We start from the raw sequence: 56416 nt of genomic DNA, 5'->3' as shown, positions 1-56416 counted from the left end.
GCGCCTCGTTGCGGGAGAGCGGGAGCACCGCCACCTTCACCGGGGCCAGCCGGGGGTCGAAGCGCATCACGGTGCGCTTGTCCACGCCGCCCTTGGTGTTCGGCGCCTCGTCCTCGTCGTACGCCTCCAGCAGGAACGCCAGCACCGCGCGGGTGAGGCCGGCGGCCGGCTCGATCACGTACGGGACCCAGCGCTCCTGCTTGGTCTGGTCGAAGTACGACAGGTCGACGCCGGAGTGCTTGCTGTGCGTGGACAGGTCGAAGTCGGTGCGGTTGGCGATGCCCTCCAGCTCGGCGAACTCGGTGCCGCCGAACCGGAACTTGTACTCGATGTCGACGGTGCGCTTCGAGTAGTGCGAGAGCTTCTCCTGCGGGTGCTCGAAGAAGCGCAGGTTCTCCTCGGCCAGACCGAGGTCGATGTACCAGTTCCAGCGCTCCTGCAACCAGTACTCGTGCCACTGCTCGTCGGTGCCGGGCTCGACGAAGAACTCCATCTCCATCTGCTCGAACTCGCGGGTGCGGAAGATGAAGTTGCCCGGGGTGATCTCGTTGCGGAACGACTTGCCCGTCTGCGCGATGCCGAACGGCGGCTTCTTGCGGGCGACGGTCTCGACGTTCTTGTAGTTGACGAAGATGCCCTGGGCGGTCTCCGGCCGCAGGTAGTGCAGGCCCTCGTCGCTCTCCACCGGGCCCAGGTAGGTCTTCATCAGGCCGTTGAACATCCGTGGCTCGGTGAAGGTGCCCTTGTTGCCGCAGTTGGGGCAGTTCAGCTCGGTCAGGGCGGCCAGCGGCTTGCCGTGCTTGGCCTCGTACGCCTCTTCCAGATGGTCGGCGCGGAACCGCTTGTGGCAGGACTGGCACTCGGTCAGCGGGTCGACGAAGGCGTCCAGGTGACCGGAGGCGGCCCACACGTCGCGCGACAGGATCACCGCGGAGTCCAGACCCACCACGTCGTCACGCTGCTGGACCATGGTCTTCCACCACTGCCGGCGGACGTTCTCCTTGAGCTCCACGCCGAGCGGACCGTAGTCCCACGCCGACCGGGTGCCTCCGTAGATCTCGCTGGAGGGGAAGACGAATCCTCGACGCTTGGCGAGGCTGACGACGGCGTCGATACGGTCGGCTGGCATTTTTCCTCCTACGCCGACTGGCGGTCGGCGGGGACAGTGTGGGATGAATCGAACGGTCCGGGACCACGGTACGACCCCGCCGGTCCTCGGACCCAGCACATTACCTGCGGCCGGTCAGTTGACTCCGCAGACCTCCATGCCGCCGGTCTGCTGGTCCTGCTGGAGCACGACCTGCTGGCGCTCCTGGCCGCCACCGCTGAAGGTCACGTCCACCGGCACGGTCAGCGTGGTGGTGTCCACCTGGCCGACCCGGTAGGAGGAGATCTGCGGTTCGGCCGCCGACCGACGCTCGAACTCCTGCCGTGACTCGCGCCGCCGGGCGTCCTCGCAGAGCTGGTCGTAGGCCCGGCCGAACTCGCCGTCGGCCAGCGCCCGGTAGTAGTCGCCGGAGACGGTGCGTCCCTGCTCGTCGATCGCCTGCACCCCGCTGACCAGCAGGCCGACCACGGCCGTACCGCCGCCACCGCAGCACAGCACCAGGGCCAGCGCTCCGGCGCCGAGGCCGAGCCAGAGCCGGGTACGGCCGCCCTCGGTCGGTGGGGCCGCGAACGGCGGGGCCACGCCCGGCCCGGCGGGCGGCGCCGGTGTGCCGGGGTCCGATCCGCCGGACGGCGGCGGGAAGCCGGGGCCACCGCCGGACGAGGGCGGGACACCGGGAGCACCGGTGGGCGCAGGCGGCATGCCGGGGCCGCCGGTGGGCGGCACGCCGGACGGGGCCGGTGGCGGGCCGGGATCGCCCGGGGCCTGAGGTCCCTGCTGGCCGGGCAGCGGCTGGTGCGGTGGTGGGGCTGCCGGTCCGGGAGCGGTCATGGGAGCCAGCGTAGTGCCCGGCGGCTCACCGGTAAGGACCCGCAGCACGATCGCTGGCAGCCACCACCACGTCCCCACCGGGCGCCGCGGTCGCCAACGGCTCGTACGCGGACGGCTCGTCGATGCTCTCGGCGAGCAGCGGGACGGCGGTGACCTTGACGTCGAAACCGCCCAACGCCCGGCGGTAGGTGCCCACCGACTCCCACTCCGTCACCAGGCACCAGTGGCGTGGGTCGTCCAGGGCCCGGACGAGTTGTCCCCGCAGGTAGCCGGGCCGGGCGGCGAGCGCGGCGAGGGCCGCGTGGGCCCGTCCGGCGAAGTCCTCGGCGGCGTCTTCCTCGACCACGAACCGGTTGGTCACCAGCACCGGCTCCCCCTCCTCGTAGAGTCTGTGGGATGCAGCGTACGCAGCGCGGGATCCACGAACGGTTGGCCCGGGCCAACCCGACCACGGTGTTCCTGATCACCCTGTTCCTGATGCTGGTCGCGTTCTTCGTCCCGGGGGTGGTCGGCGGGCTGTTGACCTTGACGATCGCCGCCGCGCTGGCCGCGCTGCTGGTGACGACCTGGCAGGTGCAGACCCCGCCCACGCGGGCGATCCGGCTGCTGGCACTCGCCCTGCTGGTCACCGTCGGTCTGGTGAAGCTGCTCTGACATGCACTCATGCGTTTTTGACAATCATTGTCGTTGTCGCGGAGAGTCGGTGTCATGACCTACCGCACCGCTCCGCGCGCTCTGGCCACCGCCACGGCCGCCCTGCTCGCCCTGGGTGGCGTCACCGCCTGCTCGACCGAGGACAGCCCGGCCGGTGCCGACCCGAATCGGATCGACGTGGTGGCCGGCTTCTACCCGTTGCAGTTCCTCGCCGAGCAGATCGGCGGCGACGCGGTGGCGGTGACGAACCTGGCCCGTCCCGGCGCCGAGCCGCACGACCTGGAGCTGAACCCGGGGCAGGTCGGCCAGATCAGCGAGGCGGAGCTGATCATCTTCCTGCACGGCTTCCAGCCCGCGGTGGACGAGGCGATCGACCAGAACGGCGGTGACCGCGCCTTCGACGTGGCGACCGTGGAGCCGCTGCTCGACGCCGCCGCCGGCGGCCACACCCACAGCCACGGCGACGACGACCACGGTCACGAGGACGACGACCACGGTCACGACCACGACGAGGAGAAGAAGCCAGCCGAGGAGACCTCGGACGGCGCCAAGGACCCGCACGTCTGGCTGGACCCGACCCGACTGGCCACCATCGGCGACAAGCTGGCCGAGCGCCTCGGCACCGTCGACCCGGACCGGGCCGGCGAGTACACCCAGCGGGCGACCACCCTGCGTACCGAGCTGGAGAAGCTGGACACCGAGTTCAGCGAGGGGCTGAAGACCTGCCAGCGGCGCGAGATCGTGGTCAGCCACACCGCGTTCGGCTACCTGGCACAGAAGTACGAGCTGGAGCAGATCGGCATCACCGGGCTCTCCCCGGAGGACGAGCCGTCGCCGCAGCGGCTGGCCGCGGTCACCGAAGAGGCGCGGGAGCACGGCGCCACCACGATCTTCTTCGAGACGCTGGTGAGCCCGAAGGTCGCCGAGACCATCGCCAAGGAGGTCGGCGCCCAGACCGCGGTGCTCGATCCGATCGAGGGTCTGTCCGCCGACAACGGCGGGGACTACCTTTCGGTGATGCGTACCAACCTGCAGACCTTGAGGACGGCGTTGAGCTGCTCGTGACACCTGACGTCATCACCGTGGAGCACGGGGTGGTCGGCTACGACGGCCGCCCCGTGCTCCGCGACGTGTCCCTGACCGTGACCACCGGCGAGGTGGTCGCGGTCCTCGGCGCCAACGGCTCCGGCAAGTCCACCCTGATCCGCGCCGTGCTCGGGCTCGTCCCGCTCACCGCCGGCTCGGTCACCCTCTTCGGTCACCGGGTACGCCGGTTCCGGCAGTGGCAGCGGCTCGGCTACGTGCCCCAGCGGCTCGGCGCGGGCAGCGGCGTACCGGCCACCGTGGCCGAGGTCGTCGCCTCCGGCCGGCTGGCCCGTCGAGGCATCCTGCGTCCGCCCGGCCGGGCCGACCGGGAGGCGGTGGCGGAGGCGTTGCGCGCAGTGGGCCTCGCCGACCGGGCCAAGGACCCCGTCTCCACGCTCTCCGGCGGGCAGCAGCAACGCACCCTGATCGCCCGCGCCCTGGCCGGACGCCCGGAGCTGCTGGTGCTCGACGAACCGACGGCAGGGGTGGACGCGGCCAGCCAGGAGGCGTTCGCCGGGGCCCTGCGCGGCTTCGTCGACGACGGCGGCACGGTCCTGCTCGTCGCGCACGAGCTGGGCCCGCTCCGGCCGCTGATCAGCCGCGCGATCGTCGTACACCAGGGGCAGATCGCGCACGACGGCGCGGTCCCGGACCCGGCCGGGCACCACGCGGAGCCGGACCACGACCACGTGCATCCGCACGGTCCCGAGGAGCCCGCCGGCATGTGGAGCACAAGGTGAGTCTCTTCCAGTACGAATTCATGCTGCGCGCCCTGATCGGCGCGCTGATCATCGGGCTGGCCGCCCCGGCGCTCGGCATCTATCTGGTGCAGCGGCGACTCGCCCTGATCGGCGACGGCATCGGGCACGTGGCGCTCACCGGCGTCGGTGCCGGCCTGCTGTTCCAGACCTCCCCGGTGATCATGGCGGTGATCGCGGCCACCATCGGGGCGATCACCATCGAGCTGATCCGCGAACGCGGTCGCACCTCCGGCGACCTGGCACTGGCCCTGCTGTTCTACGGCGGCATCGCCGGTGGCGTGGTCCTGGTGGGGCTCTCCGACAGCACCAGCGCCAACCTCAACGCGTACCTCTTCGGTGCGTTGACCACGACCTCCCGCGACGACCTGGTCACCATCGCGGTGCTCGGCGTGGCGGTGCTGGCGGCGATGCTGGCGCTGCGGCCCGCGCTGTTCGCGGTCTGCCACGACGAGGAGTACGCCCGAGTCTCCGGTCTGCCGGTACGCGCGCTGAACCTGCTGCTGGCGATCACCACCGCGATCACCGTCACGATCGCCATGCGGGCCGTCGGCGTCCTGCTGATCAGCGCGTTGATGGTCGTCCCGGTGGCCACCGCACAGCAGGTCACCCGGGGGTTCCGCAGCACCATGACGGCGGCCATGGCACTGGGCCTGTTCGCCGCCGGTGCGGGCATCTGGATGGCGGCGCTCGCCGACACCGCGCCCGGCGCCTCGGTGGTGGTCCTCGCGATCGCCTCGTTCGTGGTGGTCACCCTGCTGGCCGCCGCCTGGCGCCGGCTCCGCCGCTCCCGCCCGCAGCCCACACCCGATCCGGAACCACACGAGGTGGTGCTCAGCCGGTCCTGATCACGGGTTCCGCTTCGGTATTGGTTACCGTTGCAGGGTGACCAGCGGATCCGGCTATGACGCCTTCGAGGGTGCCAGCGAGCTCCTGCGCGCCCTCTCGGCGCCGATCCGGCTCGCCATCGTCAGCGAGCTGGCCGACGGCGAGCGCTGCGTGCACGAGCTGGTGGATAAACTCGGCGTCGCGCAACCGTTGGTCTCCCAGCACCTGCGGGTGCTGCGCGGGGCCGGCGTCGTACGCGGCTCGCGGCGGGGCCGGGAGATCGCGTACGCCCTGGTCGACGAGCATGTCGCGCACATCGTCGCCGACGCGGTCAGCCATGCCGGGGAGGAATCATGAGCGAGCGCTTCATCAGGCACAGCGCAGATGCCGGCACGCAGCGAAGCGGAGGGTCGGCATGAGCGAGCCACGCGAGCGAATCATCAAGCTCAGCACAAATGCCGGCACGCAGCGAAGCGGAGTGACGGCATGAGCGAGCCACGCGAGCGAATCATCAGGCACAGCACAAATGCCGGCACGCAGCGAAGCGGAGTGACGGCATGAGCGAGAGTGCGGTGGTCCGGAACACCCGCCAGCGGTCGGCGGTGAGCGCGTTGCTGGCCGAGCTGGAGGGCTTCCACAGCGCCCAGGACCTGCACGCGATGCTGCGTGATCGCGGCGAGCGGGTCGGGTTGACCACGGTCTACCGGACGTTGCAGGGTCTCGCCGACGCGGGCGAGATCGACGTGATGCGCCCGCCCGGCGGCGAGCACCTCTACCGCAGGTGCAGCGAGGGGCATCACCACCATCTGGTCTGCCGGGCCTGCGGTCGTACGGTCGAGGTGGCCGGGCCGACGGTGGAGAACTGGGCCGACCGGGTGGCGGCTCAGCACGGCTTCACCGACGTCAGCCACACCCTGGAGATCTTCGGGACCTGCCCGGACTGCGCCCGCTGATCCTGCGTACTCCAGGATCGGGCGTCCGTGGGAGTGCCCGCCGCGCCCGAGCGTGGCACGCTGTCCGGCGTGAAGATCTACGCTGATCGTTTCCCGACCGCGCTGCGCCAGTTCCTCACCGATCTGCTCGTCGTCGCCTGGGTGTACGCGGCGATCCGAGGTGCGCTCTGGCTGCACGACCTGGTGCAGAAGCTGGCCGTACCCGGGCAGAAGCTGGAGGGGGCCGGCGGTGGGCTGGCCGACAACCTTGCCGACGCGGGCGGCAAGGTCGGCCGGGTGCCGTTGGTGGGCGACGAGCTGACCGGCCCGTTCGAGCGGGCGGCCGGCGCGGCCCGGTCGCTCGCCGAGGCCGGGCGTGACCAGCAGGAGTTGGTCGACCAGTTGGCAGTGGCGCTGGCCGTCGGGCTACTCATCGTCCCGCTGGGGCTGGTGCTGTTCGGCTGGCTGCCGCTGCGGGTGCGCTGGATGCGGCGAGCCGCTTCGGCGGCGGCCCTGGCCGCCGCGCCCGCCGGTCGGGACCTGCTGGCCCTGCGCGCCCTGGCCGGTCAGCCGCTGCGCAAGCTCACCCGGATCTCCCCCGACGTCGCCGAGGAGTGGCGGCGCGGCGACGACACCACCGTCAACGCCCTGGCCGCCCTCGAACTCCGCCGCCTCGGCCTCCACGACCCCCACCACTGACCCCCACCCCACCCCCACCTCTCCCCCACCCCACCCCCACCCCCCGCCGGGTTGATCAAGAAGTTTGCGCCGTCCGAGCCGACGAGCCATGGCCAAAACTTCTTGATCAACGCCGCAAAGCGAGGGTGGGGGTGGGTCAGGTGGGTGGGGGGAGGCGGCGGCGGGCGTTCGTGGGGACGGTGGAGGGGCCGGGGGTCCAGGGGGCCACCCAGGGGCGGTCGGCCGGTGGTGGGATGACGCCGTCCTCCAGAGCGCTGTAGCGGCCGGCGAGGATGCGCTTGGCGGCCACCACGTCGACCGAGTCGGTGTTCTCCCACAGGGCGGTGAACAGGGCGTCGATCCGGACCCGGGCCTGGCGGCAGAAGAGGTCGGCCAGCTCCACGTTCTCCGGTCGCTCCGCGCGCTCGGCATGGGCCCGTACGCAGACCGCGCTCATCGCGAACAGCTCGGCCCCGATGTCCACCACCCGGCCCAGGAACGCCTGCTTGCGTTCCATCCTGCCCTGCCAGCGGGACATCGCATAGAACGTGGACCGGGCCAGCTTCCGGGAGGCGCGCTCGACGTGCCGCAGGTGTGCGGCGAGCGGGCCGTACTCGGCGTACGCGCTGGGTTGTTGGCCCTTGCCGACCGCGAGGGTCGGCAACCAGCGGGCGTAGAACGCGCCCGCTCGCGCGCCGGCTCTGGCCTTGCGCGCCAGTCCGGCGTCGGGGTCGATGATGTCCCCGGCCACGGAGAGGTGCGCGTCCACCGCCTCGCGGGCGATCAGCAGGTGCATGATCTCGGTGGAGCCCTCGAAGATCCGGTTGATCCGCAGGTCCCGCAGCATCTGCTCGACGGCGGCCGGCCGCTCCCCTCGGGCGGCCAGCGAGTCGGCGGTCTCGTATCCCCGGCCGCCCCGGATCTGGACCAGCTCGTCGGCGATCCGCCAGGCCATCTCGCTGGCGTAGAGCTTCACCAGCGCCGCCTCGATCCGGATGTCGTTGCGGTCGTCGTCGGCGAGCAGGCAGCAGAGGTCCAGCATGGTCTCCATGCCGTACGTGGTGGCGGCGATGAAGGACAGTTTCTGCGCGACCGCCTCGTGTTCGCCGACCGGCCGTCCCCACTGGACCCGCTCGGCGGACCACTCGCGGGCCACGTGCAGCGCCCACTTGCCGGCGCCCACGCACATCGCCGGCAGCGACAGTCGACCGGTGGTCAGGGTGCTCAGCGCGATCCGCAGGCCCTTGCCCTCGCCGCCGATGACGTTCTCGTTGGGCACGAGGACGTCGTGGAAGCGGGTCAGGCTGTTCTCCAGGCCACGCAGGCCGACGAACTCGTTGCGGCGCTCGACGGTGATGCCCTCGGCGTCGCCGTCGACCACGAACGCGGTGATGCCGCCCCGACGTCCCTCGGTCTTCGGCACCCGGGCCATCACCACGAGTTGGGTGGCCACGGTGCCGTTGGTGGCCCACAGCTTCACGCCGTTGATCCGGTAGCCGGTGCCGTCCGGGGTCGGCTCGGCGGTGGTGCCCAGCCGGGCCGGGTCGGAGCCGACGTCCGGCTCGGTGAGCAGGAACGCGGAGACCTCGCCGGCCGCCAGCCGAGGCAGGAAGCGCTGCTTCTGCTCCTCGGTGCCGAACATCTTCAACGGCTGCGGCACACCGATCGACTGGTGTGCCGAGAGCAGCGCGCCGATCGCCGGGCTGACCGAGCCGACCAGCATCAACGCCCGGCAGTAGTGCAGGTTGCTCAGCCCGAGTCCGCCGTACTCCCGACCGATCTTCATGCCGAACGCGCCGAGTCCGGCCAGGCCCTGGAAGACCTCGTCGGGGATGCGGGCGTCGCGATCGATGGCGGCACCGTCCACCTCGGAGGCGACGTACGCGCGCAGCCGGGCGAGGAACTCGCCGGCGCGTTCGTCCTCTGCCGGGTCCGGCCGGGGCCAGGGGTCGATCAGGTCGAGCCGGAGCCGGCCCAGGAAGAGTTCCTTGCCGAAGCTCGGCCGGTCCCAAGCGTCCTGTCGGGCCGCCTCGGCGACCTGGCGGGCCTCCTTCTCGGACACCTGTTTCTCGGACGACACACGACCCGCCGCATCGGGCGGCGGGTCGGTGTCCTGGTGGTCGTTGGCGGGTGGACGGTGGTTCTCGGCGACGGCCACGGCAACCCCCGGGAGCTGGATCCGGCATTCGGACTGTTCCGCCTGCTCGGCAGGCTACCCACGTGGTGTTACCCAGCGGTAGTCACGGTTATCCATCGCCGGACCGGCCCCTCGCGGAGCCGGCTCCCGTCCCGCCCCGACCGTTCAGCCCCGACCGTTCAGCCCGGGGAGAGCCCGCTCGGGTCCTCCTCGTCGTCGATGTCGTCGTCACCCCAGTTGCGGCGGCTGAACGGCAGGATCATCCAGAACGTGAGGAACCACAGGCCGGTGACCGCACTGAGCAGGAAGGCGATCGGGCGGGCGAGCACGAAGTCGGTGATCAGCAGTACCGAGCTGACCATCGCGACCAGCATGAAGGCGAGACCGGCGCTGGCCATCTTGTGGGCGAACTGCACCAGCTCCGGTTTGCGGCCCTGACGGAACAGCGCCCGGTGGAAGGCCACCGGCGAGATGATCATCGCGGTGGCGCCGGCCGCCGCGATCAGCGCGACGACGTAGACGTCGCGCTGGAATTCTGTGGTACGCGTGAAGCCGTTACTGAACGGCAGGGTGAGCAGGAAGGCGAAGAGGATCTGTACGCCGGTCTGCGCGACCCGCAACTCCTGAAGCAGGTCAGCGAAGTTCCGCTGCCAGCGCTGCTTCTCGGTCTCCTTGGACACCGCGAACCTCCGAGGGAACACGCTCCACCCGGTCGGAACCCCCGACCGGCGGAACGCAGATGCCCCGCCGCGCACCACCCGAAACCGACTCAGGAACCGCGCCGGATCCGCTCTGCGTAACGGGCTTCCAGCGCGTCGTTGTGCGCGTCGCCACCGGCGATGTTGGCCGACAGGTAGACCGGCGGCTGCTCGTCGGCGGCCAGCAGCCGGGCCACCACCTCGACCACGATCTGCTGGGCCAGCAACGCCGCCGTGATCGAGGAGACCGCGCCCACCGCACCGCCGGACGGCAGCGGCAGGGTCGCGTCCCCGTACGGGGCGCCGTTGTCCAGCACCACGTCGGCGAAGTCGGCGAGCTTGCGCCCGGACGGGTGCCGGGACTCCATCCGGGCCGAGTGCTGTGCGGAGGTGATCGCCACCAGCGGATGACCCCGCGCGACGACCAGCGAGGCGAACTCCACCATCGCCCCGTTCACTCCCGAGTTCGAGGCGAGCACGAAGACGTCACGCGGGCCGGTCGGGGCGAGGTCGTAGAGGCGGCGCGCGACCGACGGGTCCCGCTCCAGTTTCGGGCCCAGCACGTCGGCTGGCTCCCCACCGTGCAGCACCAGGTCCCGCAGGGCGATCCGGTTGGTCGGCACCAACCCGCCGGCCCGGCCGGCGATCTCCATCGCCAGGGCCTCCGAGTGACCGGTGCCGAAGGCGTGCACCACCCCGTCGGCGCGGATCGCCTCGGCGATCAGGTCGGCCGCCCGGCCCACCTGCTCCCGCTGGCTGGCCGCCACCCGGGTCATCGTCGCGGTCACCTCGGCCAGGTAGCCCTCGGCACTCACCGTCATGCGCTCTCCCGCCTCCCTCGGATCGCCGCCGCCGACGACCCCACCCAGCTTCCCGCACGGCCCGTACAGCCGTCCGGCCGGTCCGCCAGCCGGTCCGACGGACGGGCGGACGGGCGGTCCCGGGTCGACGAGGCGCTCCCGCTGCGACGCCGGCAGGTGGGCGTCGGCGCTCAGGCGGTCGGGCGGGCGCGGAACAGGATCGCCTCGGCCAGCGGCGTCGGCGCCTCGTCCGGGATCCAGTGGCTGACGCCGGACAGCTCGACGAGGCGGTAGTCGCCGCTCACGTGTGCGGCGCAGGCTTGCGCAGCGGTCCGTCCGATGGCGACGTCGCGATCGCTCCAGACGAAGGTGGTCGGCACCGACACCGGGCCGACCGCCGCCAGCTCGGAGCGGGACATCGCCCGATACCAGTTCAGCGCCGCGGTGAGCGCGCCCGGCTCGCGCAGCGGATCGGCGTACGCGGCGACCCGAGCGTCGTCGCCGACGTCGCGCAACAGCCGCCGCAACCCGAGCGCGTCGAGGGCCAGCAGCGTCTTCTCCGCCACGCCCGCCTTCCGGAACAGCAGCATGTACGCCGAGCGCGCCTTCTGCTGCGGGTCGTTGGCCAGCGCGTGCGCCATGGCGGCCGGGTGCGGCACGGAGACCGCGGTGAGCGTACGCACCCGGTCGGGGTGGCCGGCGGCGAGCGCCCAGGCGACGATGGCGCCCCAGTCGTGGCCGACCACGTGCGCCCGCGTCACGCCGAGCGCGTCGAGCACCGCCACCGCGTCGGCGACCAACTCCCCCAGCCGGTACGCCGCCACCTCGCTCGGCCGCGCCTGCGGCGAGTAGCCCCGCTGGTCCAGCGCGTACGTGCGCAGGCCCGCCCCGTGCAGGACGGGCGCCACCGCGTCCCACTCGCCGGAGTTCTGCGGAAAGCCGTGCAGCAGCAGCACCGGCTCACCCGACTCGGGGCCACCGGGGTGGATCTCGAACCGCAGACCTCGGGCGTCGACGTGCATGCCCGGAACGCTACTCGTACTGGCGCTTGGGCACCGGCACCTGCCGCCACGACTCGATCTCCAGGTACGGGATCTCGGCGTCGTTGACCGGGTCCCGACCGATCCGGTCGCTGTACCGACCGACCACCTCGACCCAACTGTCGTTGGGCAGCCCGACCGGCACGTCACCGGTGAGCCCGAGTTTGATCGGCCGCCCGTCGGCGGCGCAGCAGGACAGCACCATCCGGGCCAGGATCGGCTCGCCACCGGTGCCGGTGGCCAGGAACCCGGTGAGGACCACCCGCCGGTCACCGATCGAGGCGCCCCGGTCGAACAGCGCCCGGGAGGCGTAGTCGAGCACGCTCACCTGCACCGGATCGCCCTCGGGCAGCGGCGGGTAGTCGGACTCCCGAGGGGCGTTCAGCGCGGTGCCGGCCTGCCCCGCCGCGTACGACCCGAGGGCCGGCGGGGCCACCAGCAGCAGTCCGAGCACGGGCAGGATGAGCAGCCAACCGATCCGGGGTTCGTGGTGGCCGTGACCGTGGTCGTCGTGCTCGTCGTGGTCGGCCGTCACCGGGGCGGCACCGCTCACCGGGCCGGTGGAGCCGCCGCCGGTCGGGGCCGTCGCGCGGGGCACGGAGGGCCGCAGTTCGTACCAGAGGGTCATCACCGCGGCGACCACCAGCAGCAGCCCGGCGGCGATCAGGAAGGGACGCAGTCCCTCCTTGACGTAGCGCAGATAGAGGTCGGTGACGCTGGCCCGGATCACCGCCCCGCCGAGCAGCAGCAGGATCACCGCCTGTGCCTGTCGGTTCACAGCAGCACCATCCCGACTCCGGTGGCCACCAGCAGGGCGACCGCGAACGTGGCCGGCGCGAACCGGAAGGCGAACCGCCGGCCGAAGACACCGGCCTGCATCGAGATCAGCTTGAGGTCGACCATCGGCCCCACCACCAGGAAGACCAGTCGGGACGTGAGGGAGAACTGCGACAGCGAGGCCGCCACGAAGGCGTCCGCTTCGGAACAGAGCGAGAGCAGGACGGCGAGCAGCGCCAGCGCCAGGATCGACAGCCAGGCGTTGTCGGCCAGGGTCTGGAGCCAGCGCTCCGGCACCAGCACGTTGATGCTGGCGGCGGCCATCGCACCGAGCACCAGGAAGCCACCGGCGTGGGTGACGTCGTGCCGGACGGCGGCCCAGAAGGCCCGGCTCCGCCGGGGGTCGTCCAACTCCGGGCGGCGCGGCATCTTGATCCACTCGGTCCGACCGAGTCGCAGCCAGAGCCAGCCCATGATCATTGCCACGACCAGGCTGGCGACCCCCCGGGCGAGGACCATCTCGGGATTGTTGGGGAAGGCGACGGCGGTGGCGACCAGCACGATCGGGTTGACCGCCGGTGCGGCCAGCAGGAACGCCAGCGCCGCCGCCGGGGTGACGCCCCGACGGATCAGCGACCCCGCGATCGGCACCGATCCGCACTCGCAGCCCGGCAGTACCACCCCGGCCGCACTGGCCGCCGGCACCGCCAGCGCCGGGTGCCGGGGCAGCGCCCTGGCCCAGAACGACCGGGGTACGAAGACCGCGATCACGGCGGAGAGGAGGATGCCGAAGACCAGGAACGGCACCGCCTGCACCATGATCGAGACGAACACCGTGGTCCACGTCTGGATGCGGGGATCGTCCAGCGCCCCGGCCAGCGGGTCACGAAAGATGATCAGCAGGACCAGCAGGCCCGCCAGGATCTCCACCGAGCCGATCCGGTCACCGAGCCAGCGCCGGGGCGGTTCGCCGCCGCCCGGTCGGGCCGGGCGCTCCTCGGTGGCCACGCCCGTCGGACGACCCTCCGGTTCACCGGCCGGCGCGGCATGGTCCGTGTCTGTGCTCACCCTGTCGCCTCTCGGCCAAGTGGATCGGCGGCCTGAGATTACCGTCCGGAGCCGATGACGTCGATGGATGTCACGAAACCGGGCGGGTTCCGGCGCGCGCCGACCACTGCCGGAACGCCCGTCGTCGGCACCGGGCATGACCTGCGTAGATCACATTGTCCGTCGATCTTCGAAGGTGTTAGCGTCGGCGGGACAACACCACCTCCGACAGGGGAGCGCACAGCGCTGAGAGTGCGGGTCCGCCCGCAGACCCTCCGTACCTGATCTGGGTAATGCCAGCGCAGGGAGTTCGGTCCACCTCCAGCCCGCCACGGCCCGGCCACGCCGGACGCGGCGGTGCGTCTTGCCTGGTTCGACACTGGACTGGGAGCACTCATGAGCCAACCGACCACCACTCGATGGCGCACCGTCGACATCGTCGTGGCCGCGGTGATCGCCGTCGGCTTCGGTGTCATCTTCTGGGCCTGGGGCCTGCTCTGGCGGGCGGTCGACCCGGCCTTCGCCTTCTTCCCGGCCAGCCAGGCCGTCATGTACGGCGTCTGGCTGGTGCCGGCGGTACTCGGCGGGTTGATCATCCGTAAGCCGGGTGCCGCGCTGTTCTGCGAGGCCGTCGCGGCGACCGTCTCCGCGCTGCTGGGCTCCGAGTGGGGCGGCGTCACCATCGTCCAGGGCCTGCTCCAGGGCCTCGGCGCGGAACTGGCCTTCGCCGCCTTCCGGTACCGCTCGTTCCGGCTGCCCACCGCGCTGCTCGCCGGTGCGCTGACCGGTCTCGGCGCCGCCCTGTTCGACTTCTTCGCCTGGAACGCCGCGTACGAGCTGGGCACCTACCGCATCCCGTACGCCCTGCTCACCGTGCTCAGTGCCACCGTGGTCGCCGGTGCCGGCGGCTACGCGCTCACCAAGGCGCTCGCCGGCACCGGCGTCCTGGACCGCTTCCCCGCCGGCCGCGAACGGAACCTGGTCTGACCCCCCGCCCGGTGGAGCCGGTCCGGCCGGCTCCACCGGGCCACCGACGGGTCGGGGACGAGGAGCGGGGGTAGCAGGTGGGCGAGGTGCGGCTGCGCGGCTTCGGCTGGCGCCACGCCGGGCGGCGCGCCTGGGCGGTACGCGGCGTGGACCTGCGGGTACGCCGAGGCGAACGGGTACTGCTGCTCGGGCCCTCCGGCGCGGGCAAGAGCACCCTGCTCGCCGCGCTGGCCGGGCTGCTGCCGGAGGACTCCGGTGAGCAGGAGGGCACCATCGAGATCGACGGCCGGCCACCGGCCGAGACCCGCGAGCGGGTCGGCATCGTCTTCCAGGATCCGCAGTCCCAGCTCGTCATGGCCCGCAGCGGCGACGACGTCGCGTTCGGGCTGGAGAACCGGGGCGTACCCGCCGGGCAGATCTGGCCCCGGGTGGACGAGGCGCTGCGTCGGGTCGGCTTCCCGTACCCCCGGGACCGCCCCACCGCGGCGCTCTCCGGCGGCGAACAGCAGCGGCTCGCCCTGGCCGGAGTGCTCGCGCTCCGCCCCGACCTGCTGCTGCTCGACGAGCCCACCGCCAACCTCGACCCGGCCGGGGCCGACCTGGTCCGCGCCGCGGTGGGCCGCGCGGTCGACGACGACACCACCCTGATCCTGGTAGAGCACCGGGTGGCCGACGCCCTGCCGCTGGTCGACCGGGTGGTGGTGCTCGACGCTGGTGGCGGCGTCCGCGTCGACGGCCCACCGGAGACCGTCTTCGCCACGCACGGCGACGCCCTCGCCGCCGACGGCGTCTGGGTGCCCGGCCGCCGGATCCCGACCCGCCGGGCCACCACCGGCCCCGGCGAGGTGTTGCTCACCGCCGACCGGCTCGGCCAACCACCCCGGCTGGCCGCGACCGACCTGGCGGTACGCGCCGGTGCGGCAGTCGCCGTGCTCGGCCCCAACGGCGCCGGCAAGTCCACCCTCGCGGTGCTGCTCGGCGGGCTGCTCAAGCCGGGCACCGGGCGACTGGTGGCCGGCGTCGACCTGGCCGGCGCCGACGCCCGCACACCACCGCACCGCTGGCGGGCACCCGCGCTGGCCCGCCGGATCGGCTCGGTGTTCCAGGACCCGGAGCACCAGTTCGTCACCGGCACCGTCTACGACGAACTGGCGCTCGGGCCCCGGCGTACCGGCGCCACCGAGACGGAGGTGCGCCGACGCGTCGACGAGCTGTTGCACCGACTGCGGTTGGACCGGCTGGCCGGCGCGAACCCGTACACCCTCTCCGGTGGCGAGGCGCGGCGGCTGAGCGTGGCGACCGCCCTGGCCACCGCGCCCCGGCTGGTGATCTGCGACGAGCCCACCTTCGGCCAGGACCGACGCACCTGGCGGGAGCTGGTGGACCTGTTCGCGGAGCTACGCGACGCCGGCCACGCCCTGGTGACGGTCACCCACGACGCCGAGTTCGTCGCCGCGCTCGCCGACCGGACGCTGACGCTGACGCCCGCACCGGCACCCGGCGCCCCGTCGTCCCCGACCTCGGCCGCACGGTCCACCGCCGCGCAGCCCACCGCCGCGTGGTCTCCGACCGCGCGGTCCGAGGCCGCACCCCCTCCGGAACCACCACCGGCGTCTCCTCCGGTGGGGTTCCGATGATCGACCTGGAACCGGTCGCCCGGCCGGACGCGCCGCTGGCCCGGCGGAATCCGGTGGCCAAGCTGGCGGCGGCGCTGCTGTTCGCGTTTCCGCTGCTGGCAACGCTGGACCCGGTCGCACCGGCTATCGCGATCGCGGTCGAGTTGGCGGTCCTGCCGCTGTTCGGCGTGCGCTACCGGGTGCTGTTCCGTCGGGTGTGGCCGTTGCTGGCAGCCGCCGTGGGCGTCCTGGTCACGCTGGTGCTCTTCGCCGCGGACCGCTCGGGCCGGGTACTGCTCGACGCCGGACCGGTCGTGGTCACCTCGACGGTGCTGCTCACCGCGCTCGGCCTGGTGCTGCGCCTGTTCGCGGTGGCCCTGCCCGGCGTGATCGTCTTCGCCACCACCGATCCCACCGACCTGGCCGACGCGCTGGTGCAGAACGCCCGCGCACCGGCCCGCTTCGCGATCGGTGCGCTGGCGGCGTTCCGGCTGCTGCCGCTGCTCGGGCAGGAGTGGCAGATGATCGTCATGGCCCGGCGCGCACGGGGGGTGGAGGCGGGACGCAACCCGGTGGCGAAACTGCGGCTCTTCGTGTCCACCGCGTTCACGCTGCTGGTCGGCGCGATCCGCCGGGGCACCCGGCTGGCGGTCGCGATGGACGCGCGCGGCTTCGACGCCGGGGTACCGCGTACCGTCGCCCGCCGGCAGCATTTCGGTGCCGCCGACTGGCTGCTGGTCGTCGTCGCGACGGCGTTGGCCGTCACCGCGTTGGGCGTCAGCGTCGCGCTCGGCACCTTCCGGCCGCTGATCGGCTGAACCCTGCGACCGTGGTGGGTAGATCTGTTGTCGTTCCAGCGACAACAGATCTACCCACCTGCCGTTCACCCGGGACGCACCGGTCGGTCAGCCACGCACCGGCCAGGCGCACCGGGCCGGGCCGGTCAGCTCCGCCGGAAGGCGTACTGCCGAGCCGCACCGGCACGCTGCGGACGGCCGGAGCCATACCCCTTGCCACGACGGGTCACCGTCGGGCCGGTCGACCGCGCGACTTGCGCTCGCGGCACCTCACGGTCTTCGGAGCGATCCGGTATGGACGGATCAAGCGGATCGCGCAGCGGAGCAAGCCCGGCCGGATCGCGCAGCGGGGAAAGCCCCGCCGGGGCGTGCAGCGCGGCACCCCCGGCCGGATCGTGCAGCGGGACAAGCCCGGCCGGGGCGTGCAGCGCGGCCAGCGCTGCCGGGGCGTCGAGCCCCGACGGCACGGCGAACCCGCCGGGTTGCGCCGGGAACTCCCGGCCGATCGGCGGCGTGAGCGCGTCGGTCGACGCGTCGAAGTCGGGCGGCGTCACCTCGGACACCCGGGCGGCACCACGGGACTTCTTCGGTTTACGGCTGGCAGGCATCGGAGCCTCCTCGCTCGGCGGTGTCGGCGCGTACGCCACGCCACCGCCGTCGGTGGGGACCGCCGGTCGGCGGTCGGGCGGGATCAGCGGAAGCTCGCTCCCGGAGCGGCCACGGAGAACGTCGCGACGACGGCGACGAGGAGGACGCGCGGACACCCGGGAGCGACGGGTCCACGGCCACAGGGGCGGCGGACCGGCTCGATGAAGCGGGTGTCAGTAGCGCATGCCCGCACGCTATCCGGCCGGTACGAGGCACGCATCCGAATTATCGGCGGCCCGGTGGCGTGCGCTACGCGACCACCTGATGACCAGCGGTGGGGGGACGGCGCGGTCCCGGGGCCGGCCGCGATACCGTCGCAGCACTACAGGTAGACGGCGGAAGGTGGCGACGAGGATGGCGGATCGGGCTACGGCGCAGATCGGTGTGACCGGGCTGGCGGTGATGGGCCGGAACCTGGCCCGGAACCTGGCCCGCAACGGGTTCACCGTGGCGTTGCACAACCGCTCGCCGGAACGGACCCGGTCGCTGGTGGCCGAGCACGGCGACGAGGGCACCTTCGTGCCGACGGAGTCCCTGGCGGACTTCGTCGCCGCGCTGGAGCGCCCGCGCGCGGTGATCATCATGGTCAAGGCGGGCGGCCCCACCGACGCGGTGATCGACGAGCTGGTGCCGCTGCTCGAAGAGGGCGACATCATCATCGACTGCGGTAACGCGCACTTCGCCGACACCCGTCGCCGGGAGGAGGCGCTGCGGACCAAGGGCCTGCACTTCGTCGGCACCGGCGTCTCCGGCGGCGAGGAGGGCGCCCTCTGGGGGCCGAGCATCATGCCGGGCGGGTCGGCCGAGTCGTACCGCAAGCTCGGGCCGATCTTCGAGAAGATCGCCGCGCAGGTCGAGGGCGAGCCCTGCTGCGAGCACGTCGGGCCGGACGGTGCCGGACACTTCGTGAAGATGGTCCACAACGGCATCGAGTACGCCGACATGCAGCTCATCGCCGAGGCGTACGACCTGTTGCGGGCCGGCCTGGGCGCGACCCCGTCGGAGCTCGCGGAGATCTTCCGGGAGTGGAACTCCGGTGAGCTGGAGTCCTTCCTGATCGAGATCACCGCCGACGTGCTGGCGCACACCGACGCCGCCACCGGCGAGGCGTTCGTGGACGTGGTGCAGGACCGGGCCGAGCAGAAGGGCACCGGCCGGTGGACCGTCCAGATCGCCCTCGACCTCGGCATCCCGATCACCGGCATCGCCGAGGCGACGTTCGCCCGGTCGCTCTCCGGTCACGTCGACCAGCGCGAGGCGGCGGTACGGGCGTTCCCGGACTCCGGGGAGAAGTGGCAGGTCGCCGACCGCGAGGCGTTCATCGAGGACGTACGCCGGGCGCTGCTCGCCTCCAAGATCGTGGCGTACGCGCAGGGCTTCGACCAGATCCGTGCCGGCAGCGCCGAGTACGACTGGAACATCGACCTCGGCGGCACGGCGAAGATCTGGCGGGGCGGCTGCATCATCCGGGCCCGCTTCCTGGACCGGATCAAGCAGGCGTACGACGAGCAGCCGGAGCTGCCCACGCTGCTGGTGGCGCCGTGGTTCGCGGACACCGTGCGCGACGGTGTGCCGAGCTGGCGGCGGGTGGTGGCCGAGGCCGCCCGGGTCGGCGTGCCGGCACCCGCGTTCGCCTCGTCGCTGGCCTACTTCGACGCGCTGCGCGCGCAGCGTCTCCCGGCCGCGCTCATCCAGGGCCTGCGGGACAACTTCGGGGCGCACACCTACCGCCGTGTCGACCGCGACGGTTCCTTCCACACTCTGTGGGCCACCCCGGACCGCGCCGAGACCCCGGCCTGATCCCTTCTCGCCGTCTTCGGTGTCAGCTCGCCGTCTTCGGTGTTAGGAAGGGTCCCCTGCTATACGCCAGGCGTTAGCAGGGGACCCTTCCTTACACAAACTCAGAAGAAGCGGCGACGCCGGGCCTTCTGTGGGCGGATCAGGTCCGCCCCCTGCGTGAGCAGGCGACTGGCCCGGGACGGGCCTCGCCGGGATTCCATCGAGTGGCTGAGCCGGCGGGCACCGGCGGCCGCCAACGGAACCGCAACGGCCATCACCGCCCACTGGGCGACACGCTTGCGCATCATGTGGGTTCACCTCCGTCAGTGGCTGCTGACGACACTGATACCCAGTCCGACCGGTCGCTAAGCGTCACACGGTCGGGGCCACCGGGTTGGGCAGCGCGCCGCCGAAGCGGCGGTCCCGCTGGGCGTACAGCTCGCAGGCGTACCACAGGTGGCGGCGGTCGAAGTCGGGCCAGAGCGTGTCCAGGAAGACCAGCTCCGCGTACGCGCTCTGCCAGAGCATGAAGTTCGAGGTGCGCTGCTCGCCGGAGGGGCGCAGGAACAGGTCCACCTCGGGCACCTCGGGGTGGTAAAGGTAACGCTCGATGGTCTTCTCGTTGACCTTGCCCGGGTCCAGCCGGCCGGCGGCCACGTCCCGGGCGATCGCGGCGGCCGCGTCGGCGATCTCCGCCTGCCCGCCGTAGTTGACGCAGAACTGGAGCGTCAGCGTCGAGTTCTCCCGGGACATCTCCTCGGCGGTCTGCAACTCGGAGATGACGCTCTTCCACAGCCGTCCGGACCGGCCCGACCAGACCACCCGGACCCCGAGGTCGACGAGCTGGTCCCGGCGACGGCGGATGACGTCCCGGTTGAAGCCCATCAGGAAGCGCACCTCGTCCGGCGAGCGCCGCCAGTTCTCGGTGGAGAAGGCGTACGCCGACAGGTAGGGGATGCCCAGCTCGATGGCGCCCTCGACGGTGTCGAAGAGGGAGAACTCCCCCGCCTCGTGGCCCTTGGTGCGGGGCAGCCCGCGCTCCTTGGCCCAGCGGCCGTTGCCGTCCATCACCACGGCGACGTGCCGGGGCACCGCCTCCGACGGCAGCGCCGGAGGTCGGGCGCCCGACGGGTGCGGCGTCGGCGGCACCGGCGCGCGCCGGACGGCCCTGGTGGATCGGATCACTCGGCTCTCCCTGCTCGACTCCATCGACGCCCGGTCGGGCGTCAGCCCTCGCCGGCCGGGTCGCGCGGCGGGGCCGCCCCGGCGCGTCCGCCACCGGGTCGGACCGTGCCGGTGGCCGGGCCGCCCCGGTCCACCAGCGGCAGCGAGCGTAGCGCGCGCTCCAGGTGCCACTGCAGGTGCGCCGCGACCAGGCCGCTGCACTCCCGGCGGACGCCGGTCTCGGTGGCGTCGGCGATCCGCCAGTCACCGGTGGTCAGGGCGGACATCAGGTCGATGGTGGCCGGGGCCGGATGGGACGCGCCGGGCGGTCGGCAGTCCGGGCAGACCGCGCCACCGGCGGGTACGGAGAACGCCCGGTGCTGCCCCGGGGTGCCGCAGACCGCGCAGGCGGTCAGCGCCGGTGCCCAACCGGCCAGCGCCATGCCGCGCAGCAGGTACGCGTCGAGCACCAGCGTCGTCGCGTGGCTGCCCTCGGCCAGCGCCTTCAGCGCGCCCAGGGTGAGCTGGAACAGCCGCAGCGACGGCTCCCGCTCCACCGGGGTGAGGCGTTCGGCGGTCTCGGCGATGGCGCTGGCCGCCGTGTAGCGGGGGTAGTCACCGAGGAACCGCTTGCCGTACAGGTCGATCCCCTCGACCTGGCTGACGCTGTGCAGCGAACTGCCCAACTCGCCTTTGGGGTCACCGGCGAGTTGCAGGTCGACGTGACCGAAGGGCTCCAGCCGGGCACCGAACTTCGAGGTGGTGCGGCGTACCCCCCGGGCGACCGCGCGCAGCCGGCCGTGCCGCCGGGTGAGCAGGGTGATGATCCGGTCCGACTCGCCGAGTTTCTGCACACGCAGCACCACCGCGTCGTCGCGGTAGAGCTGTCGGCGGTACCCGGCCATCGCGTCATTCTCCCTCCCCGCTCCCTTCCCATCGGAGTGCGGGTCTGCACCCGGGTCGGATCTCAGGGTCCGCTCGGGGTAGGCGGGCCGTCTTACCCCGATGTGCGTCGGACGGCACCGGACGTAGCGTGCTCGACATGGCTCTGCACCCGACCACCCCGGCGCGCCGGACCGCCACGCCACACCCGGCCGCCACCACCCGCCGGATCGCGTCCTCCCGCCGGGGCGGCACCGACCGTCGGGGCGCCTCGTCCCGTCGGGGCGGCACCGCCCGCCGAGGATTCGTGGCGGCGGTCGCGGCCACCGCCCTGATCGTCCTCGCCGGGTGTGACAACCTCTCCTTCGGCCGGCTGGACTTCGACAACACCGAGTCCACCCGGATCACCGCGATCCGGCTCCTGCCCGGCGCCGGTGACGTGGTGGTCCGCGCCGACGGCGGAGTGGACGGAGTCCGCATCAAGCGCGTGGTGCGCTACCAGGGCAACCAGCCGCGCACGTCGTACGAGATCACCGGCACGGAACTGGTGCTGGACACCTCCTGCGGCAACCGGTGCAGCGTCTCCTACGAGGTCACCACCGGCGAGGGGGTCAGTGTGCGGGGCGAGACCGGCTCCGGCGAAGTCGACCTGAGCCGGGTCGGCACGGTGGAGGTCACCGTCGGCTCCGGCGACGTCCGGGTGGCCGGCGCCGCCGGCCCGGTCCGGGTGGAAACCGGCTCCGGCAACATCGAGGTGTACGACGTGACCGAGCCGGTGGTGCTCCGCAGCGGGTCCGGCAACATCACCGCGAACCGGCTCGGTGGCGAGGTGGACGCGGAGGCCCGATCCGGCAACGTCACCGTGGAGCTGAACCGACCCGCCCCCGCCCGCGCGCACGCGTCCAGCGGGAACGTCGAGTTGACCGTGCCGGCCGGCGCCTACCAGGTGTTCTCGACGGTCGGCTCGGGCTCGGCCGACCTCGGCGTACCGCACGACCCCACCGCGAAGCTCGTCCTCGACGTCGCGACCGGTAGCGGCGACCTCGCGGTCACGTCCCGCTGACGTCGCCGCTGCGCCCTCGCTGCCCCGGAACGGACTCCTCCCGCCGCTGGGCGGCCCGACCGGCGGCACGGCCGGCACCGACCGGCTCCTCCGCGCCGGTCCGGTCGCCATCGGCCGGCGCTTCCCCGCCGGATCCCGGAGGGCCGCCATCGGTCGGTCTCTCCCCACCGGTTCCCGGACGCCCGCGATCGATCCGCAGCATCTCGCCACCGGGTCCCGAACGCCCGTCCGGGGTCGGATCACCCACCGGCCGACGCGGTGCGGCCTGCGGGCGGGCCGACGACGGACGCCCACCGGGGATCAGCTCCGGCGGGCGCTGCGCCGCCACGTCCTCGACCCAGCCGAACGCCGCGGTCACCACGCCCACCAGGGCGAAGACCAACACCACCCGGATGACCTGGCCCAGCAGGTTCTGGTGCGACCAGCCGACCACGTCCACCAGCGGCGTGAGCGCGACCACGAAGGCCATGTGCCAGAGATAGACGGTCAGCGCCCGCCGGTTCAGCACGGTGACCGCGCGCCCGATCAGCTCGTTGCGGTCCACCCAGGCGGCGGCCGACGGCGCTCGGCCGAGCGCCACCAGGATGAACGCGGCCGACCAGAGGGCGTTGCCGAGCGGGATGTCGTTCAGGTCGTAACCACGCGGGCCGGGATTGGCGAGGATCCAGGCGCCGCCGGTCGCCGCGAGCGTCAGGACGACCGGCACCAGCACCCGGTTCGTCATCCGGCGCAGCATGCCCGCCTGGTGGGCGAAGCCCAGCAGCCACGCGCCGAAGTAGAGGCCGAACTCGCGCAGCACGCCGTGCGGGTTCTGATAGATGCCGAACTCGATGCAGATCAGCAGGAAGTAGGGGGCGAGCAGGGTGGGCAGCGGGAACCGCCGGAACAGCCAGATGGCGATCGGCGAGGCGAGCACGAACCAGAGGTAGTCCCGCAGGTACCAGATCGGGCTCAGCGCCAGCGCACCCCAGTAGTTCGCCGGTGGATCGACGACCGGGAACAGCCAGAACAACACCTTGGGGGTCAGCGGCAGCCCGGTGAGCAGCATCGCCGGTACGAAGATGGCGGCGACCACCCAGAGCGACGGAAGCAGTCGCCGCAGCCGCCGCCCCACCGCCGACGGGCCGACCCGGTACAACGTGGCGGCCATCAACGACCCGGCCATCGCGAACATCACCGACATCGCCGGGAACAGCACGGTCAGCGACGCCCAGCCAGTGACGTGGTAGACGACGACCCGCACGATGGCCAGTGCACGCAACAGGTCAAGGTAACGGTTTCGCATCAGCCTGCATCTATGTCCGGGGGCAGAGGCATACCCTCCCTACCCTCTGATGCGCGCCGCGGAAACGACCAACTACCCAGCGGTATAGTGAAACTTCCCATATGCCTGACCGGTACCGATCAGACGCTGAGGCGCTCGTCGTCCATTTCGTCCGGTACGCGGCGGAGCCGTTCAGAAACCGAGCTTGCGCAACTGCTTCGGATCGCGCTGCCAGTCCTTGGCCACCCGGACGTGCAGGTCGAGATAAATCTTGGTGCCCAACAGCTCCTCGATCTGCCGCCGCGCGGCGGTGCCCACCGCCTTGAGCCGCGCGCCCCGGTGCCCGATCACGATCGCCTTCTGGCTCGACCGCTCGACGTACACGTCGGCGTAGATCTTCATCAGGCGGCCCTCGGGGATCATCTCCTCGACCACCACGGCGATGGAGTGCGGCAGCTCGTCGCGTACGCCCTCCAGCGCCGCCTCCCGGATCAGCTCGGCGACCAGCACCTGCTCCGGGTCGTCGGTGAGCATGTCGTCCGGATAGAGCTGCGGGGACTCGGGGAGATACCCCGTCATCACCTCGACCAGGGTGTCCACCTGGTGCCCGGAGACCGCGCTGACCGGCACCACCTCCGCGAACTCGCCCAGCTCGCTGACGGCCAGCAACTGCTCGGCCAGCCGCTTCTTGTCGACCAGGTCGGTCTTGGTGACCACCGCCAGCACGGTCGCCTTCAGCTCGGCCAGCTCCCCGGTGATGAACCGGTCACCACGACCGACCGGCTCGTCGGCCGGGATGCAGAGGCCGATCACGTCGACCTCGCTCCAGGTCTGCCGCACCAGGTCGTTGAGCCGCTCCCCGAGCAACGTACGCGGCCGGTGCAGGCCCGGCGTGTCGACCAGCACCAACTGCGAGTCCGGCCGGTGCAGCACCGCGCGGATGACGTGCCGGGTGGTCTGCGGCTTGTTCGACGTGATGGCGATCTTCTGCCCGACGATCGCGTTGGTCAGCGTGGACTTGCCGGCGTTCGGCCGCCCCACGAAACAGGCGAACCCGGCCCGATAGTCCCGCTCGCCCGGACCGGCGTCCCGCGCGCTCATGCCCGCACTCCGCTCGCTCATGCCGGCACTCCGACGTGGTCGCGGCTCATGCGGTCACCGTGCCGAGGACCGTGCCGTCGGGGGCGGCGAGGTGGACCGGGGCGTCGGCGGCCAGATCGCGTACGGCCGCGTAGCCGGCGCCGTCCAGGGTGGACGCCTCGGTCACCACCACGGCGGCCTCCAGCCGGGTGGCACCCGCCGCAGCCGCCGAGGCGACCGCCAACTGGAGCGCGGTGATGGTCAGCGAGGGCAACGACACGCTCGCCGCCGCGTACGTGCGACCGTCCTGGTCCCGGACGGCCGCGCCCTCCACGGCACCCACCCGACCCCGGGCACCCCGGGCGAGGATGACCAGCTTGCCGTCCTCGGCGCTCAGTTCGGCCTCGGCGGGCAGGGCGGTCGGTACGGCGGGTGACTCAGGCATCGGCGGGCAGCCTCTCCTCGGATCGGTCGGTGTCGCCCCGGGAGGCCGTCGCCTCGCCACCCGGGTTCTCCTGCGTGTCGGACGGCTCGATCCGGTGCACCAGCACCGTGTCGATCCGGTTGCGGCGGCCGGTGGTGCCCTCGGCGATCAGCCGCAGGCCGGACACCTCCGCCTCGGCGCCGGGAATCGGCACCCGGCCGAGGGACTGGGCGAGCAGACCGCCCACCGTCTCGACCTCGTCGTGTGGCAGCTCGGTGTCGAACAGCTCGCCGAGCGCCTCCACCGGCAGCCGGGCGGTGACCCGCACCGCGCCGTCCGGCAACTGCTCGATCGGCGGGCGCTCGACGTCGTACTCGTCGGTGATCTCACCGACGATCTCTTCGAGGATGTCCTCGATGGTGACCAGACCACCGGTGCCGCCGTACTCGTCGACCACGATGACCAGGTGGTTGCGGGCGGCCTGCATCTCGGAGAGCAGGTCGTCGACGGGCTTGGACTCCGGCACGAAGGTCGCCGGCCGCATCAGCTCGGCGACCGGGAGCTGTGCGTCCTCGGCGGCCCCGCCCTGGGTATGCCGGATCAGGTCCTTGAGATAGAGGATGCCGAGCACGTCGTCGACGCTCTCGCCGATCACCGGGATCCGGGAGAAGCCGGAGCGCAGGAACAACGCGAGCGCCTGGGACAGGTTCTTACCCGACTCGATCCACACCATCTCGGTACGCGGCACCATCACCTCGCGGGCGATGGTGTCGCCGAGGGCGAAGACCGAGTAGATCATCTGCCGTTCGCCGTGCTCCACCACGCCCCGCTGCTCGGCGAGGTCGACCAGTTCGCGCAGCTCGACCTGGGTGGCGAACGGCCCCTCGCGGAAACCGCGCCCGGGCGTCACCGCGTTGCCGATCAGGATCAGCAGCGACGCGAGCGGATTCAGCACCCGGCCCAGCCAGCGCACCAGCGGCGCGGCCGAACGGCCCACCGCGTACGCGTGCTGCCGGCCGAGGGTACGCGGACCGACGCCGACCACCACGAAGCTGACCACGGTCATCGCCCCGGCGGTGATCAGTGCCGCCCGCCAGCCCGCGCCGAAGGTGTCCACCGCGACCAGCGCCACCAGCGTGGTGGCGGTCAGCTCGGCGAGCAGCCGGAGCAGCAGCAGGAGGTTGAGGTGACGGACCACGTCACCGGCGACCGCCTGGAGCGTACGGGCTCCCCGGGCTCCGTCACGGGCCAGTTCGGCGGCGCGGGCCGGGGAGACCGCGGCCAGGGCAGCCTCGGTCATCGCGATCAGGCCGGCGAGCACCACCAGCCCGGCCGCGAAGACGAGCAGTTGCAGATCGGGTAGGCCGGTGGCGGGCGCGGCCAGCACAGTGTCCATCACCGGGAGCGGGTCGACCGCCAACTGGACAGCAGCCGGGCCTGGAGCCCGAACATCTCCCGCTCCTCCTCCGGCTCCGCGTGGTCGTAGCCGAGCAGGTGCAGCACGCCGTGCACGGTGAGCAGGTGCAGCTCGTCGGCGGCGCCGTGCCCGGCGGTCGCGGCCTGTTTCGCCGCCACCTCCGGGCAGAGCACGATGTCACCGAGCAGGGCCGGTTCGCCACCGGCGGCGGCGTTCTCCCCCGGCCCGTGGTCGACGCTGCCCTCGTCCATGGGGAACGCGAGCACGTCGGTGGGACCGTCGCCGCCCATCCAGCGATGGTTCAGCTCGGTCATGTAGTCGATGTCGACCAGCAGCACGGAGAGCTCGGCGAGGGGGTTGACCCCCATCTCGTCGAGCGCGTGCCGGGCGACGGCGAGTACGGCGTCGGTGTCGACCTCGACACCGGACTCGTTGGCGATCTCGATGGACAACTGTCTTCCCTCGGTCTAGCGGCGCCGGCCGGCGCGGTTGCCCTGGGCAGTACGCCCGGCCACCGCGTGCACGCCCTGGGCCTGCTGGTTCTCCCGCTCGGCGTCCCACCGGGCGTACGCGTCGACGATCTCACCGACCAGTCGGTGCCGCACCACGTCGGCGCTGGAGAGCTGCGCGAAGTGCACGTCCGGGACGCCCTCCAGGATCTCCCGGACCACGCGCAGCCCGCTGGTCGTCCCGCCGGGCAGGTCCACCTGGGTGACGTCACCGGTCACCACGATCTTGGAGCCGAACCCGAGCCGGGTGAGGAACATCTTCATCTGCTCGGGCGTGGTGTTCTGCGCCTCGTCGAGGATGATGAACGCGTCGTTGAGCGTGTTGTGGGTGACCAGGAACTCGTCGGTGACGTAGAGCGAGTCCTCCGCTGCCACCTGGATGCACATCGTCTCCTGCACCCCGGCCGGGATGATCGAGTCGATGAACCGCATCGGGCGGCCACCACCGTGCTCCTCGTAGCGCTGACGCTTCCGGGCCAGCCGGAAGGGTGGGACACCCTCGGGTAGACGGATCTCCACCACGTAGGCGTCGGCCCGATGGGCGACCGAGCGGCCGTTCGCCAGGCCGGGTTTCCGACCCTCCGCCGCTCGGACGCCCCACGTGGCGACACCGCCCAACGACTGGACGAGGTAGACGACGTCGTCCCGTAGCCGGGGAGAGGTCGTCGAATACTGCACGCGGCAGGTGCGTCCCGCCTGCGTCGAGGGCCCACCGTCGGTGTCGAGCAGCCCCTGCAGGACGGCCAGGCGGACGTCGACGCTGTTGTGCTTGTAGACGTCCGGCACGAACTTGGTCCGCGACCTGGCCCCGGCCAGACCCAGCTCCCGGAGCGCGACGGTCACCGGGTTGGCCACGATCACCCCGCCGCGGTGCCCGTGCACGTGCCGGAGCACGTAGTCGTACTCGCTCTTGCGAACGAGTTCGATGTCGGTGAGCGTTTCCTCGATCGCGTGGGCGAGCTCCGGGTCCGCGGTGCAGAAACCCGGCGTCGTCCGGCACGAGATGGAGCCGTCCCCCAGCAGCAGACCGAGCACGTACGGATCGAGCGGAACGTCCTGCGGCTCCAGGTGCACGGGCGCGACGACCGGAAGCTCGTAGCGCCGGGTGTGACCCCGCCACTCCTGGCCGACCATCTCCTGGGTCTCCAGGGTGCGCCGACGGCCGCGCCGTTTGTCCTCCGGCGTGGCGACGGTCCAGAGGTGTTCGCCACAGCACAGGGTGGACGCCCCGTCCTGGGTGGTGACCCGGTAGACCTTCTTGAGCCCCTGCGGGTAGATCCCGATCACCGGCGTGGGCGTCCCGTCCGACCCGATGACCAGATCGCCGATCCGGAGCGATCCGAACGGTTTGAAGCCCTCCGGCGTCAGGACCCGCGCGTCGTACGGCTGTGCCCTACCGCGCATGTATGCCAGCGGGGCGACCTCGATGGTGCCCGCCGCCATCAGCTTCGGGATGGTCTCCGGGTCCAGCATGTCGTGCAGCGCGTCGTAGAGCGGACGCAGGTAGGGGTCGATCTTCTCGTTGAGCGTGCCGGGTAGGAAACCCAGCCGCTCCCCCGCCTCGACCGCCGGTCGGGTCAGGATGATCCGGTTGACCTGCTTGGCCTGCAACGCCTGGACCGCCTTCGCCATGGCGAGGTAGGTCTTGCCGGTGCCGGCCGGGCCGATGCCGAAGACGATGGTGTGCCCGTCGATCGCGTCGACGTAGCGCTTCTGCCCGAGCGTCTTGGGACGGATGGTCCGCCCACGCCGGGACAGGATGTTGAGCGTCAGGACCTCTGCGGGCCGCTCCGCGCCGCCCTGTTCGAGCATGCCGACGGTACGCCGGACGGCGTCTGTGGTCAGGGTCTCGCCTTTCTCGATCAGTTCGAGGAGTTCGCTGAAGATCCGCTCGGCGAGAGCGTTGTCGGCGGGGGCACCGGTGATCGTGATTTCGTTGCCGCGTACGTGCACGTCACTGTTCACGGAGCGCTCGACCAGTCGCAGGATCTCGTCACCCGCGCCGAGAAGGTTGACCATGATCTTCGAGTCGGGGACCGTGATCTTGGTCTGCACCCGGGGCGGGCCGGGAGGTGGGGTGCCGGTCATAGGTCGGGCCGAGGGGCCCTGCGCCACCTGCTCTCGATCTCGGCGCCGGGCCTGCTGCCACGGCGTGCGGATGTTGGCTCCATCGTATCGGTTCAACGGCGCGGACACGCCGCCCATTTCCCCCGGGAACGGCCGGTCGTGGCCCTCGGTGCGCCTGCTCACACGGGCGACGGCGAGTAGCCGGCACACCATCCGACGACTGGTGCACAAGTAGACAAAACTCCTCAGCTCCCGGCCCGGAAGTCGTACCTGTCGAAGGTCTCCTGCCGTCGGGTGAACCGGTAGGTCGCCCAGTGCATCCGGACCACCTCGCCGGCGGAGTCCCGGGTCAGCCGGAGCAGTTCGCCGACCTCCCGCCCGGAGACCGTCCGGAACACGTCCGACTGCTCCGGCACCGGCGCGAAGACCGCCGGCGGCTTCTCCGACGGGTCACCGGCACCCTGGGCCTGCAGGGCACCGTCGTGCCAGCCGAAGACGTACTCGAAACCCTCGCCCCACCAGCGACCGAGCAGCCCGCGCAGGTGCTCCGGAGCCGGTGTGCCCGGCCGCCACGGCACGATGTCGGCCGGGTCGTGCTCGACCGAGGCGGCGAGCAGCCGGTGCGGCAGCTCCAGCACGTCCACGGCGGTACCGGAGGAGCCCAGCACGGCGGCGCCGAACGCGGCGGGAGCGTCCTCGCCGCCTCGCCGGCCGTACACCCCGGCGAGGAACCCGGGCATCGCGCCGTCGTGCCCGACGTGCACCACCCGCTGGCCCTGCGGCAGCAGGAGCAGGCCCAGGCCGAAACCGCCGGACCACGACGTCTCGTCGGTGACCGTCACCGGCCAGCGCATCTGTTCGAGCGTGGCCGGCGCGAGCACCGCGCCGGTCGGGTCCAGCGCCACCGGATCGGCCAGGAAGGCCGCCCAGCGGGCCATGTCACCGGCGGTGCTCCACAGCTGCGCGGCGGGGCCGACCGCGCCGAAGTCGGTCGGCGGCTCCGGACGCGCCTCGTCGGAGTACGCGTCGACCAGGAACCCGGTCGCCGCTCGGGGACCCGGGTCGACCGTGGTCGCGGTCAGCCCCAGCGGGACGAGTACCCGCTCGGTCAGCACCTCGGCCCAGGTCCCGCCCCGCACCTGACCGACCAGCCGACCGAGCAGGGCCATCCCCAGGTTCGAGTAGTGGTAGCGACGGCCCGGCGGCAGCACCCGCTCCGCCCGGACCAGCTCGGCGACCAGCCGGTCGGCGTCCGGCGCCCGCAGCGTGTCCCAGACGTCGCCGTACGGCTCCCGTTGCAGGCCGGCGGTGTGCGACAGCAGGCGACGCACGGTCAGCTCGCCGTGGGCCGGCAGGTCCAGATGCCGGTCCAGCGGATCGTCCAGGTCGAGCAGACCGTCGTCGCGGCACTGGAGGGCGAGCACGGCGGTGAAGGTCTTGGTCACCGACCCGATGCGGAACCGGGTGTCCGCGTCCAGCACGGTGTCGTTGCCGGTGCCGCCGACCGCGCAGGTCCACAGCGGGCGGTCGGCCCGGTGCACTGCCGCCGCCAGGGCCGGCACCCGTCCCCGGGCCTGGACCTGCCGCACCATCCGGTCGAGCCGACCGGTGGCGGCTGTGGTCACGCCACGCTCCGGGCCAGCATCGGCCCGAGCGGCGCACCGCCCAACAGGTGCGCGTGCACGTGGAAGACCTCCTGGCCGCCGTACGCCCCGGTGTTGAACATCAGCCGGAAGCCGTCCCCGAGCAGCCCCTCGTCCTCGGCCACCGCAGCGGCCGTGGCCAGCACCTCACCGGCCAGCGCCGGGTCACCGGCGGCCAGGGTGGCCACGTCGGCGTAGTGCTCCTTGGGGATGACCAGGACGTGCACCGGCGCCTTCGGGTCGATGTCACGGAAGGCGAGCGTGGTGGGGGTCTCGCGGACCACGGTGGCCGGGATCTCCCCGGCGACGATCCGGCAGAACAGGCAGTCAGGAGTACTCACCGGGGCAGTGTAAGGAAGGGTCCCCTGCTAACGCCTCGTGTATAGGAAGGGTCCCTTCCTCACATCCGGGCGGGTGCGGCAGGATGGCGCGCATGGCAGGGCGGGCGGTACTGGTCACGGGTGGTTCACGCGGCATCGGGCGGGCGGTGGTCACGGCGTTCGCCGCCTCCGGCGACCGGGTGGCGATCCACCACCGCGACTCGGCGGAGCTGGCCGAGGCGTTGCGGGCCGAGCTTCCCGGCGACGGCCATCTGGTGGTCCGCGCCGACCTGGCCGACCCCGACGCGGTACGGGCGATGGTGGACGAGGCGGCGGAACGGCTGGGCGGGCTCGACGTACTCGTCAACAACGCCGGGGTGTTCGGCCCGGCCGATCCCCCGCATCCGGTCTTCCAGAGCAGCTATGAGCAGTGGCAGCGACGGTGGCGCGAGATCCTCGACACCAACCTGCTCGGCGCCGCCAACGCCGCCTGGTGCGCGGCCCAGCACATGCGCTCGGGCGGCGGGCGCATCGTCAACGTCTCGTCGCGCGGCGCGTTCCGGGGCGAGCCCGCCAACCCGGCGTACGGCGCCAGCAAGGCCGGGCTCAACGCGATGGCCCAGTCGCTCGCGGTGGCCCTGGCGCCGTACGGCATCGCGGTCGCCACGGTCGCGCCCGGTTTCGTGGCGACCGACATGACCAACGAGCACCTGAAGTCGCCGCGCGGCGACGCGGTCCGGGCACAGAGCCCGTTCGACCGGGTGGCCCGCCCCGAGGAGATCGCGGCGGCGGTGCACTGGTTGGCCAGCCCCGAGGCGGAGTGGGCCTCCGGCACCATCGTGGACCTCAACGGCGCCTCCTACCTGCGCACCTAGAGATCCCCGGCCGGAGAGCGCCGCGTCCGACCACAAACCGTTGCGTCCGGTGAAGCAGCGCAAAGGGGCCGAGGCGCACACCCCGGCCCGGCCACAACGCATCGACCACAGCGCATCGAGCACGAGGTACCGGCCACAACGCATCGACCACGAGGTACCGGCCGCGCCGCGCGGGCGTGGCCGGTCGCGGTCACCAGCGCAGCAGGCGGGTGGCGAGTACGGCCAGGGCGGCCACCCCGGCCGTGGAGGTACGCAGCACCGACGGGCCGAGTCGGACCGGCTGCGCGCCGGCCTCCTGGAAGGAGGTCAGCTCGGCCGGGCCGATGCCGCCTTCCGGGCCGACCACCAGCACGATCTCGCCCCGGTCGGGCAGCTCGACGGTGGTCAGCCGGTCGCTCGCCTCCTCGTGCAACACGTAGCCGGCGGCGGCACCGGCGATCCGGCGGGCCACCGACGCGCTTGACTCGTCCGGGGCGCCGGCCACCACCGGCAGCCACGCCCGGCGGGCCTGCTTGGCCGCCTCCCGGGCGGTCGCCACCCACTTGCCCCGGGCGCGTACGCCTCGTTCGCCGCGCCACTGCACCACCGAGCGGGACGCCGCCCAGGGCACGATCTCGTCCACGCCCGTCTCGGTCATCGCCTGCACGGCCAACTCGCCCCGGTCACCCTTGGCGATGCCCTGCACCACCACCAGTCGCGGGTTCGCCGCGTCGACGTACCCGCGACCGGTGATGTCCAGGTCGAGCGTGCCTCGGCCGACGGCGGTGACCACGGCGTCGGCGGTGCCGCCCCGACCGTCGGCGAGCAGCAGTTCCTCGCCGACCCGGAGCCGCTGCACGGTGGCCGCGTGATGGCCCTCCGGCCCGTCGAGCACCGTCGAGTCGCCGGTGGGCAGCGACTCGACCAGGAAGAGCGGTGCGGACACCTCAGGCGTGACCGTTGAAGGCGTCGCGCATCCGGGAGAAGAAGCCGCCCTGCTTGCTGAGCTCGGCGACCTCCTCGCCCCGGGTCACGGCGAACTCCCGCAGCATCCGCTCCTGGTCGGCGTCGAGCTTGGTCGGGGTACGCACGTCGAGGTGGACGTAGAGGTCGCCCCGACCGGCACCGCGCAGGTGCGGTACGCCCCGGGCCCGTAGCCGCAGCGTGCTGCCCGGCTGGGTGCCCGGCTTCACGTCGACCGGCTCCTCGCTGTCCAGCGTCTTGATGGTCAGCCGGGTGCCGAGCGCGGCGGCGGTCATCGGCACGGTGACCCGGCAGTGCAGGTCGTCGCCCTTGCGGGAGAAGACGTCGTGCGGCCGCTCGTGGATCTCCACGTAGAGGTCACCGGCGGTGCCGCCGCCCGGACCGACCTCGCCCTGCTGCGCGAGGCGGATCCGCATCCCGTCCTCGACGCCGGCCGGGATCTTCACCGTCAGCGAGCGGCGGGTCCGGACCCGGCCGTCACCGGCGCAGGTGGGGCAGGGGTGCGGGACGGTGGTGCCGTAGCCCTGGCAGACCGTGCACGGCCGGGCGGAGACCACCTGGCCGAGGAAGGTGCGCTGCACCGACTGCACCTCGCCCCGGCCACCGCACGCCTCGCAGGTGGCCAGGTGGGTGCCGGCGGCCGTGCCGGCCCCGGTGCAGGTGGTGCAGAGCACCGCGGTGTCGACCGTGATCGGGGCCTCGACCCCGAAGGCGGTCTCCTGCAGGTCCAGTTCCAGCCGCAGGATCGCGTCGGCCCCGGGCCGGGTCCGCGGTCGCGGGCCACGCCCGGCGCCGGTGGCCCCGCCGAAGAAGGCGTCCATGATGTCCTGGAAGCCGACGAAGGGTCCGGCGCCACCGGGGCCGCCCGGTCCGCCGGCCCCGCCGCCGCCCGGTGCGAGCGGATCGCCACCGAGGTCGACGATCTGCCGTTTCCGGTCGTCGGACAACACCTCGTACGCGGCGTTGATGTCCTTGAACTTCTCCTGGGCCTCCGGGTCCGGATTCACGTCCGGGTGGAACTGGCGCGCCAGCTTGCGGTAGGCGCGCTTGATCTCGTCGTCGGAGGCCCCTCGGCTCACGCCGAGAATGCCGTAGTAGTCCCTGGCCACTGGGTTCCGTGTCCTCGTGTTCGTCTCGCGTTACGCCGGTCGGTGGCGGCAGCCTGCCGTCGGCCCTGACTGGTCAGTTCTGGGCCAGCAGCTCGCCCACGTAGCGTGCCACGGCCCTCACCGTGGCGATTGTTCCGGGGTAGTCCATCCGGGTCGGTCCCAGCACGCCCATCCCCCCGACGATGGTCGCGCCCGGGCCGTATCCGGTGCTGACCACGGACGCCGCCCGCAGGTTGTCGATCTGGTTCTCGTCGCCGATGCGGACCCGCAGCGTGCTCGGCTCGACCTCGCCGATGAGCTTGAGCAGCACCACCTCCTCCTCGAGCGCTTCGAGGATGGGGCGCAGCGACCCCTGGAAGTCGAGCAGGCCGCCCCGGGCCAGGTTGGCGGTGCCGGCCAGGGCGAGCCGCTCCTCGTGCCGTTCGACGAGGGTCTCCAGCAGGACGGTGGAGAGCGTGGTCATGGCCGCCCGCAGGTGCGGCGCACACTCGTCGATGAGTGTCTGCACCAGCGGTGGCGTGTCGGACAGGCGGGTGCCGACCAGCTTCTCGTTGACCAGTCGGCGCAGGTCCAGGACGTCGTCGGCGGGGACCGGCGCGGGCAGTTCGACAAGCCGCTGCTCGACCCGGCCGGTGTCGGCGATCATCACCAGCGTCAGCCGGGTGGTGGAGATCGGCACGAGTTCCAGGTGCCGGACGGTGGAGCGGGCCAGGCTCGGGTACTGCACGACGGCGACCTGGCGGGTCAGTTGCGCGAGCAGGCGTACGGTGCGGTGCACCACGTCGTCGAGGTCCACCGCGCCGACCAGGAACCGTTCGATCGCCCGGCGTTCGGCCGGGCTGAGCGGCTTGACCCGACTGAGCCGGTCGACGAAGAGGCGGTAGCCGCGATCGGTGGGCACCCGCCCGGCACTGGTGTGCGGCTGGCGGATGTAGCCCTCCTCCTCCAGCACGGCCATGTCGTTGCGCACGGTGGCCGGGGACACGCCGAGTTGGTGCCGTTCCACGAGCGCCTTGCTGCCGACCGGCTCCTGGGTGGCGACGTAGTCCTCGACGATCGCCCGGAGCACGGCGAGTTTCCGGTCGTCGAGACCCATCCTCCCCACCTCCTGTCGCAGGTCAGCCCGGAGCGCCCAGAGTGCCAGAGGAACACTCTGGCACTCGACTGTAGCGAGTGCCAGTCTACGTCGGGGTTCCCGTGCCCGCGATGATCAAGTCATCCCGGTCGTGGCGGAAACCGGCCGACGGGTTGACACGCCCCGGTGTCGCTAGTGCGTCCGTTGCCGCTGGCACCTACCGTGACCACATGACTGAACCACCTCGTCCTCCCGGGTCCGGCGACGACCCCACTTCTCCACTGTCGGGCTCCTCCGGCCAGCCCGGCTATCCCCCGCCCGGCGACTATCCGCCGCCCACCGGCGACCAGCCCCCGCCGCCCGGTGGCTACGGCCCGCCCGGTGGTTACGGCCCGCCCGGTGACTATCCGCCGCCCGGTGGCTACCCGCCGCCGGGTGGCTATCCCCCGCCGGGCGAGTACCCGCCGGGTGGCGCACCCGGTGTCGGGTACCCGACGGGTGGTTACGGTCCCCCCGGCGGCGGCTACGCCAACAACGAGGACAAGACCTGGACGCTGATCGCCCACTTCGGTGGCCCGCTCGGGGTGATCGTGGGTGGAGGTCTGCTGGGCTGGGTCGCGCCGCTGATCGCGATGATGACCCGGGGCCAGCAGAGCCCGGTGGTCCGGGCGCACTCGGTGGCCGCCGTGAACTTCCAGATCACCTGGGCGATCGCCGGGTTGCTCAGTTGGGTGCTCACCGCGATCACCTGCGGCCTGCTGTTCTTCGTGCCGTTCCTGGTCTGGATCGTGCCGGTGATCTTCGGCATCATCGCCGGGGTCAAGGCCAACGAGGGCGCCCTCTACCGCTACCCGATGACCTACGCCTTCGTGAAGCGCTGACCTCGGAGGCGCTCGTCAGGGCAGCAGGTCCCGCACCACGGCGTCGGCGAGCAGCCGGCCGCGCACCGTGAGGACGGCGCGGCCGGCCGCGTGGGCCGGCGCGGCGAGCAGTCCCTGCGCCACCGCCCGCGCGGCGGCCGCCCGACCGGCCTCGTCGAGGACGTCCAGCGGCAGCCCGGACGCGAGCCGCAGCCGGAGCATGACGTCCTCCATGTGTGCCTCGCCGTCGGTGAGCACCTCCCGGGCCTTCCCGGGAGACTCACCGGCGGCGAGCCGGCTCGCGTACTCGCGGGGATGCTTGACGTTCCACCAGCGCACGCCACCGACGTGGCTGTGCGCGCCCGGGCCGAGGCCCCACCAGTCGCCGCCGGTCCAGTACAGCAGGTTGTGCCGGCACCGGGCGGCCGGTGTCCGCGCCCAGTTGGACACCTCGTACCAGGAGAAACCGGCCGCGTCGAGAGCGGCCTCGGCGGCCAGGTAACGCTCCGCGGCGACGTCGTCGTCCGGGTACGGCAGCTCGCCGCGTCGCATCCGCGCGGCCAGTCGGGTGCCGTCCTCGACGATCAGGGCGTACGCGCTGACGTGGTCGACGCCCGCCGCCACCACATGGGCCAGCGACTCGGCGAAGTCCTCCGCCCGCTCCCCCGGCGTCCCATAGATCAGGTCCAGGTTGACGTGCGCGAACCCGGCGTCGCGCGCCTCCAGTGCGGCGGCCGGTGCGCGACCGGCCCGGTGCCGGCGGTCGAGCACGGCGAGCACCCCGGGCGTGGCCGACTGCATGCCGAGCGAGATCCGGGTGTAGCCGGCTGCCCGCAGTTCCTTGAGCGAGACCGGGTCGACCGACTCCGGGTTGGCCTCGGTGGTCACCTCGGCGTCGGCGGCCAGCCCCCAGGTGCGGTCGATCGCGTCGAGGATGCGGGCCAGGTCGTCGGCGGGCAGCAGGGTGGGGGTGCCGCCGCCGACGAAGACGGTCTCCACCCGGCCCGGCGGCGTCTCGCCCAGCACCCGCGCGGCGAGTGCCAGTTCGGCGAGCACCGTGTCGGCGTACCCCTCCCGGCTCACGCCGCCGCCCAACTCCTCGGCGGTGTACGTGTTGAAGTCGCAGTAGCCGCAGCGGCTGGCGCAGAACGGCACGTGCACGTACACGCCGAAGCCCTGGTGCCCGACGCGGGCGCGGGCGGAGGCGGGCAGCGACCCGTCGGCGGGTACGGGTTCGCCTGCTGGAAGGAGGCCGGGCATGGCCACTAGTGTGCCCTCACATGACCTCTCCCGACGCGTTCGTGCGGGTCGCCACGGCCCGTGGGGTGACCACCCTCACCCTGGACAGCCCGCACAACCGCAACGCGCTCTCCACCCCGTTGATGACCGAACTGCTGGCCGGGCTGGCTGCCGCGGTCGACGACGACGCGGTCCGGGTGATCGTGCTGGACCACACCGGCCCGGTCTTCTGTTCCGGGGCGGACCTGAAGGAGACGGCGGCGGCGTACGCCAGCGGCACGGTGCCCGCCGGGATGCTCGGTGACGTGCTCGCGGCGGTCCGGGAGTGCCCGAAGCCGGTGCTGGCCCGGGTGGCCGGTCCGGCACGGGCCGGCGGCCTGGGCCTGATCGCCGCGGCCGACCTGGCGGTCTGCGCGGCGGAGGCCACCTTCGCCTTCACCGAGGTCCGGATCGGGGTGATCCCGGCGGTGATCTCGGCGACGGTGCTGCCCCGGCTGCTCCCTCGGGCCGCCGCCGAGCTGTACCTGACCGGCGACACCTTCGACGGCCGACGGGCCGCCGAGATCGGCCTGGTCACCACGGCGGTGCCCGGCGACGAGCTGGACGCCACGGTCGGGCGCTACCTCGAATCGCTGGTGCGTGGCGCCCCGACGGCGCTGGCCGGCGCGAAGGACCTGCTGCGCCGCCCGGCCGGCGCCGACCTGCGCACCGAACTGGCGGAGCTGTCCGCGCTGTCCACCGGCTACTTCCTGTCCGGCGACGGCATCGAGGGGGTCACCGCGTTCCGGGAGAAGCGCCCACCCCGATGGGTCGCCGAACTCGACAGGTGAGGAACCGCTGCCCCGGGGAACCTCATCGGGCACCGACGACGGGGGAAACCGGTCGGAGCGCTCGTACCGGTCGACGCGGGACGTACGCTTGGCGGACCTTGATACCGGGAGGTGTGGGTGCGGACTCGGGCAGTCGTGACGGGTTTCGTGGTCCTCGTGCTGATCGCCGTGATCGGGATCGTCCTCGGTCTACGGCAGGTCGGTGAGCAGTTGCGGCTGCCGTTCGCCGGTCGGGCGTGCACGGTGCAGGCCGACGGTGAGGTGACGCTGGACTCGCAGCAGATGGCCAACGCGGCGACGATCGCGGCGATCGGCGCCCAGCGCAAGATGCCGGAGCGGGCGGTGGTGGTGGCGCTGGCCACCGCGTACCAGGAGTCCGGGCTGCGCAACCTGGCCGGCGGCGACCGTGACTCGGTGGGGCTGTTCCAGCAGCGGCCGAGCCAGGGCTGGGGCACACCGGAGCAGATCAGCGACCCCCGGTACGCGTCCCGGAAGTTCTACGCGGCGCTGAAGAAGGTGCGCGGCTGGGAGGACATGCGGGTCACCGACGCCGCCCAGAAGGTGCAGCGCTCCGCCTTCCCGGAGGCGTACGAGAAGTGGGCCGACGAGTCGGAGGTGCTGACCCGGGCGCTGCTCGGCGACGCCACCACGGCGGTCACCTGCACGGTGGGGGGCGATCCGGTGCTGCGCGGCGCGGCGGCGATCGCGAAGCTGGCCGAGGGGCTGACGCTCGACTGGGGGCTCAGCGACTTCGTGGAGAGCCCCGTCGGGCTGACCACGTCCGCCGACGGTGAGCGCGCCGGCTGGCGGTACGCGCACTGGATGGTCTCGCACGCCAAGGAGCACGGGGTGAAGCGGGTCACCTTCGACGGCCGGGAGTGGACCGCCAAGCGCGGCACCTGGAAGCGGCTGCCGGAGCAGGACCGCAGCGACTCGCACGTCTTCGCCGAGGTCCACGCCGACGTCTGAAAGACCTCGATCTCCTTACCCGCAGTCACCGCGAAAACCGGCTATTCGCCCCTATCCCCCGTCGGGCGCGATCGATCGTGACTCTCCGCAGTTGATCCGCCGCCGTCGGTCGCGATGTCGACGGGAAGGCCCCGGGGCACTCCCCGGGGCGTGTCGACGAGAGTTACGATCGGCGGCCTGTGCCCGAAATTGGTTTCACCTCTTGGGGAGGGGTACGACGTGGCATTCGACTACGGCGACCGGACCGGCTACGAACCGATCAGCGACGTCGATCGCAAGGAGTTCCACGAGCAGGGCTTTCTCCTGCTGCGCAACGTCCTGACCGAGGACCACCGGGCCGCTCTCGAGGCCGCGGTCGACCGGGTGTACGAGGAGGAGAAGGCCAAGGGCAAGACCACCAAGGACGGCACCCTGCACCTGCTCGGCTTCCTCGAGCGCGACGAGCTCTTCGGTGAACTGCTCACCCACCCGATCGCCTTCCCGTACATGTGGGGTCTGGCCGGGTGGAACATCTACTCGCACCACAACCACCTCGACGTCACCCCGCCGGCGCTGGAGCCGGAGAAGCCGTACTGGGGGTGGCACCAGGACGGGTACCGGCAGAACTCCGACCCGGAGACGATGGACCCGAACCTGCCTCGGCCGATGTTCTCGTTGAAGGTCGCCTACGTGCTCTCCGACCTGTCGGAGAACGGTCGCGGCGCGACCAAGGTGATCCCGGGCAGCCACCTGTGGAACTCGCTGCCCCGTCCGGCGGACACCACGGTGCACAACCCGGACCCGGAGGGCACCGTCGAGATCACCGCCAACCCGGGTGACGCGTTCATCTTCGACCGCCGCCAGTGGCACTCGCGGTCGACGAACCTGTCGGCGATCACCCGCAAGATGCTCTTCGTGGGCTACACCTACCGGTGGATCCGCCCGCTGGACGAGCTGCACATCGACCAGAACGGCGAGTGGTGGAACAACCGCACGCCGGTGCAGCGCCAGCTCTGCGGTGAGGGCACCCACACCGCGAACTACTGGGGCATCAACTGGGACGGCTACATCGACGACGAGATCCCGCTGCGCAAGGAGCTCAAGGAGCGCGGCCAGCTCAACCGCAACATCCCCTGGCTCCGCTGACCTGATGTAAGGAGGGGTCCCCTGCTAACGCCTGGTGCATAGCAGGGGACCCTTCCTAACATCCAGCCGCGCCGCAGCACGTCCGGCGCGCATCCCAGCGCGTTCGGCGCGCAGCGCGTTCGGCGGCGGTCAGCCGGTGGGCGTACGCAGGCGTCGGTGCACCTTGGCGCGGGTCGACTCGGGCAGGTCGTCGGCGTCCAGCAGCCGGGGCAGCAGCGCGGGCTCCAGGCTCAGCGCCCGGAACACCTCACCGATGGTCACCCCGTGCGCCGGCCGGTGCACCACCTCGACCGGGTCGCCGGCACCCACCGTCCCGGCCCGCAGCACCCGCAGGTACGCCCCGGGCGCCGCGCGCACCGTGAACCGCTTGATCAGATCCGGTACGCCCCAGAACCCGGCGAACGTCCGGCAGGGCGTACGCGGCTTGGTCACCTGCAACAGCGCGGACCCGATCGCCCACCGCTCCCCGATCACCGCGTCGGTCACGTCGACCCCGAGCGTGCTCAGGTTCTCGCCGAAGCGCCCCGGCGGCACGTCCCGCCCCAACTCCGCCGCCCACCACTGCGCGTCCTCCGTGGCGTACGCGTACACCGCCTGGTCGGGACCGCCGTGGTGGGCCCGTTCGCCGATGAAGTCACCGACCACCTCCTCGGCGCGTACGGTCACCCGCTCGGCGGCCGGCCGCTTGTCGATGCCGCTGCGTCCGCTGGCGTCACCGGCCCAGGCCGCCTCGGTGACCACCGCGAGGTTCACCGAGATCAGTTTCCCCGTCATACCGGCCAGCCTACGACCGGCTCATCCCTTGACCGCGCCGGCCACCAGGCCGGAGACCATCCGCCGTTGCACCAACAGAAAAAAGATGATCACCGGCAGGGTGAACAGCGTCGAGGCGGCCATCACCGGCCCCCAGGCGGTCTCGTCGCGCCCGAAGAAGAAGGTCATCGCCACCGGCAAGGTGTAGCGGTCCTGCCGGTTGATGAAGGTCAACGCGAAGATCAGCTCGTTCCACGCGACGATGAAGGAGAAGATGCTGGTCGCGACCAGGCCCGGCGCCACCAGCGGGAACAGGATCCGGCGGAAGATCTGCGCCCGGTTGGCGCCGTCGATCGCCGCGGCCTCCTCCAGTTCCTTGGGTACGGCGGCGACGAACCCGCGCAGCATCCAGATCGCGAAGGGCAGCGAGAAGCCCAGGTAGGTGAGGATCAGGCTGGGCAGGGTGTTGTAGAGGCCGAGCCGCTGGATCATCAGGAACAGCGGGATGACCAGCGCCTCCAGCGGGATCATCTGCACCACCAGCAGCATGATCAGGAAGCTGGTCCGGAGGGTGAAGCGGAACCGGGCCACGGCGGTGGCGGCGAGCAGGGCCACCAGGCCGCTCAGCAGCACCGTGGTCACCGCGACCAGGAGGCTGTTCAGGAAGAAGTCGGTGTAGCTGACCCCGGGGATCAGGTTCCCGGTGAGGATCTGGCGATAGTGCGCCAGCGTTGGCTCGGACGGCAGCGGGCGCGGGGTGCTGGCGAAGATCTCACTGCTCGGCTTGAGCGAGGTGGTGACCATCCAGTAGACCGGGAAGGCGGCGAAGAGCGCCACCAGCAGGCCGGCGCCGTTGAGGGCGATCCGCCGGACGGTACGGCTGCGCCGCCCACCGCTCCCCCTCCGGCGCGCGGGGGTACGCGCCTCGGCGTCCTGCGGGGTACGCCCGGCGGCGGGTGCCGTGTCGGCCGTCACGCCTCCTCCTCCTGCTTGAGCACCATCCGCACGTACACCCCGGTGACGACCAGCAGGATCAGCGTGAGGATCACCGCGACCGCCGCGCCGAGGCCGTACTTGGGCGGGGGTGAGAACGCCTCGGCGTACGAGTAGACGGAGAGCATGAAGGTCGGTCGGTCCTGGGTGCCCCCGGCGAGCACGTAGTACTGGGTGAAGACCTTGAAGTCCCAGATCGTGGAGAGCACCACCAGGATGCCGAAGACCGGCCGCAGCAACGGCACGGTGATCTGCCAGAACACCCGCCACGGCCCGGCACCGTCGACCCGGGCCGCCTCGTGCAGCTCGCTCGGCACGCTCTTGAGCCCGGCCAGCACGCTGACCGCGACGAACGGGAAGGAGTGCCAGACCACCACCAACGTGAGGATCGCGAAGAACAGCAGCGGGGAGTTGAACCAGCCGTACCCGGTCCAGTCGGTGCGGCCGAAGAGAGCCTGCGAGAGCCCGTCCGGCAGCGCGTTGAAGGCCCAGGTGACCAGCCCGCTGGTGTCGTTGAAGATCCATTTCCAGACGATGGTGCCGGTCAGCGCGGGGGTGGCCCAGGCGAGCATCACGCAACTCGCCACGAACGCCGCCATTCGTCGGCCCAACCGGTTGAGCAACAGCCCGACCAGGGTGCCGAGGACCATCGTCAGCGCCACGTTGGCCGCGGCGAACAGCACCGTGTTGCGCAGCACGGTCCAGAAGAACGGATCGCCCAGGATCTGGGCGTAGTTGCCCAGCCCGACCCAGGGCCAGTCCCGGTCGCCGCGCAGCTGGCGGACGTTGTCCAGCCGGTGGAAGGACATCACCACCACCTGGCCGAGCGGCCAGAGCAGCAGGACGCCGATGATCACCAGGCAGGGCAGCAACAGCAGGTACGGCAGGCGGTCCACTCGGCGGCGCCGCCGCACGGGGGTCTCCCGTGCGGCGGCGGCCTCCGGCGTCTCGGTCAGCGTGGTCACTTGGCGTTGAGGATGCTTTCCATCTCCGCGGCCGCTTCGGCGGTGGCCTGTGCGACCGTCTTCTGACCCTTCATGACCGAGCTGTTCATCGCCTGGGTCACCGTCTTGGTCCGGCTGACCTCGACCCACCTGGGGGTGAGCGGCGTGAGCTTGGTGTTCTGCATCGTGGTCGCGAACGCCGCCATGATCTTGTCATTCGCGTACCGGTCGCCGCCCACCAGGTCGGAGTAGACCGGGAAGAAGCCGAGGCTGTCCGCGAACTCCTGGGCGTTCTTCTTGTTCAGCAGGACGGTGAGGTAGTCCCAGGCGAGGTCCTGACGCTGACTGTCCTGCCAGACGGCCAGGTCGGAGCCACCGGCGAAGGCGGGTGCGGGCCGGCCGTCCGGGCTCGGGATGGGGAAGGTGCCCCAGACCTTCTCGATCTCCGGGTTGTCCTTGGCGATCGCGCCCTGCTGCCAGCTCCCGGCGAAGGCCATCGCCGCCTTGCCGGTGGCGAACTGGGTCCGCGCGTCGATCTCGTTCCACCCGGCGGCGGCCGGCGGGGCGACCTTGTGCACGGTCACCAGGTCGGTCCAGAACTTCACCGCCTGCTGCGCCTGCGGCGAGGTCAGGCCGGAGGTCCAGGTGTCGCCCTGCTGGGTGGCGATCTCACCGCCGGCGCCCCACAGGAACGAATAGAACGGCAGCTCGGAGTTGCCGGGCAGGGCGATGCCGTACGTGCCGGGCTTGACGGCCTGCACCGCCTTGGCCGCCGCCACCAGCTCGTCCCAGGTCTTCGGCGGTTGCACGCCGGCCTCGGCGAACCAGTCGGTGCGGTAGTAGATGCCCCGGACTCCGGCGTACCACGGCACGCCGTACTGCCGTCCGTCGAGCTGGGCGTTGCGCACCAGGTCGGGCAGGATGTCCTTGCCCTCGGCCCAGCCGTTCATCCGGTCGGTCACGTCGGCGAGGGCCTCCTGCGCCGCCCAGCCCTGCGTCTCGGTGTTGCCCAGCTCGGTGATGTCGGGGCCTTCGCCACCGGCGAGCGCGGCCTGGAACTTCTTGGGCGCCTCCAGCCAGGGGACGTACTGCACGACCACGTCGGTGTCCGGGTGCGTGGTGCGGAACTCGGTCTCCACGGCGTCGAGGAACGCGGTCTGCGCCTCGCTGCCCTCGCCCATCATCCAGACCGTCAGTCTGCTGGTGTCTGCCGCGTCGTCACCGGAGCCACCGCATCCGGCCAGCACCATCGCGGTCGTGGCCACCACGGCGGTGACCGGGACCAGCCGTTTCCACCTGTTCACGCGACTTCCCTCCCGCCTGGCATTAACCTTCTCCGTCGCACCCTAATACGAAGGATTCCTTTACGACAGTGGGCGGGCCCGACGGTATCGCAGGACGCAGCGGCGAGGAGGGGGTACGCGACTGGCAAACCGGGGCGTACGACAACGAAAGGCGCCCGACCTCGACGGTCGGGCGCCTTTCGAGACTCAGCTGTTACCGGGTGACACCCCGGCGGCTGCGGCCCACCCCGGAGACCAGCGCCACCGCGACGGCCGCCAGCAGCACCTGGAGCATGAGCTCCCGCCAGTCGATGCCGGCGGTCTCGGCGAAGCCCGAAGCGCGAGCGATGACCGTGCCGAGCAGCGCGGCGCCGACACCGATCACCATGTGCAGCCAGATCGGCATCGGCTGCCGGCCCGGCACCACCAGGCGTCCCAGCGCGCCGATGATCAGACCGACGATCAGCGCGGTGATGATGCCCCAGACGGTGAGCTCCATGGTCGTTCTCCTTTACAAAAGACTTCCCACGGTTTTCGTGGTTTTTCTGTCGTCGACAGAGCTATTTCCCGACCCCATCGAACCCCAAACCGAGTTTCTGCGCCCAGACGGCACGAGATCACCCAGAAGTGCGGTTCACGCAGCTCGGCAAGGGCGATCCGCCGGACGCCGCCGGCGCCCGGCTGGCAAGGAGGGGTCCCCTGCTAACGCCTCGTGCATAGGAAGGGACCCTTCCTAACCTCCGACGGTCGGGGTGGTGGGCAGACGCCAGCGGGCGCCCGGCCAGACGGCCGGGCGCCCGCGAAGGCGTATGGGGGTGTCTACCGGTGGGTCACACCACGGCGACGGCTGCCCACGCCCGCGACCAGCGCCACGGCGATCGCAGCCAACGCGACCTGCACCAGCAGCTCGGCCCAGTCGATGCCGGCGGTCACCGTGGCGATACCCACGGCCCGGGCGAGGACGGTACCCAGCAGCGCGGCGCCGACACCGATGACCATGTGCAGCCAGATCGGCATGTCCTGCCGGCCCGGGACCACGAGGCGGCCCAGCGCGCCGATGATCAGACCCACGAACAGTGCGGTGATGATGCCCCAGACGGTGAGCTCCATGGTGGCCCTCCTCAGCAGAAGATGTCATTCGGCGGGGTTTTCTGTCGGGCGAGTCAGTTCCCTCGACGCCGAATTCCCAAACCGATCGGAGCACCACCGGATGCATCCCGGCCATGTCGCCGGTCGATGCCGCCACCATTCGCGCACGTCGCGGCCGGGTGCCGGACCCACCGGCCCGGCACCGGGCGGCGACTACTTCTTGCCCGCCTGCTTGCCGTCGCCGGAGTCGGAGGAGAGCGCCGCGATGAAGGCCTCCTGGGGGACCTCGACCCGGCCCACCATCTTCATCCGCTTCTTGCCCTCCTTCTGCTTCTCCAGCAGCTTGCGCTTACGGCTGATGTCACCGCCGTAGCACTTGGCGAGCACGTCCTTGCGGATCGCCCGGATGGTCTCCCGGGCGATCACCCGGCTGCCGATGGCGGCCTGGATCGGCACCTCGAACTGCTGGCGCGGGATCAGGTTGCGCAGCTTCGCGGCGATCGTGGTCCCGTACGCGTACGCCTTGTCCTTGTGCACGATCGCGCTGAACGCGTCCACCGGCTCGCCGTGCAGCAGGATGTCGACCTTCACCAGGTCGGACGCCTGCTCGTCGGTGGGCTCGTAGTCCAACGAGGCGTAACCCTTGGTACGGCTCTTGAGCTGGTCGAAGAAGTCGAAGATGATCTCGGCCAGCGGCAGCGTGTAGCGCAGCTCCACCCGGTCGGCGGAGAGGTACTCCATGCCGAGCAGGTTGCCCCGGCGACCCTGGCAGAGCTCCATCACCGCACCGACGTAGTCGTTCGGGGTCAGCACGCTGGCCCGCACCGTCGGCTCGTACACCTCGGCGATCTTGCCGGTCGGGTACTCGCTCGGGTTGGTGACGACGATCTCCTCGCCGTCCTCCTGGATGGCCCGGTAGACCACGTTCGGTGCGGTCGAGATCAGGTCCAGGTTGAACTCCCGCTCCAACCGCTCCCCGATGATCTCCAGGTGCAGTAGGCCGAGGAAGCCGCAGCGGAACCCGAAGCCCAGCGCGCCGGAGGTCTCCGGCTCGTAGGTGAGCGCGGCGTCGTTGAGCTTGAGCTTGTCCAGCGCGTCGCGCAGCGCCGGGTAGTCCGACCCGTCGATCGGGTACAGGCCGGAGTAGACCATCGGCTTCGGATCCTTGTACCCGCCGAGCGCCTCGGCCGCCGGCCGACCGTTGATGGTGACCGTGTCACCGACCCGGGACTGCCGGACGTCCTTCACACCGGTGATCAGGTAGCCGACCTCGCCGACACCGAGCGCCTCGGACTTCACCATCTCCGGCGAGATGACGCCGATCTCCAGCAGCTCGTGGACCGCACCGGTGGACATCATCTTGATCCGGTCCCGGGCGCTGATCCGCCCGTCCACCACCCGGACGTAGGTGACCACGCCCCGGTACACGTCGTACACCGAGTCGAAGATCATCGCGCGGGCCGGGGCGTCGGCGTCGCCGACCGGCGGGACGAACTGCCGGACGATCTCGTCGAGCAGGTGCGGCACGCCGACACCGGTCTTGCCGGAGACCTTGATGCAGTCCGCCGGGTCGCCACCGATGAGGTGGGCCAACTCCTCGGCGTACTTCTCCGGCTGCGCGGCGGGCAGGTCGATCTTGTTGAGCACCGGGATGATGTGCAGGTCGTTCTCGAGCGCCAGATACAGGTTGGCCAGCGTCTGCGCCTCGATACCCTGCGCGGCGTCGACCAGCAGGACGGCGCCCTCGCAGGCGGCCAGCGAGCGGGACACCTCGTAGGTGAAGTCCACGTGACCCGGGGTGTCGATCATGTTGAGCACGGCCTGCTCGCCGGTCCGCTCGCCCTCGCGGATCGTCCACGGCATGCGCACGGCCTGGCTCTTGATGGTGATGCCGCGTTCGCGCTCGATGTCCATCCGGTCGAGGTACTGCGCGCGCATCTGCCGTGGGTCGACCACACCGGTGAGCTGCAACATCCGGTCGGCCAGGGTCGACTTCCCGTGGTCGATGTGGGCGATGATGCAGAAGTTCCTGATCCGCGCCGGGTCGGTGGCACCAGGAGCGTTCGCGCCGGGATCGAGCGTCGGTGGCACAGCGGTCCGTTCTGGTCGGCTGACGTGAGCGGGCCGGCACCGCCGGCCCCCTCTATGCTCCCACGTCCCCGGCGGACGACCGCCGCGCGGGCGAACCCGGACTCACTCCGGCGGCGGCTCGACGAAGAGGGCGGCCAGCCGGGGCAGCCGCCGCCGGGCCTCGTCGGAGTCGTCGAAGTCCCAGAAGTCGTTCAGGTCCGGCGTCCGCGCCGCCTCACGCACCACCGGCATATCGGACGCGGTCGCCTTGCGGTACGCGTCCCACGGCACAGCGAGCATGTCCTCGCACTTGAACTCCTCGCCGCTGAGCGCGGCCGCCCGGACCTCCGGCAACTCGGCCAGCGAGTCCGGGTCGGCGACCGCGCGGGCGAAGACCTCCCGGCCCCGCGTCATCAGCCAACCCCGGAAGTACTCGAAGCCGTCGTCCGAGGCGCCGTAGTTCATCATGTACGCGGCGCCCCACAGGTCGACCCGGTAGGAGGCGGCGAGCACCCGCCGCTGGTGCTCTGCGTACCCGACGATCTCCTCCGGGTCGCGGGCGGCGAGCAGCGCGACGGCGCGGGCGGCGATGGCGTCCGGCTCTCCGCCACCGGCGCGGGCCCGGTCGATCAGCTGCCAGAAGTCCTCGGTCCTCATGACCCGGCAGTCTGGCAGACAGGTGGGACAGCGGCGGGACCCGACGAGTCCGGCGCGCGGCGCACGGCGGCGACGCCGTACCGGGCAGCATGGTCGGGGTGAGCAACCCGGCCCCGCCGCCCGTGGCGTACCACGCGACCGCCCAACGCCCGCCGTGGCACACGCTGCCGGAGGCGGTCCGCGCCGCGCTGTCGGACCGGCTCGGCGCCCCGGTCGTCGCCGCCGAGACCGCCGGTGCCGGGTTCACCCGGGGTTTCGCCGCGGTGCTGCGCACCGGCGACGGCGGCACCGCCTTCGTCAAGGCCGCGTCCCGCGCCGAGCAGCCGCACCTGGTCGACTGGTACGCCCGCGAGGCGGCCATCCTCGCCCGCCTGCCCGCCGGTCTCCCCGCCCCGCGCCTGCGCTGGACGCTGTTCGAGGCCGACTGGTACGCGCTCTGCCTGGAACCGATCCACGGCCGCCTCCCCCGGTTGCCCTGGGACCCGGCCGAACTGGCCGACACCCTCGCCGGGTACGCGGACCTCGCCGCCGCGCTCATCGACCCGCCGCCTGGCCTGGTCGCCCTCGGGCTGCCCCGGCTCGCCGACCTCGCCCGCGACGACATCCTCTGGTGGGGCGAGGTCGCCGCCGGTCGCGAACCGGTGCCGCCGCTGCCCGAACCGCTGCGCGGCCGGGTCGCCGACCTGGCCGCGCTGGAGTCCCGGCTCCCCGGGTACGCCGCCGCCACGACCGGGCTGACCCACGGTGACCTGCGGGCGGACAACGTCCTGATCGACGTGGCGGGCGCCGCCTGGTTCTGCGACTGGACCTGGCTCTGCCACGGCCCGGCCTGGTTCGACCTGGTCAACCTGCTGATCACCGGGTACGCCTCGGGCCTCGACGCCGACGCCCTCTTCGCCGCCCACCCGACCGTCGCCGACGCACCCGACGACGCGCTCGACGTGACCCTGGCCGCCCTGGCCGGCTACCACCTCACCGCCGCCGCGTCGGCGCCCCCGACCGCGTCGACCCACCTACCGACACACCAGCGGTGGACCGGCGAACAGGCGCTCGGGTGGCTGGCCCGTCGGCGGGGTTGGTCCTGACCACGCCCGGTGGCGCGGCACCTGCCCACGAGGGCTGTTTTGGCCCGTGCCGACCGACCTGGTAGCCTGGCTTTTCGCGCAGCGATGACGCATGCTCGTCGTCGCGCGCACAAGCTGACCAACCCGAGCTATCAAGACGAGGCTGTCGCGTGGCGAACATCAAGTCCCAGATCAAGCGCAACCGGCAGAACGAGAAGCGCCGGCTGCGTAACAAGTCGGTCAAGTCGTCGCTGAAGACCGCCATCCGCAAGTTCCACGAGGCCGCTGAGGCCGGTGACGTCGAGAAGGCCACCACCCTCATGCAGGACGCCTCGCGCAAGCTGGACAAGGCTGCCAGCAAGGGCGTGATCCACGCCAACCAGGCCGCCAACCGCAAGTCGGCGATCGCCAAGCGCGTCACGTCGCTCGCTGCCTGAGTACAGCGACCTCAGACTGACGGAAAGCCCCGGGGCAGTGCCCCGGGGCTTCCGCGCGTCTCCGCCCGGCTCGGGCGTAACCGATCTTGTCAGCCCGGCCCGGTGCACAGCCTCAGCCGCCCTCGCCCGCCTTCTGCGTCGGCCAGGTCTTCGGGGTCGTCGGGCGGTGCTGGATCAGGAACCGGGTTCGCAGGTACGGCGGCGACGTCCGGGCGCCTTGGACGTTTCCGGCGCCGGTGGGCGCGGTGACGCGGCGTCCGAACCGACCTTCGATGAGCCGGCCTTCGCCGATCCGGCGTTCGCCGATCCGGCGTTCGCCGATCCGATCGAGCCGCTACCGGCCGACGTCGTGCCCGTGGCCTCCGGGCGGGCCGGCCGCAGAGTGGGTGCGGGCGGGGCGGGCGGACGCGTCGGTGACGACGGGTCCACGGCGGGCAGCGGCTCCGACCGGACCACGACGCCGGGCACGGTGTGCGGCAGCCAGTCGACCCGGGCCCGCCCGACCACGGGTTCCATCTGCTTGCGGAACCGGTCGCGTTCCTGCTCGGGCACGGCTGCCGCGGAGCGGACCACCACGGCCGCCACCAGGTCGTTGAGCTTGACCATGACGGCCACCGCCGCCGGCAGCACCAGCACCGCCCACCACTTCACCAGCTCGGCGAGCACGAGCAGGGCGGCCAACGCGATCGCGCCCTCGAAGAAGAGGAAGCAGAGCACTCCACCCGGGTTGACGACACGCAGCCCGAGCACCCGGGCATAGAGCGGTCGATACCGCTCCTCGTCGGCCGGGATCGTGGCCCAGGAGCCACGGAGGGCTCCGCTCATCTGGCGCCGCCCTGCTGCCGCGCGGCGGCCACCGAGAAGACCGCCTTCTCCAGCGCGTACGCCCGGTCGTCGGAGCCACCCTTCACCGCCGCGTTGCACTCGGCCGCCGCCCGCATGGCCTCGACCAGTGCGTCCGGCGTCCAGCCCCGCGCCTGTCGCTGGGCCCGCTCGACCTTCCACGGCGGCATGCCCAGGCTGCTGGCGAGCTGGTACGGGCTGCCCCGACCGGCCGACGCGACCCGGGCCACGGTGCGGATCCCGTCGGCGAGGGCGTCGGCGATCGGCACCGGGTCCACCCCGACGTGCAGCGCCCAGCGCAACGCCTCCAGGGCGGCGGGCAGGTCACCGACCATGGTGGCGTCGGCGACGGTGAAGCCACTCACCTCGACCCGACCCCGGTAGTAGCGGGAGACCGTGTCGGCGCCGATCCGGCCGTCGGTGTCGGCGATGAGCTGCGAGCAGGCTGCCGCGAGTTCCCGCAGGTCGTTCCCGACTGCCGCGATCAGCGCCTCGGCCGCGTCGTCGGTGCAGCGCCCCCCGGCCCGGCGGAACTCGTCCCGCACGAAGGCCACCCGATCGCGGTGTCCCTTGAGCTTGGTGGCCGGCAGCACCTGCGCACCGGCCGCCTTCAACCCGTCGGCGAACGCCTTGCCCTTGGCCGCGCCGAGATGCTGGACGACGAGCTGCACCTCGGGGTCGGGATTCTTCGCGTACGCCAGCAGGGCGGCGGTCAGGTCCTTGCGGGCGTCCTGACCGGACCGCAGCACCAGCACCCGACGTCCGCCGAACAGCGAAGGGCTCAGCATCTCGTCGATCTCGCCCACGGTGAGCTGCCCCGCCTGGTACTCACGCACGTCCGCACCCGGGTCGGCGGCGCGGGCGGCGGCGACGGTTTCGGCCACCGCACGCGTGGCGAGCAGCTCCTCGTCGCCGAGGACGAGCACAATGGGAGCGGCATTGGCGGCGGTCACGCCGCCCATACTCGCACGCTCTGCGGCGAGGTCCAGTCTGCTCGTCGGTACTGTGCTGGCAGACCCCGCACTCAGCGCAAATCCAGACATATATCCAATTAGCCTTCTTTCTCCATAAGTCGGATTCGCTCATCGGTTTGCCCTGGTCAGGTCCACTCCCCCCGACACGACGGCCAGCCCGGACGGCCCGACCACCACGGCCACGTCCCCGTCGAGGTCGGTCCGCAGCACCCACGCCCCGCCCCGGCTCAACCGGGCCAGGACGGCCTCGTTGGGATGTCCGTAGGTGTTGCCCGCGCCCACCGGCACCAACGCGACCGCCGGTGCGATCGCGTCCAGAAAGGCCGGATCCTGGTACGCACTGCCGTGGTGGGCGACCTTCAACACGTCGGCCCGCAGCCCGTCCGGCGGCAGGTGATCCCGCAACGCCTGCTGCTCCTCGGTCTCCGCGTCCCCGGCGAGCAGGATCCGCACCCCGGCCACGGTGGCCCGCAGCACCAGGGAGTTGTTGTTCGGATCGGACCTGGTCCCCCGCATCGGATAGGGCGGACCGAGGACCACCAGGTCGACCGCGCCCGCCGCATACCGCCACCCGGCCGGGGCGGCCACCACAGGCGTGCCCTCTGCGGCGGCCGTGTCGTGCACCAGATCCCGCCCGATCGCCGGCTCCGGCCAGCGGGGTATGACCACCGTGTCCACCCGACGGTCCCGGAAGACCCCGGCCACTCCCCCGGTGTGGTCCACGTGGAAGTGACTCACCACCAGGAGCGGCACCCGCCGTACGCCGAGCCGTCGCAGACAGGCGTCCGCCGCCGCCGGATCGGGACCGGCGTCGACCACGACGGCGCGCCCCGGCGCCACCGGCAGCAGCACGACGTCACCCTGACCGACCGCGCAGGCGACCACCACCCACCCCTTCGGCGGCCAGCCGGGTGCCGCCACCCGCACCGGCAGGGTGCCGACCACGACGGCGGCGGTGAGCACCGCCACCAGACGACGCACCACCGGCCACCGCGCCGCCACCAGCAGGGCCACGGTCAGCGCCGCCAGCAACAGCGCTCCGGACACCCCACCCGGCCAGGGCAGGTTGCCGGCCGGGACGCGGGCCCCGTGCCGGGCCACCAGCACCAGCCACCACGCCGGCCAGTGCGCCAGCCAGGCGACGGCCTGGGCACCGGCGGGCCAGACCGGCGAGATCGTCGCCGCCAGCACCCCGAGCACCGTGGCCGGGGCGATCGCTGGCACGACCAGCAGGTTCGCCGGGACCGCGACCAGACTGACCGTGCCCGACAGACCGGCGATCACCGGGGAGCAGGCCAACTGCGCGGCGGCCGGCACCGCCAGCGCCTCGGCCGCCCCCGCCGGTACGCCCCGTCGGCGCAACCCGTCGCGCCACCGTGGCGCGAGCAGCAGCAGACCACTGGTGGCCAGGACCGACAGCGCGAACCCGGCGTCCCCGGCCAGGTCCGGGTCGACGAGCACCAGCACCGCGATCCCGGCCGCCAGGGCCGGCACCGCCGCCCGGGGCCGGCCGGTGGCCAGCGCGGCGAGTCCGATCGCGCCCATGGTCGCCGCCCGCACCACGCTCGGCGAGGGCCGGACCAGGATGACGAAGCCCACCAGGGCGAGCCCGCAGAGCACGACGGCCAGCGTCGGCCCGGCCCGGGCCCAGCGGGCCGCCAACAGCACCGCCCCCACCACGATCGCGACGTTGGAACCGGAGACCGCGTTGAGATGTGTCATGCCGGTGGCCCGGAAGTCCTCCTCCACCGTGTCGGGCAGTTCGCTGGTGTCGCCGACGACCAGACCGGGCAACAGGCCGCCCGGGTCGTCGGGCAGCGGCGCGCAGGCGCGTTGCAGACCGGCCCGCAGCAGCCCGGCGGCCCGTTGCAGCACCGACGCCGACCCGAGCCGGACGGGTTCCCCCTCGGCCAGCAGCACCGCGCCGGTCAGGTCTCCGCCGCGCGGCTCGGTCAGGCGGCCCTCGGCGGTGATGCGCTGCCCCGGCAGCAACCCGCGCCAGGCGGGGTCGTCGGCGAGCACCAGCACCCGGGCCGGCACGGTGACCCGTTGCCCCGCCGGCCCGGTGACGGTCACCAGCCGGGCCGGCACCAGCAGCGTCGGCGGGCGGCCGACGATGCCGCCGCGTAGCGCCCGGGGATCGTCCCGGACGACCAGCTCCGCGGTGACGTGCCCGCCGTCCTCGACCAGGGCGCGCAACGGGCCGGCGTCCCGCACCGCCAGTCGGGCCGAGGTCGCCGCGCCGCCGCAGACGATCCCGATCAACACCGCCACCGCGATCCAGCCGTAGCGACGGGCGAGGGCACCCTGCCGCCCGACGAACCCGAGCAGGTGCACCGCGACCAGCACGGCCACGGCCGCCGCCACCACGGCCACCAGCAGTGTCCGCGCAGCGGTGAGGTGCAGGCCGGCCAGGGCGGTGAGCCAGGCCGCCACGGCCAGTCCGGCCAGCCGCAGATCGGGGACCTTCGCGTCGGCCGTCACACCGTCACCAGGTCCTTCAGCTCCTCGTACCGGGCGTCGCCGATGCCGTTGACCTGGCGCAGGTCGCTGACGGCACGGAAGCCGCCGCGCTGGTCGCGGTGCTCGATGATCCGCTGCGCGAGCACCGGTCCCACGCCGGGCAGCGCGTCGAGTTGCGCGAGGGTGGCGGTGTTCAGGTTCACCCGTCCGCCGGGTCCGGCACCGGGCACGGCAGCACCGGGGGCCGGGGCGGCAGGCGTGGGCGCCGGTACGCCGACCACGATCAACTCGCCGTCGGTCACCTTGCGGGCCGGATTCAGCATCGCCACGTCCACCCCGGGCAACGCCCCACCGGCCGCCTCGACGGCGTCGGCCACCCGTGCCCCGGCCGGGAGCCGCACCAGACCCGGCCGACGCACCTTGCCCGCCACGGCGACGACCACCTCACCGGCGGGTACGGCCGACGGGTCACTCGTCGACTCGCCGTCGGCCGGGCCGGACGGGTCTTCGACGTCGGCGGCACCGCTGGGACCGGTGACGGTGACGACCGGTTCGACCTGCGGACGGGACCGCCACGCCCAGACGGCGGCGACGACCACGACCAGGACGGCGACGACGGCGAGCACCCGGACCCCGCGCCGCCCGGGGTCGAACGCCCCGGGACCCGGCAGCCGGGACGGCGCGGGCGTCGCGTCGACGTCCGCCTGATCCTCAGCACTGGACCGGCCGGTGCGCTCCGAAGCGGGGTACGGATCGGCGACCACGGTGGCGGTAGGTGTCGACGTGGTCGGCGGGCCGGTGGCGTGGGTCCCGGTGTTCGACGAGAACTCGGGGCCGGTGGTGGCGTGCACGGGCAGCGCAACGGTCGGCCACTCCATCGGGGTACGCCGCAGCGACGACGACGCCGGTGGGAGGTTGTGCGTTTCCGGGCCGGTGACACGCGAGGGCGTCGGGCCGGTGTCTGCCACTGCCGGGACAGTCCGGCCGGCAGGCATGTGTGCGTCGCCCGCTCCCGTGCCGGGCATCAGCCGCCATAGGCGGTCCCGGACCACCGTCTCCTCGTCGTCATTGGGCACGGCGTGAGGCTAGGACGGCGAGCCCGACGCGTGCCGCCGTCGATCGCCCCGGCTGTGGATAACCCGGCGCCTGTGGACAACGCCCTGATCACGCATCGTTCGTGCTATGGCCGGACCCGCCGAACCGAGGCTGCTTCCGCACGGTCCTGCCACCCACCTCGATCGGCCGATTGATCCACCACACGAACCGGCCGTGCAGCCCGGCGATGCCGTCCCCTCATCGGGCGCACGAAGAGCCCTCCAGCCGCACCGGAGGGCTCTTCGGCGTTGGCCACGCTCGATCCTGGATCGAGTGGTCATCGTCGCGCTCGGACACCACTCAATCCCGGATCGAGCGTGATCTTGCGACCGGAAGGACGTGCACGGTTCATCGTTGGAGAGCGACCGGCAACAGGGCGGGGCTGGCGAGGCAGGCGCTGCCGCGACCGGCCCGGGTCAGCGGGATTCCGGATCGAGACCGAGGGCCGCGCGTCCGCCGTCGACCGGCAGGGTGACGCCGGTGACGAAGCCGGCCGCCGGGGAGAGCAGGAACGCCACCACCTCGGCGACGTCCTGCGGGCGGCCGATCCGGCCCACCGGGTGCAGGCGGTGTAGGTCCGCCTCGACCCGTCCCGCCTGCTCCGGTGTCTGTGCTGCCAGGAACGCCTCGTGCCGTTCGGTGCTCACTGAGCCGAGGGCGACCGTGTTCGCCCGGATGCCATGCGGACCGTACTCGACCGCGAGCGCGCGGGTCAGCCCCTCGATGGCGGCTTTCGCGGTGGCGTACGGCAGGCAGCCGGGCACCGGGCGAGCGGCCTGGTGGGAGGAGACGTTCACGATCGCGCCGTCGGTGCCGGCGGCCAGGAATCGGCGTACCGCGGTGGCCGCGCCGACCACGGCAGGGCGCAGGTTGCGGGTGATCAGGTCGACCACCTCGCCGACCGGGGCGTCGTGCAGCGACGCGTCCCGGAACACCGCCGCGTTGTTCACCCAGCCGGTGAGCGGCCCGGCTCGTTCGGCCAGGTCGGCGGCGCGCCCGGCGACGCGCTCGTCGGCCGCGTCACCGACCACCGCCGTCAGCCGCCCGTTCGCCGCATGCTGCTCCACCCAGGACACCGCGTCGCCATCACGCTCGACGATCACGACCGCCTCACCCGCAGCGAGCAGCCGCTCCACGATCCCCCGCCCGACCCCGCGCCCACCGCCGGTCACCACACAGGACATCCGCCCCTCCTCCCACCCCCGCCCATCTTCCCGCACCCCCGCACCCACCCCGTGGATCATGGGGTTGCGGCACCGCCATAACAGGTCAAACACTCACGAGTCGTCGACCACTACTCCATGATCGGCGAGCCGAGCCGGGCGGCGGCGGGTCCAGCCGGGCGGCGGCGGGTCCAGCCGGGCGGCGGCGGGTCCAGCCAGACAGGGGAGGCGAGCAGCCCTAGACGAGTAAGTCCTAACGGCCCCGGGGTGTGGGCATAGGCGAAGGGTGTTGATGATCCGTTTGTGACGACAGACCTCAACACCCTTCTGACCGCACTGTACGTGAAGATCGACGATTGGCTCGGACGGCCTCGCAGGACTGGACGGCCGCCGAAGTTGTCCGACGCGGAGTTGCTCACTCTGGCGGTCGCGCAGGTGCTGCTCGGGGTGCGTTCCGAGGCCCGTTGGTTGCGGTTCGTGCCCGGGCATCTGCCCGGGGCGTTTCCGTA

At 72.1% G+C, this 56416-nt stretch carries 55 protein-coding genes, 5 pseudogenes and 1 riboswitch (1 of these 61 cut by a window edge); of the genes and pseudogenes, 20 read left to right on the top strand and 40 right to left on the bottom strand.

Going from position 1 to position 56416, the window contains the following annotated elements; all coding sequences use genetic code 11:
* The 3 genes from ACWDVW_RS25890 to ACWDVW_RS25880 all read right to left on the bottom strand — a co-directional run.
* On the bottom strand, positions 1–1129 hold the 5' portion of the coding sequence (locus tag ACWDVW_RS25890) for a glycine--tRNA ligase (protein ID WP_396752901.1). Its footprint begins 251 nt before the window's first position; only the first 1129 of its 1380 coding nucleotides appear in the window; its start codon is at positions 1127–1129; its stop codon lies off the left edge, out of view.
* Positions 1130–1243: 114 nt separating this feature from the next.
* On the bottom strand, positions 1244–1810 hold the full coding sequence (locus ACWDVW_RS25885) for an Rv0361 family membrane protein (RefSeq protein ID WP_449953656.1): 567 nt from the start codon (positions 1808–1810) through the stop codon (positions 1244–1246).
* Between the two features lie 154 nt (positions 1811–1964).
* Positions 1965–2306: an antibiotic biosynthesis monooxygenase family protein gene (locus ACWDVW_RS25880; RefSeq protein ID WP_396698710.1), complete on the bottom strand. Its 342-nt coding sequence runs from the start codon at positions 2304–2306 to the stop codon at positions 1965–1967.
* Positions 2307–2335: 29 nt separating this feature from the next.
* Between ACWDVW_RS25880 and ACWDVW_RS25875 the strand changes: the two genes are divergently transcribed.
* The 7 genes from ACWDVW_RS25875 to ACWDVW_RS25845 all read left to right on the top strand — a co-directional run bounded on the left by ACWDVW_RS25875 (position 2336) and on the right by ACWDVW_RS25845 (position 6896).
* Positions 2336–2593 carry a hypothetical protein gene (locus tag ACWDVW_RS25875; RefSeq protein ID WP_449953639.1) on the top strand — a complete coding sequence of 86 codons (258 nt, stop codon included), beginning with the start codon at positions 2336–2338 and terminating at the stop codon, positions 2591–2593.
* A gap of 54 nt (positions 2594–2647) precedes the next feature.
* On the top strand, positions 2648–3658 hold the full coding sequence (locus ACWDVW_RS25870) for a metal ABC transporter substrate-binding protein (protein WP_449953637.1): 1011 nt from the start codon (positions 2648–2650) through the stop codon (positions 3656–3658).
* A complete protein-coding gene (locus ACWDVW_RS25865; protein ID WP_449953635.1) occupies positions 3655–4419 on the top strand; it encodes a metal ABC transporter ATP-binding protein in 765 nt (254 codons plus the stop codon). The genes ACWDVW_RS25870 and ACWDVW_RS25865 overlap by 4 nt, the downstream gene beginning before the upstream one ends.
* The gene (locus tag ACWDVW_RS25860) at positions 4416–5285 is read left to right on the top strand and encodes a metal ABC transporter permease (protein WP_449953632.1); all 870 of its coding nucleotides are present in this window, start codon (positions 4416–4418) and stop codon (positions 5283–5285) included. Before ACWDVW_RS25865 ends, ACWDVW_RS25860 begins: the two co-directional genes overlap by 4 nt.
* 37 nt (positions 5286–5322) lie before the next feature.
* Positions 5323–5622, top strand: a complete 300-nt coding sequence (locus ACWDVW_RS25855; protein ID WP_350699805.1) for an ArsR/SmtB family transcription factor — start codon at positions 5323–5325, stop codon at positions 5620–5622.
* Positions 5623–5822: 200 nt separating this feature from the next.
* Positions 5823–6218: a Fur family transcriptional regulator gene (locus ACWDVW_RS25850; protein WP_396698721.1), complete on the top strand. Its 396-nt coding sequence runs from the start codon at positions 5823–5825 to the stop codon at positions 6216–6218.
* A gap of 69 nt (positions 6219–6287) precedes the next feature.
* Positions 6288–6896, top strand: a complete 609-nt coding sequence (locus ACWDVW_RS25845) for a hypothetical protein (RefSeq protein WP_449953628.1) — start codon at positions 6288–6290, stop codon at positions 6894–6896.
* A 136-nt stretch (positions 6897–7032) separates the two neighbouring features.
* Here the strand turns inward: ACWDVW_RS25845 and ACWDVW_RS25840 are convergent, their stop codons facing one another.
* The 6 genes from ACWDVW_RS25840 to ACWDVW_RS25815 all read right to left on the bottom strand — a co-directional run bounded on the left by ACWDVW_RS25840 (position 7033) and on the right by ACWDVW_RS25815 (position 13395).
* Positions 7033–8937: an acyl-CoA dehydrogenase family protein gene (locus ACWDVW_RS25840; RefSeq protein ID WP_449953625.1), complete on the bottom strand. Its 1905-nt coding sequence runs from the start codon at positions 8935–8937 to the stop codon at positions 7033–7035.
* A 254-nt stretch (positions 8938–9191) separates the two neighbouring features.
* Positions 9192–9692, bottom strand: coding sequence for a DUF6328 family protein (locus ACWDVW_RS25835; protein WP_449953622.1), 501 nt, complete (start codon positions 9690–9692; stop codon positions 9192–9194).
* Positions 9693–9781: 89 nt separating this feature from the next.
* On the bottom strand, positions 9782–10531 hold the full coding sequence (locus ACWDVW_RS25830) for a sugar isomerase domain-containing protein (RefSeq protein ID WP_449953620.1): 750 nt from the start codon (positions 10529–10531) through the stop codon (positions 9782–9784).
* Positions 10532–10701: 170 nt separating this feature from the next.
* Entirely contained in the window at positions 10702–11532 is an 831-nt protein-coding gene (locus ACWDVW_RS25825; protein ID WP_449953617.1) for an alpha/beta fold hydrolase, read from the bottom strand.
* 10 nt (positions 11533–11542) lie between these two features.
* Complete coding sequence (locus ACWDVW_RS25820) at positions 11543–12328, bottom strand: TIGR03943 family putative permease subunit (protein ID WP_449953614.1); 786 nt, start codon at positions 12326–12328, stop codon at positions 11543–11545.
* Entirely contained in the window at positions 12325–13395 is a 1071-nt protein-coding gene (locus ACWDVW_RS25815; RefSeq protein WP_449953612.1) for a permease, read from the bottom strand. Before ACWDVW_RS25815 ends, ACWDVW_RS25820 begins: the two co-directional genes overlap by 4 nt.
* 199 nt (positions 13396–13594) lie before the next feature.
* Positions 13595–13700, top strand: a riboswitch (TPP riboswitch).
* Between the two features lie 70 nt (positions 13701–13770).
* Between ACWDVW_RS25815 and ACWDVW_RS25810 the strand changes: the two genes are divergently transcribed.
* The 3 genes from ACWDVW_RS25810 to ACWDVW_RS25800 all read left to right on the top strand — a co-directional run bounded on the left by ACWDVW_RS25810 (position 13771) and on the right by ACWDVW_RS25800 (position 16795).
* Positions 13771–14361 (top strand): ECF transporter S component, encoded by a 591-nt coding sequence (locus tag ACWDVW_RS25810; RefSeq protein WP_449953609.1) that lies wholly within the window; start codon positions 13771–13773, stop codon positions 14359–14361.
* A gap of 77 nt (positions 14362–14438) precedes the next feature.
* A complete protein-coding gene (locus ACWDVW_RS25805; RefSeq protein WP_449953606.1) occupies positions 14439–15998 on the top strand; it encodes an ABC transporter ATP-binding protein in 1560 nt (519 codons plus the stop codon).
* The gene (locus tag ACWDVW_RS25800) at positions 15995–16795 is read left to right on the top strand and encodes an energy-coupling factor transporter transmembrane component T family protein (RefSeq protein ID WP_449953603.1); all 801 of its coding nucleotides are present in this window, start codon (positions 15995–15997) and stop codon (positions 16793–16795) included. Before ACWDVW_RS25805 ends, ACWDVW_RS25800 begins: the two co-directional genes overlap by 4 nt.
* A 125-nt stretch (positions 16796–16920) precedes the next feature.
* On the opposite strand, the gene ACWDVW_RS25795 is transcribed toward ACWDVW_RS25800, so the two are convergent.
* Complete coding sequence (locus tag ACWDVW_RS25795; RefSeq protein WP_449953601.1) at positions 16921–17382, bottom strand: hypothetical protein; 462 nt, start codon at positions 17380–17382, stop codon at positions 16921–16923.
* Positions 17383–17776: 394 nt separating this feature from the next.
* On the opposite strand from ACWDVW_RS25795, the gene gndA reads away from it, so the two are divergent.
* On the top strand, positions 17777–19222 hold the full coding sequence (gene gndA / locus ACWDVW_RS25790; RefSeq protein WP_449953598.1) for an NADP-dependent phosphogluconate dehydrogenase: 1446 nt from the start codon (positions 17777–17779) through the stop codon (positions 19220–19222).
* Between the two features lie 101 nt (positions 19223–19323).
* Here the strand turns inward: gndA and ACWDVW_RS25785 are convergent, their stop codons facing one another.
* From ACWDVW_RS25785 to recO, 3 genes are all read right to left on the bottom strand, one after another.
* Complete coding sequence (locus ACWDVW_RS25785) at positions 19324–19509, bottom strand: hypothetical protein (RefSeq protein ID WP_176095300.1); 186 nt, start codon at positions 19507–19509, stop codon at positions 19324–19326.
* Between the two features lie 64 nt (positions 19510–19573).
* On the bottom strand, positions 19574–20410 hold the full coding sequence (locus ACWDVW_RS25780) for an isoprenyl transferase (RefSeq protein ID WP_449953596.1): 837 nt from the start codon (positions 20408–20410) through the stop codon (positions 19574–19576).
* A 17-nt stretch (positions 20411–20427) separates the two neighbouring features.
* Positions 20428–21270: a DNA repair protein RecO gene (gene recO, locus ACWDVW_RS25775; RefSeq protein ID WP_396751124.1), complete on the bottom strand. Its 843-nt coding sequence runs from the start codon at positions 21268–21270 to the stop codon at positions 20428–20430.
* A gap of 137 nt (positions 21271–21407) precedes the next feature.
* Here recO and ACWDVW_RS25770 point away from each other — a divergent pair, with 137 nt between their 5' ends.
* Positions 21408–22310 (top strand): DUF4097 family beta strand repeat-containing protein, encoded by a 903-nt coding sequence (locus ACWDVW_RS25770; protein ID WP_449953592.1) that lies wholly within the window; start codon positions 21408–21410, stop codon positions 22308–22310.
* On the opposite strand, the gene ACWDVW_RS25765 is transcribed toward ACWDVW_RS25770, so the two are convergent.
* The 10 genes and pseudogenes from ACWDVW_RS25765 to ACWDVW_RS25720 all read right to left on the bottom strand — a co-directional run bounded on the left by ACWDVW_RS25765 (position 22297) and on the right by ACWDVW_RS25720 (position 31055).
* Positions 22297–23595: an acyltransferase family protein gene (locus tag ACWDVW_RS25765; protein ID WP_449953589.1), complete on the bottom strand. Its 1299-nt coding sequence runs from the start codon at positions 23593–23595 to the stop codon at positions 22297–22299. The genes ACWDVW_RS25770 and ACWDVW_RS25765 overlap by 14 nt on opposite strands.
* Before the next feature lie 171 nt (positions 23596–23766).
* Complete coding sequence (era, locus tag ACWDVW_RS25760) at positions 23767–24675, bottom strand: GTPase Era (protein ID WP_449953653.1); 909 nt, start codon at positions 24673–24675, stop codon at positions 23767–23769.
* Between the two features lie 46 nt (positions 24676–24721).
* Positions 24722–25099 carry a cytidine deaminase gene (locus ACWDVW_RS25755; RefSeq protein WP_131053822.1) on the bottom strand — a complete coding sequence of 126 codons (378 nt, stop codon included), beginning with the start codon at positions 25097–25099 and terminating at the stop codon, positions 24722–24724.
* Positions 25092–26498, bottom strand: coding sequence for a hemolysin family protein (locus tag ACWDVW_RS25750; protein WP_449953586.1), 1407 nt, complete (start codon positions 26496–26498; stop codon positions 25092–25094). The genes ACWDVW_RS25755 and ACWDVW_RS25750 overlap by 8 nt, the downstream gene beginning before the upstream one ends.
* A complete protein-coding gene (ybeY, locus tag ACWDVW_RS25745; protein WP_131053820.1) occupies positions 26474–26947 on the bottom strand; it encodes an rRNA maturation RNase YbeY in 474 nt (157 codons plus the stop codon). Before ybeY ends, ACWDVW_RS25750 begins: the two co-directional genes overlap by 25 nt.
* Positions 26948–26962: 15 nt before the next feature.
* A pseudogene (locus tag ACWDVW_RS25740) lies at positions 26963–27325 on the bottom strand (PhoH family protein); the annotation flags it as partial.
* Between the two features lie 282 nt (positions 27326–27607).
* Positions 27608–28138 (bottom strand): annotated as a pseudogene (locus ACWDVW_RS25735) (LAGLIDADG family homing endonuclease); the annotation flags it as partial.
* Between the two features lie 102 nt (positions 28139–28240).
* Positions 28241–29092: pseudogene (locus ACWDVW_RS25730) on the bottom strand (PhoH family protein); the annotation flags it as partial.
* 224 nt (positions 29093–29316) lie between these two features.
* Positions 29317–30663, bottom strand: coding sequence for a serine hydrolase domain-containing protein (locus ACWDVW_RS25725; protein ID WP_449953650.1), 1347 nt, complete (start codon positions 30661–30663; stop codon positions 29317–29319).
* Between the two features lie 29 nt (positions 30664–30692).
* Positions 30693–31055, bottom strand: coding sequence for a histidine triad nucleotide-binding protein (locus ACWDVW_RS25720; protein ID WP_176095306.1), 363 nt, complete (start codon positions 31053–31055; stop codon positions 30693–30695).
* Between the two features lie 92 nt (positions 31056–31147).
* Here ACWDVW_RS25720 and ACWDVW_RS25715 point away from each other — a divergent pair, with 92 nt between their 5' ends.
* A complete protein-coding gene (locus ACWDVW_RS25715; protein ID WP_449953583.1) occupies positions 31148–31909 on the top strand; it encodes an SDR family NAD(P)-dependent oxidoreductase in 762 nt (253 codons plus the stop codon).
* A 190-nt stretch (positions 31910–32099) separates the two neighbouring features.
* Here ACWDVW_RS25715 and ACWDVW_RS25710 read toward each other — a convergent pair whose 3' ends face one another.
* The 3 genes from ACWDVW_RS25710 to hrcA form a co-directional block, all read right to left on the bottom strand.
* A complete protein-coding gene (locus tag ACWDVW_RS25710) occupies positions 32100–32834 on the bottom strand; it encodes a 16S rRNA (uracil(1498)-N(3))-methyltransferase (protein WP_396751111.1) in 735 nt (244 codons plus the stop codon).
* 1 nt (position 32835) lies between these two features.
* Complete coding sequence (gene dnaJ, locus ACWDVW_RS25705; RefSeq protein WP_449953579.1) at positions 32836–33981, bottom strand: molecular chaperone DnaJ; 1146 nt, start codon at positions 33979–33981, stop codon at positions 32836–32838.
* A 73-nt stretch (positions 33982–34054) separates the two neighbouring features.
* The gene (hrcA, locus tag ACWDVW_RS25700; RefSeq protein ID WP_131053813.1) at positions 34055–35077 is read right to left on the bottom strand and encodes a heat-inducible transcriptional repressor HrcA; all 1023 of its coding nucleotides are present in this window, start codon (positions 35075–35077) and stop codon (positions 34055–34057) included.
* Positions 35078–35286: 209 nt separating this feature from the next.
* On the opposite strand from hrcA, the gene ACWDVW_RS25695 reads away from it, so the two are divergent.
* Positions 35287–35937 carry a DUF4870 domain-containing protein gene (locus ACWDVW_RS25695; protein WP_449953576.1) on the top strand — a complete coding sequence of 217 codons (651 nt, stop codon included), beginning with the start codon at positions 35287–35289 and terminating at the stop codon, positions 35935–35937.
* A gap of 15 nt (positions 35938–35952) precedes the next feature.
* Here ACWDVW_RS25695 and hemW read toward each other — a convergent pair whose 3' ends face one another.
* Positions 35953–37176 carry a radical SAM family heme chaperone HemW gene (gene hemW, locus ACWDVW_RS25690; RefSeq protein WP_449953573.1) on the bottom strand — a complete coding sequence of 408 codons (1224 nt, stop codon included), beginning with the start codon at positions 37174–37176 and terminating at the stop codon, positions 35953–35955.
* A gap of 20 nt (positions 37177–37196) precedes the next feature.
* Between hemW and ACWDVW_RS25685 the strand changes: the two genes are divergently transcribed.
* The 3 genes from ACWDVW_RS25685 (at position 37197) to ACWDVW_RS25675 (ending at position 40079) form a co-directional block, all read left to right on the top strand.
* Complete coding sequence (locus tag ACWDVW_RS25685) at positions 37197–37985, top strand: enoyl-CoA hydratase-related protein (RefSeq protein WP_449953571.1); 789 nt, start codon at positions 37197–37199, stop codon at positions 37983–37985.
* A 111-nt stretch (positions 37986–38096) separates the two neighbouring features.
* Positions 38097–38954, top strand: a complete 858-nt coding sequence (locus ACWDVW_RS25680; protein WP_449953568.1) for a hypothetical protein — start codon at positions 38097–38099, stop codon at positions 38952–38954.
* Between the two features lie 219 nt (positions 38955–39173).
* A complete protein-coding gene (locus ACWDVW_RS25675) occupies positions 39174–40079 on the top strand; it encodes a phytanoyl-CoA dioxygenase family protein (RefSeq protein WP_449953565.1) in 906 nt (301 codons plus the stop codon).
* 129 nt (positions 40080–40208) lie between these two features.
* On the opposite strand, the gene ACWDVW_RS25670 is transcribed toward ACWDVW_RS25675, so the two are convergent.
* From ACWDVW_RS25670 to ACWDVW_RS25635, 8 genes are all read right to left on the bottom strand, one after another.
* Positions 40209–40853 carry an MOSC domain-containing protein gene (locus ACWDVW_RS25670; RefSeq protein WP_449953564.1) on the bottom strand — a complete coding sequence of 215 codons (645 nt, stop codon included), beginning with the start codon at positions 40851–40853 and terminating at the stop codon, positions 40209–40211.
* 21 nt (positions 40854–40874) lie between these two features.
* Positions 40875–41696 carry a carbohydrate ABC transporter permease gene (locus ACWDVW_RS25665; RefSeq protein ID WP_449953647.1) on the bottom strand — a complete coding sequence of 274 codons (822 nt, stop codon included), beginning with the start codon at positions 41694–41696 and terminating at the stop codon, positions 40875–40877.
* A 107-nt stretch (positions 41697–41803) separates the two neighbouring features.
* Positions 41804–42790, bottom strand: a complete 987-nt coding sequence (locus ACWDVW_RS25660; protein WP_449953561.1) for a carbohydrate ABC transporter permease — start codon at positions 42788–42790, stop codon at positions 41804–41806.
* Positions 42787–44073: a sugar ABC transporter substrate-binding protein gene (locus ACWDVW_RS25655; RefSeq protein WP_449953558.1), complete on the bottom strand. Its 1287-nt coding sequence runs from the start codon at positions 44071–44073 to the stop codon at positions 42787–42789. Before ACWDVW_RS25655 ends, ACWDVW_RS25660 begins: the two co-directional genes overlap by 4 nt.
* 193 nt (positions 44074–44266) lie before the next feature.
* Complete coding sequence (locus ACWDVW_RS25650; protein ID WP_396698784.1) at positions 44267–44551, bottom strand: GlsB/YeaQ/YmgE family stress response membrane protein; 285 nt, start codon at positions 44549–44551, stop codon at positions 44267–44269.
* A 320-nt stretch (positions 44552–44871) separates the two neighbouring features.
* On the bottom strand, positions 44872–45162 hold the full coding sequence (locus ACWDVW_RS25645; RefSeq protein WP_449953554.1) for a GlsB/YeaQ/YmgE family stress response membrane protein: 291 nt from the start codon (positions 45160–45162) through the stop codon (positions 44872–44874).
* Between the two features lie 192 nt (positions 45163–45354).
* A complete protein-coding gene (lepA, locus tag ACWDVW_RS25640; RefSeq protein WP_449953551.1) occupies positions 45355–47232 on the bottom strand; it encodes a translation elongation factor 4 in 1878 nt (625 codons plus the stop codon).
* A gap of 102 nt (positions 47233–47334) precedes the next feature.
* Positions 47335–47868, bottom strand: coding sequence for a DUF4240 domain-containing protein (locus ACWDVW_RS25635; protein WP_449953548.1), 534 nt, complete (start codon positions 47866–47868; stop codon positions 47335–47337).
* A gap of 89 nt (positions 47869–47957) precedes the next feature.
* On the opposite strand from ACWDVW_RS25635, the gene ACWDVW_RS25630 reads away from it, so the two are divergent.
* Both ACWDVW_RS25630 and rpsT read left to right on the top strand, forming a co-directional pair.
* Positions 47958–48953: a phosphotransferase family protein gene (locus ACWDVW_RS25630; RefSeq protein ID WP_449953545.1), complete on the top strand. Its 996-nt coding sequence runs from the start codon at positions 47958–47960 to the stop codon at positions 48951–48953.
* Between the two features lie 149 nt (positions 48954–49102).
* Positions 49103–49369: a 30S ribosomal protein S20 gene (gene rpsT / locus ACWDVW_RS25625; protein WP_117229515.1), complete on the top strand. Its 267-nt coding sequence runs from the start codon at positions 49103–49105 to the stop codon at positions 49367–49369.
* Positions 49370–49759: 390 nt separating this feature from the next.
* Here rpsT and ACWDVW_RS25620 read toward each other — a convergent pair.
* The 5 genes and pseudogenes from ACWDVW_RS25620 to ACWDVW_RS25600 all read right to left on the bottom strand — a co-directional run.
* Positions 49760–50194 (bottom strand): annotated as a pseudogene (locus ACWDVW_RS25620) (hypothetical protein); the annotation flags it as partial.
* Positions 50191–51174, bottom strand: a complete 984-nt coding sequence (gene holA / locus ACWDVW_RS25615; protein ID WP_449953543.1) for a DNA polymerase III subunit delta — start codon at positions 51172–51174, stop codon at positions 50191–50193. The pseudogene ACWDVW_RS25620 and the gene holA, both read right to left, overlap by 4 nt.
* 120 nt (positions 51175–51294) lie before the next feature.
* A complete protein-coding gene (locus tag ACWDVW_RS25610; protein WP_449953540.1) occupies positions 51295–53670 on the bottom strand; it encodes a ComEC/Rec2 family competence protein in 2376 nt (791 codons plus the stop codon).
* Entirely contained in the window at positions 53667–54725 is a 1059-nt protein-coding gene (locus ACWDVW_RS25605; protein WP_449953538.1) for a helix-hairpin-helix domain-containing protein, read from the bottom strand. The genes ACWDVW_RS25610 and ACWDVW_RS25605 overlap by 4 nt, the downstream gene beginning before the upstream one ends.
* 435 nt (positions 54726–55160) lie before the next feature.
* Entirely contained in the window at positions 55161–55928 is a 768-nt protein-coding gene (locus ACWDVW_RS25600) for an SDR family NAD(P)-dependent oxidoreductase (protein ID WP_449953535.1), read from the bottom strand.
* 282 nt (positions 55929–56210) lie between these two features.
* On the opposite strand from ACWDVW_RS25600, the pseudogene ACWDVW_RS25595 reads away from it, so the two are divergent.
* A pseudogene (locus tag ACWDVW_RS25595) lies at positions 56211–56416 on the top strand (IS982 family transposase); the annotation flags it as partial.

It is taken from the genome of Micromonospora sp. NPDC003241, from assembly GCF_053589795.1.
This window is presented reverse-complemented; position numbering and strand designations above follow the sequence as displayed.

Coding starts and splice junctions, on each gene's coding strand:
- ACWDVW_RS25885 (WP_449953656.1), bottom strand. CDS start 1,810: ATGCCGCCTGCGCCCACCGGTGCTCCCGGTGTCCCGCCCTCGTCCGGC.
- ACWDVW_RS25875 (WP_449953639.1), top strand. CDS start 2,336: ATGCAGCGTACGCAGCGCGGGATCCACGAACGGTTGGCCCGGGCCAAC.
- ACWDVW_RS25870 (WP_449953637.1), top strand. CDS start 2,648: ATGACCTACCGCACCGCTCCGCGCGCTCTGGCCACCGCCACGGCCGCC.
- ACWDVW_RS25850 (WP_396698721.1), top strand. CDS start 5,823: ATGAGCGAGAGTGCGGTGGTCCGGAACACCCGCCAGCGGTCGGCGGTG.
- ACWDVW_RS25830 (WP_449953620.1), bottom strand. CDS start 10,531: ATGACGGTGAGTGCCGAGGGCTACCTGGCCGAGGTGACCGCGACGATG.
- ACWDVW_RS25825 (WP_449953617.1), bottom strand. CDS start 11,532: ATGCACGTCGACGCCCGAGGTCTGCGGTTCGAGATCCACCCCGGTGGC.
- ACWDVW_RS25810 (WP_449953609.1), top strand. CDS start 13,771: ATGAGCCAACCGACCACCACTCGATGGCGCACCGTCGACATCGTCGTG.
- ACWDVW_RS25800 (WP_449953603.1), top strand. CDS start 15,995: ATGATCGACCTGGAACCGGTCGCCCGGCCGGACGCGCCGCTGGCCCGG.
- ACWDVW_RS25795 (WP_449953601.1), bottom strand. CDS start 17,382: ATGCCTGCCAGCCGTAAACCGAAGAAGTCCCGTGGTGCCGCCCGGGTG.
- gndA (WP_449953598.1), top strand. CDS start 17,777: ATGGCGGATCGGGCTACGGCGCAGATCGGTGTGACCGGGCTGGCGGTG.
- ACWDVW_RS25785 (WP_176095300.1), bottom strand. CDS start 19,509: ATGATGCGCAAGCGTGTCGCCCAGTGGGCGGTGATGGCCGTTGCGGTT.
- ACWDVW_RS25780 (WP_449953596.1), bottom strand. CDS start 20,410: ATGGAGTCGAGCAGGGAGAGCCGAGTGATCCGATCCACCAGGGCCGTC.
- recO (WP_396751124.1), bottom strand. CDS start 21,270: ATGGCCGGGTACCGCCGACAGCTCTACCGCGACGACGCGGTGGTGCTG.
- ACWDVW_RS25770 (WP_449953592.1), top strand. CDS start 21,408: ATGGCTCTGCACCCGACCACCCCGGCGCGCCGGACCGCCACGCCACAC.
- ACWDVW_RS25765 (WP_449953589.1), bottom strand. CDS start 23,595: ATGCGAAACCGTTACCTTGACCTGTTGCGTGCACTGGCCATCGTGCGG.
- era (WP_449953653.1), bottom strand. CDS start 24,675: ATGAGCGCGCGGGACGCCGGTCCGGGCGAGCGGGACTATCGGGCCGGG.
- ACWDVW_RS25755 (WP_131053822.1), bottom strand. CDS start 25,099: ATGCCTGAGTCACCCGCCGTACCGACCGCCCTGCCCGCCGAGGCCGAA.
- ACWDVW_RS25725 (WP_449953650.1), bottom strand. CDS start 30,663: ATGGTGCGGCAGGTCCAGGCCCGGGGACGGGTGCCGGCCCTGGCGGCG.
- ACWDVW_RS25715 (WP_449953583.1), top strand. CDS start 31,148: ATGGCAGGGCGGGCGGTACTGGTCACGGGTGGTTCACGCGGCATCGGG.
- hrcA (WP_131053813.1), bottom strand. CDS start 35,077: ATGGGTCTCGACGACCGGAAACTCGCCGTGCTCCGGGCGATCGTCGAG.
- ACWDVW_RS25695 (WP_449953576.1), top strand. CDS start 35,287: ATGACTGAACCACCTCGTCCTCCCGGGTCCGGCGACGACCCCACTTCT.
- hemW (WP_449953573.1), bottom strand. CDS start 37,176: ATGCCCGGCCTCCTTCCAGCAGGCGAACCCGTACCCGCCGACGGGTCG.
- ACWDVW_RS25685 (WP_449953571.1), top strand. CDS start 37,197: ATGACCTCTCCCGACGCGTTCGTGCGGGTCGCCACGGCCCGTGGGGTG.
- ACWDVW_RS25670 (WP_449953564.1), bottom strand. CDS start 40,853: ATGACGGGGAAACTGATCTCGGTGAACCTCGCGGTGGTCACCGAGGCG.
- ACWDVW_RS25650 (WP_396698784.1), bottom strand. CDS start 44,551: ATGGAGCTCACCGTCTGGGGCATCATCACCGCGCTGATCGTCGGTCTG.
- ACWDVW_RS25645 (WP_449953554.1), bottom strand. CDS start 45,162: ATGGAGCTCACCGTCTGGGGCATCATCACCGCACTGTTCGTGGGTCTG.
- ACWDVW_RS25635 (WP_449953548.1), bottom strand. CDS start 47,868: ATGAGGACCGAGGACTTCTGGCAGCTGATCGACCGGGCCCGCGCCGGT.
- ACWDVW_RS25630 (WP_449953545.1), top strand. CDS start 47,958: ATGGTCGGGGTGAGCAACCCGGCCCCGCCGCCCGTGGCGTACCACGCG.
- holA (WP_449953543.1), bottom strand. CDS start 51,174: ATGGGCGGCGTGACCGCCGCCAATGCCGCTCCCATTGTGCTCGTCCTC.
- ACWDVW_RS25600 (WP_449953535.1), bottom strand. CDS start 55,928: ATGTCCTGTGTGGTGACCGGCGGTGGGCGCGGGGTCGGGCGGGGGATC.